Raw genomic sequence first — 57,671 nt, forward strand, 5'->3', positions numbered from 1 at the left:
GCCCTTGATCCTAAAACGGCGGCGTTTGTTTTAGAGTTAACCGATAAAATCGTAACAGACAATCAGCTTACAACGATGATGGTCACGCATTCGATGCAGCAAGCGTTAGCCCATGGCACGCGTACTGTGATGCTTCATCAAGGGCAAGTGGTATTAGACGTATCTGGCGATATTCGTAAAGGCATGAATGTGCATGATTTACTTGATATGTTTGAGCAAACCCGCGGTGAAAAAGTCGAAGATGATAGTTTGATATTAAGCTAAATCATTTAGCAAAATACTTTGAATTTTAAAAGATAAAACGCCTCTTTAATAGCAGGCGTTTTTTTATGATTATGGTAATAATTCCACACTCTAGACTTCAAGCAACATCAATTTTTGCACCAGTTCACTGACATGCTGCGATTGCATTTTTTTCATCACTTGTGAACGATGCACTTCGACCGTTCGTACGGACACATCTAAATGATCGGCGATATTTTTATTCAGATTTCCTTCTAATAACTCATTAGCGACCTGTTTTTCTTTATCGGTCAGCTGCGCATAAAGCTTTTTAATACTATAAAGTTGAGCACGTTTGAGTGTTAATGCTTGAGCGCGCTCAATCGCTTCTTGTAGACGGTAACTATTAATCGGTTTTTCGAGATAATCCGCCGCGCCTTGTTTGAGCATATTGACGGCATCAGCAATCTCACCCTTGCCAGTCAATGCAATAAGCGCTATCGGACTGTCATGTTGATTGAGATGTGCTTGCAGTGCCTGACCGCTCATTTCTGGCATCATCAAATCACTAACCACTACTGCTGGGTGATAGATATCGACTTGCTGTAAAAACATCAGCGCACTTGACCATACTTGGGTCGGCAATCCCAAGCTGCTAATCAAAAAATCACATGATATACGCACGCTTTCTTCATCGTCGATGATATGAATCAGTAGAGGGTCACCACTGTTATCAACTGGCGTTTGCCATTCTGAGCGCTTATCTGAATTATTCTGAGCATTCATACGCAACCTTATGATTAATTTAATTTGCAAAGTTTATAAATGCTTGGTTGTTGATAACTCTCTCTTGCTCACTTTCGCTTTTGCTTACTGTCTCTTTTAATAGCTTTATTTCTCCGCATTATCAGCCAAATGTAACGGCAGATAAAAAGACACTTGCGCGCCTACCCTATTTACTAATGGATAAATGTTATCAGTTTTCATCAAGCGCACTTGACCATTTAATGACCGCTTAAAACGTTGCTGATAACCGTCTAACGCTTGTATGGTGTTTAGCTCCTGCTGCACTTCGATATTGCTAAGCTGCATCATACCGCCAAGTGACTCACAAAGCCGCTGGCATATCATCAAACCCAAGCCTAAACCATTTTCTTTGGTTGATTTGGTGGCGTAATGATTGGGTAGACGCTGCTGTGATTGTCTCTCAACTAACTGCTTATTACCAACTAACTGTTTATGATCAAGCAACTGCATCTCATTAAAGCCGCCCGCATCATCGGTCATATGCAATACTATATAGGATTTGCCATTATAATCTTCTGCCTGACAGCGTAACATTATTTGCGTCGCCCCTTGCTGCTCGGCATTGACCATGCTGTTAATAAATAACTGGTCAAGAACTAGGCTTGGTAACTGCATCGATCGATAGTCACTCGCTAGCCAAAAACCAATACCTAAAGCCTTTTCACCGAGTAGCAACACACACTGCTCATAGGTCGTTGCGATATCTACCCTCACTTCATCCGGCTGAGAGCGCCCTGCCCAGCGCCGAATATTACTGATGACAGCCGCGACCCGTTCGGTTTCATTGACAATTTGCTGCAATGCACTTTCTGTCGCTTGTTTGTCTGTTGCTTGTTTATCAGTCAGGGACTTTGCTAGCGCAGTCAAATTATTTACAGCGTCTTTATTTAACCCTATATCATCTTGACTGCGTTGATTGCTTTGACTGCTTTGACTGCGAATAAGTAAGCCTTGAGCATAATTTTGAATGGTCGCCAGCGGCTGATTGATTTCATGGGCAATTGAACCACTCATCTCACCGATAACAGCGAAGCGTTCTGATTGACGTAGCTGCCGGTCATAATCGCGAATCAGTTGATTTTGCAGAGTGATTTTTTGCCGTCGTCGCCATGCTAGCCAGCTCATCCACGCGTAATTCACCGTTGATATCAGTATAATTAAAACAATAACGGCCATCCACAATCGATGCGCCTTGACCCAGTCGACCATATGCGCGCCAAGCTGCTTTTGGGCGGGATGACGATTCATATCATAAAGGATACGTTCAGCATCGCTACTCGATTCAGGTGGTAGCCAGCGCTGTCCTATTCCTAACAACGCTTGCTCTGATTGACTCGTACCAAATAAATTTTGATTAATTTGCCGAATTAAGGCAGCAGGTGCTTGCTCGGTCGCCGCCAATGTCCAATTTGGATATATCGGCGTGGAAGATTGGCAGCTAGAAGCGGTCGCCACAGGGTGAATAAGACGGTATTGTTTCTCACTAATCTTCCCTTGCCGTGCCATCTCTTCCATCAAGCAAAGCGGCGCAATCGCTGCATCTACGCTGCCACTCGCCAATGCATGTAATGTGCGCTCAATAGGATAGCCGACAAACTGGGTCTGATAACGATTGGACGGTACGCCGTTTTGTTGTAATAAATGCGCGACCAGTAGATAACCACCAAATGCCTCGGCATCCACGGCAGCAATTTTACGCTGCTGCAAATCTTGTAACTGATAAATACCGCTGTCTGCCTTTACCCAAAGCGCACTGGCGACCTCTTCCATGGCGCTGGGTTCTTTTAAATGCTTATCCTGAGTCAGTTTATTAAACTCATTGGCTAGATTAACCGTTGCCGAAAATTGCTTATCAGCGGTTTTACTGAAACCTTTTTCATTAAAGTTTTTACTATTGATATCAGCAGGCGCATTCAATTGAGCGAGTGCTGTCTCAGCTTGCAAGGTCGCAAGCCAGCGCCAATGAGTGGTATTCATTTTAATCAGTTGTACTTGCGGTCCAAGCACTAGAGCAAACTGCTGTGCTTCGATTTCCTGCTGCCAATTTTCTAACGCCAGCGGCACCAAGACCACTGTGTCCTCTTGCAGTTGCTCATTAAGCTGATTAAGCCACGGTTGCCAACGCTCTTGCGCCACCGTTTCACCTTGCGGTGCCAGCACGCCCAAATAGTAGGTTTGTGCATTGGCGCTGCCTAGCATTAACCAAGCAAAGGACGCTACAACGATAATAAAATAAGCATTCAAGGTAGCCCAGACTTTAGACTTTTTATCCATAAACCTAGCCTTGCATTTGAGCTATCAAACATTCATTATAAATGAAAACCTTAATTATAATGTGGTTTTCCACAATATCGCAATATTACCCGCCAGTTTATACTAGATGATAATCGTGTAACTTTTAATTCGCTAAGCTTAAATCCCAAATATTTAATTTCAATATGGATATCTCATAGTCCTCATAAAATAGTGATGATAAATGAGAAGCTTAGTAAAAATATCTTATGGAGGGCAGGCTTATGAAAAAGTGGCCATTAATCATTATTATGGTAGCCATTGTCGGGCTAATTTTAGCGTTTATCATTGGGCAAATACTGCCTAATATGCGCACGACTAGCAGTGACATTGAAGTTAATATCACTGACCCTGCCCTTATTAAACAAGGGGAATACGTCGCGCGTACCGCTGACTGTGTCGCCTGCCATACGACGCTTGACGGTGAAACTTATGCCGGCGGCCTGCCTATGCTGACGCCACTAGGTGCCATTTATTCAACCAATATTACCCCTGATAAAGAAACCGGTATTGGTCAGTATACCTTTACTGACTTTAAAAATGCCGTTAAGCATGGCGTCCGTCGTGATAATAAAGCCCTTTACCCTGCGATGCCCTACCCGTCTTATCAGCTCATGCCAGATGAAGATTTGGCCGCGATGTACGCCTTTTTTATGTCTGACGTCAAACCTGTCAAGCAAGCCAATTTAAAAAGTGAGTTACCACCGGTGGCAAATTGGCGCTGGCCTTTGGCTTACTGGCAAGCACTGTTTGATCCAAAACGTGACTTTGTCGCTGAAAGTGATGATGCAATATTGACCCGTGGACAGTATTTAATTGAAGGTCCTGGTCACTGCGGCTCTTGTCATACTGGGCGCGGTATCGGTTTCCAAGAAATCGCCTTAAACAATGCCGACTCAGAAGAATATTTGAGCGGTGCGGTCATCGATGGCTGGCGTGCTAAAAGTATTCGCGGTGAGCATCGCGGTTTGGCTACGTGGACCGTTGCAGAATTAAATGATTTCTTTAAAACCGGTCGCACTGACACCACAGCTGCCTTTGGCGCCATGGCCGAAGTGGTCGAGCACAGCACGCAATATATGACAGACTATGATATCAACGCCATGTCATCTTATCTAAAAACACTGTCTCCTGCACCAAACAAAGAAAAAACCTTGCCAGCGAAAAAAGACATTACTACGCAAAAACTGCTTGATGGCAACTATGATTCGCGCGGCTCAATTCTGTATGCCGAGTATTGCCAAGTTTGTCACCGTGCTGATGGTAAAGGTGTGCCGCGTATTTTCCCTGCCCTTGATGGCAATAGTGCGGTATATGCTAAAAATGCTGACTCGGTACTACAAATCACCTTGAGCGGTGGCCGCATGCCCGAAACTCCGCACGACCGCATGGCCTTTACCATGCCTGAATTTATCAACCTGAGTGATGCGGATGTGGCAGAAGTGGTCAACTATGTACGTAATAGCTGGACCAACCAAGCGCCTGAAATTGGTGTTGATGATGTGGTAAAAATGCGCGCTTTCCTCGCCAAAAAACCAAAAACCAGTACCGATATTGCCCCAGACTTAAGTATTGATACGCAAACAAAAGGAGCAAAATAATGAAAAACTCTCCACTCAACTTGCCTACTATTGCTCGCGTTATCTCTGAAAAAATAACAATGGGTAATTTCACCACCACTATCCTCACTGCTTCAGCGCTTAGTATCGCTGCTATCAGTAGTGGCTGCTCACAACCCGAGCCAGTTGAGCAAAACGCTCCTCAATATGGCTTAGTCACCGCTGATGATGCCAACGAAGACATTGGCACTTATGTATTGCCGCAAGACACCTCTATCCTAGATGAGCCGAATGCTGATGAGATCTTTTATGGTAAGCGCTTATTAAATGAAACCAAGCGCTTACTGCCCGAGCATGTTGGCGCGCAAATGAACTGTAATAGCTGTCATATCTCGCAAGGTAAAATCCCCCTTGGCGACCCCTATATCAACAGTTATAACTTCTATCCGCGGGTGATGCCTCGTGCTGGTAAAGAAGTCGATTTGACCAAACGCATTAACGGCTGTTTCCAGCGCTCAATGAATGGCAAACCATTAAAACCTGAATCCCCTGAAATGCTGGCAATGTTGGCCTATATGAAGTGGCTGTCACAAAATACGCCAAAAGAGCAAAAGGTCGATATTCAAAATGCCGGTAAAGTGGATGAATCTTTGGTCGGTAATCCTGTACGCGGTGAAAAAATCTACCAAGTACAATGTGCCACTTGTCATGGTGACAATGGCGAAGGCATGAAAGACAGTCGCGGTGATATTGTTTTCCCGCCATTATGGGGCGATGAATCCTTTAACATTGGCGCCGGGTTAGCACGCACTTATAAAGCCGCAGCTTTTGTGAAATATAATATGCCGATGGGTATTCAAACCAAAGGTTTATGGGGTCATGGCAACGTGCTCAGCGACCAAGACGCGATCGATGTCGCTGAATTTTTCACCCATCAACCACGTCCTGACTTTGCGGGTACAGTAAACGACTGGCCAAACGGCAACAAACCTAAAGATGCTCGTTATTAAATGATGTAGCACACCGAAACATCATTAATGGCAATTTTATTTATAGAAAAAACCTCAAACGCATGAATTGCTTTGAGGTTTTTTGTTATCTATAGTTAATGATACTAAAAAATTTTGGCTAGCCACTATATAGTAGTGCTTAATGCAATTATTTTTATTATAGCCATACTTACTTATCGCCATTCGCTTATGAGGTCCGTCATGCGCAAAATTCCTGTTTATGCCCACCCTGCCGCTGGTTGGCCAGCTTTGATTGCATCTACTCGTAAGCTAATGGATTACAAAGCATTTATGCGTGGTAGTGTCAGCGTCTTACATAGCAATCAGCCTAAGGGCGGCTTTGACTGTGCGGGCTGTGCATGGCCTGACCATAAAACACATAAAACGATCGATGTTTGTGAAAACGGTATCAAAGTCATTGCTAGTGAAACCATGAATCAACGTGCGGATGCAGCATTTTTCGCCAGACATAGCGTATCAGAACTACAAGGCTGGTCAGGATACGAGCTTGAGCACAGCGGACGCTTATCAGAGCCATTATATTATGATGCGGCGCAAGACCGTTACGTCGCGATTTCTTGGCAGGCAGCTTATGACCATATCGCTGATACGTTAAAAAATCTTGATTCGCCAGATGAAGCCTTATTTTACACCTCAGGGCGCGTGACCAATGAGCCTGCTTTTATGTTTCAGCTGTTTGTGCGCTGTTTTGGCACCAATAATTTACCAGATTGCTCCAATATGTGTCACGAGCCAACATCAGTGATGCTCGGTAAACAATTAGGCGTCGGTAAAGCCACCGTAGTTTTGGAAGATTTTGAGCAGGCGAAATTGATTATGCTATTTGGGCAAAATCCTGCGACCAATCATCCGCGTATGCTTGAAATGCTAGCGCACGCGCATAAGCAAGGCTGCCGTATTATCTCTATCAATCCGATGCGCGAGCAAGGTTTGAGCAAGTTTAGAAATCCGCAAAAACCAACCCATATGGCTGCAGGACAAAGCGATGAGATGGTCGATGAGGTCATTCAAATTCAAATCGGTGGTGATGTCGCGCTCTTGACTGGTTTGGCCAAATGGCTGACCAAAAACGGTAAAATCAACAATGATTTTATCGAGCAGCACACGTCAGGTTATGACGCGTTAGATACTTGGTTACGTCAGCAGTCTTGGACAGATGTAGAGCTTGGCTGCGGCATTAGTAAAGCAGAAATTATTAACCTTGCTAAGCTCGTCGCTGACAGCCCTGCTACTATCTGTACGTGGGGCATGGGCATTACCCAACATGTCCAAGGTGAAGATAATGTTGCCATGATTACCAATTTACTGCTACTGATGGGTATGATTGGTGTCGATGGTGCAGGCGCCTCACCGGTTCGAGGTCACTCCAACGTACAGGGTGACCGTACTATGGGAATCCATGAGCGTCCTAAACAAAGCCTACTTGATAGCCTTGAGCGCGTGTTTAAGCGCCCTATGCCGCAAGAAGATGGGCTTGATGTCATCGCTGGGGCGAAAGCATTGATGCAGGGTAAGCTTAAAGCTTTTATCAGTATGGGCGGTAATTACGCCGTGGCCGCACCTGATAAAAGTGCGATTCAAACTGCCTTAACCACTACCCAGCTTAATGTTTTTATCGGCACCAAACTTAATGAAACCATGCTATATCCGGGTGCACATAACCTTATCTTGCCATGTATAGGACGCACTGAACGCCTGATAACCGCTAAAGGCGAGCAGTTTGCGACGATTGAAGACTCTATGTGCCAGGTTGTGCCCACGCAAGGGCGTTTAAAGCCTATCAGTGATGAGTTAAAGTCTGAGGCACAAATTGTGGCCGATATGGCAACCCACGTGCTTGGTTCTGATTCGTCCATTCCGTGGCAGACCATGAGTAGCGACTTCGATATCATCCGTAATTATATCGCCCAAGCTATTGAAGGCTTTGAGAACTTTAACGATCGTATTCGTGAAAACGAGCGCGGTTTTCATTTGTACCATCCTGCACGTCATCGCGTTTGGAATACCGATAGTGGCAAAGCCCAATTTGAAGTGCCACAATATCCCATTACTTATGTCGCAGCACAAATGGCAGAAACCACATCCAGCTATCAAAGCAATATTAAAAATAATGCTTCTAAAGATAGTAGTTTTGAAGCCAATAGTTTTGAAAACAGTAATCTTAAAAATAGCAATGTAGAAGAAATTGCCGAGCAAAAAGTATGGCAGCTAACCAGCGTCCGCAGTCATGATCAATTTAATACCATGATTTTTGGCCATCAAGACCGCTATCGTCAAACCAACCGCCGCGATGTGTTATTTATGCATCCCGATGAAATCAAGCGTTTAGGTTGGCAAAAAGGCGATAGTGTCATGGTATCGCGGCAAGACAGTCAAGATGAACGGCGCACCTTAGGCCCTTTAATACTTACTGAGATGGATATCGCCGCCAACGCGGTGGCAACCTATTATCCTGAATGTAATGACCTTATCGACTTAGACAGTCATGCGCCCGACTCAAGGACACCCGCTTATAAGTCCGTCACGGTTGTCTTGCAGCGCGTTAATGAAAGCAAACTAGCAGCCAGCGCTTAATAAGGATGGTTTGATTAAAGTCATGGTTAAAAAATAATGGTCAGTAAAAACAACTTAGCGACCGTAGAAGCTTTGGTAAATCGCTCAGCGGTTGGTTTAGAAAATAATGCTACTAACACTGCTGAGCCAATAATGGATACGCAGACAGTACCATTATCGCGTCTACATTTGGTACAAAAACATGCTTATTTATCTACATCAAATGTGTCTTATGAAGCTCCAGAAATGGAGATTGATGATAAATCAGCGATGCTAGCAGTAGAAGCAGCCGTTGCGATTGTCATTAATGGCATCCATTACGCTATATTGATGGCAAGCCCCTATCAGCTTGAATACCTTGCCATTGGTTTTCTATATAGCGAAGGATTGATTCATCACAGTCATGAATTATTAGATTGGGAGGTAACGCAACTGACCGATGTTGCCAGTTATCAGAGATTTACCCATGATTTAACGGATGACTTACTTAACGAAAAAACTGGATTTGAACAATTTTCAGCACAGTTGCAAGACTACGATGTGTATGTAGTAGAGTTGGTCTTAAATCAGCGCTGTCATCAGCGTATTCAAGCGCAAAGACGTCAGCTGGCAGGACGTACAGGCTGCGGTATGTGCGGTATTACAGGGCTTTCGCAAGCCCTTCCCGATTTAAGTAATTATTTATCATCAAGCTTAGCACAAGACAGAAAACCAGTACAATTAGCTATTCCTAATCTGAATTATTTATTACAAGTACGACAAAATATTGACGCTGCGCAACATACCCATCAGTTGACTGGTGCAGCACATGCCGCAGCCACCATGCAAGGCAATGATTTATATTTATTTGAGGACGTTGGGCGCCATAACGCGCTTGATAAACTCATCGGTTGGCAATTGCGTAATAAAGCAGAGATGACATGCGTGGTGATGACCTCGCGGCTGTCTATTGAGCTAGTACAAAAATCCATTCGTAGCCGTATTCCTTGGTTAGTAGGAATGTCGGCACCGACCAGTACTGCGGTACGCGTCGCTAAACGCTATGGCTTGGGGCTAGCTGGGTTTTTACGTGATGACAGAGTCACTTACTATACAGGCTACTAAATCCTTTAAGACACCAATCTATGCGTTTTCTATGCGTTTTCTATGCGTTTTCTATGCGTTTTCTATGCGTTTTCTATGCGTTTTCTATGCTTGGCAGTATATTCTTTAATCGCGTAATCAATGTTGCCTTTATCTTAGCAATAACGCATTAATACTTTAATAACGACTAGTTTATAGCCAAATACCGAAAAATTAGTGAATAAGCTGCCTTTAACTAAAAAATGACTTGTAATTTAAATTATTTTTGTTAATATAGGCATCCTTGATTGGCTGGGTGGCAGAGTGGTCATGCAGCGGACTGCAACTCCGTTAACGCCGGTTCGATTCCGACCTCAGCCTCCAATTATTTAGGTTAAAATTTATTAGTATTACGTTAATTTTAGCTTGCTTTATTAACGAAAATGCTTATAATAGCGACCACTATCTAACAAGTAGAAAGCTTACTTTTAGATAATACAAGTTTTGCCCGGGTGGTGAAATTGGTAGACACAAGGGATTTAAAATCCCTCGCTAGTAATAGCGTGCCGGTTCAAGTCCGGCTCCGGGTACCATTTTATTAAAAGGCTTCCAAGCAATTGGAAGCCTTTTTCTTATTCTAGGGTTTTTTATTCTTAACTCCCTTATTTATTCTTATAAAAAATATTTTAAGAAAATAGCACTTTTCTTGTCTTTGCAAACCCACTAGATAGGTTAATCATCACTCTATTCTCATTAGAATTTCACATTCTGAACTTATTACTAAATTTAAACCAAAAAAAATCCGACCACATTAAGTGATCGGATTTTTAATATTTGGTGGAGATGGCGGAAACTAAACTATACACTTAAGATTTTGATTTATATAACTATCTTAATTTAATAATAAGACGATACCAACCACAATACCAACAATCGTTTTTGATTTTGCTGTTATTCAATGTTCACCTCATCAACTAAATATTATTTTGTAATTGTTTGCGCTGTCTGTCAGTTCAACATGATTATAAGAGTATTATTTGATAAAAACTTAATATGCGCGATTGAAATAGCTATTTGGGGTCGTGCAATATCGTGCACAATTCGCGCAAATATCATGTATTTCAACTTATAAACCGCAAGCTAATTAATATTATTTAAGCTAGTAAAGTGTATAACGGCTATAGCTTTTAGCCATGTTGATATGACTTTTTTAAATCTAATTTATTGAAGTCCATAATAGCGCAGCGAAGATCTAGTGAGTAAGTCATGGTCTTTATGATAACAATTGGGTTTGATAATTAGTTTATAACACTTTTAAATGGGCTTGATTATAGTATAGAAAAATTATACTTTTAACGGATTTTTGTTTGCTTATTGATATTTTCGTGATATTATTTTAAATAATTAATTTAGCTTTTACTTTTTGTGGTTTATTATGAATAGAATTTTTGGACAACTTTATAAGAAAAAAAACTCACAAACACATCCCAACTCAGATTATTTTTTTTTCCAAGTTTTAAATGATTTCTCACCCTCACCATACTTTTACTGGTGGGGAAATTTTTTATTTGTCATTTTCTATTATTTTGCTTTTAACATATTTAACTTAAATACAAAAATTACATTTTTATCAAAGAACAATAATCTTTCTAAGACAAATTACGTAATTAATGATAGTTTCACATTTTTTATAATATTTACGATTATAGCATTATCTTCTTTTACCGTCTTTAAAGGTCTAAATAATCATACCAAAAATAAAATACGAGATGGCAAAAAATGGGCTCAAACAGGAGAGTTTAGTGTTTCTTCAATGGAACTTCAAAGTTTAAGAAGACCGATGGGATTATTGTTGTTTTTTGTCTATCTAGCGATTCCATTCTTACTATTTAGGGATTTACCTCTAAAAGAATTTTGGCAAAACTTCATAAGTAATAGTTTAGGAAATTTTTTATTTTTAGAAGTAATATATATCACTATTTTAACTATCTTCACGGCATACTTAATTTCTAAGGAGTTCTGAAATGTCTTGTATAGTCATTTCAAAATAAAAGTGTTATGACTGGGACAAATATCATAAAAAAACTTGGATAAATCATTCTTCATCCAGCCTTGACGTAAAAACTTTGCTTGCGCCCATTCTTTTCGATAGGGTTTAGGTCAGGACTATAAGGCGACTATGCAATGCCTACAAACGTAAAGCCCAGAACAATACAGCATGCCTATGCGCTTACTACATGATGGACATGCCCACCAGTACCGATAGCCGCCATAATTGCAGCGCGCCTTTAGCAGTTTGATGCTATAGCGGTATGTATTGCCCTTATATTGATAGCTCATTGCTACGTTGTAGGCTTCTTTACCTTGTAGCTGCTTACGGTAGGCTTTAATGTCTAGCTGTGCGTAGTCACTAAGGCTATAAGTATTGGCAGTGGGCGGCATAGATATTCTTAAGTTAAATAAGCTGGTATCAGTCTAAAAGCCCTAGTTTTGAAATGCATGGTTCATTTCCATCTAACTTACAACCATACATAAGGTTGCCGCTGCTATCTAGTTGAGCTATTGCATTTTTTCCAATGACTGAGTAATAGCCTTTACTTTCATGTACGGGCATCATTGAGCTATACATACCTTCATATATTACGTAAGCAGGAGTGTTTTTTGGTATTGCCATAATAGTTGTATAACCGCTAGGGTTAATTGTGATATTTTCGAGTGTGGAATTTGCACCAACAAAATCAAAATACAGTTCCCCTATGAATGGAGTTTTTGATTGTACTTGGTCAGATATTGCAATTTGGGCAGCAGCATCAATCTCTGCTTTTGCTTGTGCAAAATAGTCAATACTAGCGTTTGCTACTCCAAATGAACAAGTTATTAAAATTATCACACATGTTAGAAAGGATAGTTTTCGGTTCAATGATTTCATATTTTCAGCTACCTTATTTTTTCAAATACAATCACTACATAGGTTATCTAAATCATTAAACAAGTTTGATTTGCACTATCGTAGCTTGTTCATTTACCACTAAGTCAGTAAAGGCTTAATGGTAAATGATGTATTGTTTATATCGTTGGAAACGGGTCAATTATGAATGGTTTCATTATTTTTTAATTGCACTTTTTGTTTTACCAATAAAATTTTTATCAACTAATTTCCATTTATAGTTATCAGGACTATTATCGTGAGTTAACTTATATTTATAACGATTTGCGGGGAAGTTGTTACCTGCATCATCTCCTTCATTACTATAGTCAGATGCAGTAATAACGAAAACACCATTATCATATTTAACATCTTCGATAAACCTATCGTTTATCTGATAAGTTTCACTATTAACATCATCTAATATGTTCATTTGATTAACTAAGAAAGGACGGTTTTCGCTATGCCTTGAAAAAGAGGTTAAATAATAGCTATATGTACCACTGCCACCATTACAGCCAACATCACCACCCCAAAGAATAATATACTCAAATCCTAACTTACCCTTATTATCATAATCTTCAGTATCTTCTATCAAATAAATATCTTTAATTGTAGTTCTATACTTTCCGTTATCCTTTGAAAAAGTAGTGCTGCAAGCTACCGACTCTGCATATTTAGTTGCTTGAGATAAAACTTCATATTTTTCTTTAATGGGTGGTTTAGCATATGCTGTATAAGATAAAGTTGATAGAGCAATAAATGCTCCTATAGCCTTGATCGTTAGAGAGTTGTCAAACGAATTCATATAGCTTTCTCCGAAAGTGGTTCTATTAATTAATAGTAAAATTTAAGTATGTGTAGCAATATTTACGACTTTGTAAACTGATGGTAACAAAATAAAAGCGCACAAGAAACTTGGAAGCCTAGTTTTTCAAAAAATTATGTAAAAGGATTGAACTAAAAATCGTTTAATTCTTTTTTATGGACTCGCAAAACTATCGTCATGCGTGCGCGTTACTGTTGCATAAACCTACCCCATTATGGACTCCAAGTATTATCTTAATGGCTCTTTTATGGACTCCGAAAAGTACCCTTGTATGGACTCCAAGAACCTACCCCAGCACTTTTATAACAGTCCGAAAAATTACCCCTCTAAGATTTCCAAAAACTCCTTTTTTCTATTGCTCAAAAACCCTGTAATTGGTGTTTGCCTCGCGTGCGCGCGCGATACTTGTCCATTAATTAGCTAAGCCCTTATGCTGCATAGCTTTGTGACATTTGCAATGATGAGTGATTGCTTTTTCGATGTTAGCATTTGTTAACATTGGGCGGCGTGTGATTTGGTTTTGAATGTAAGGTTTTATCAGGTTTTGAATAACAAGTTTTGACAAGTCGGCGGCTGTATTAATCGGCTTTGAATGTACGGTTTTGTAAGGTTATAACCTTGTGGTGTTCTTGGGGTGATAGGTGCTGCCAGTAATGAAATGAATGTGAGGTTTTGTGAGGTTCTAACGTGTCCGAAAACTACCCTTTGCATGAGATAAGTCCAAAACTGGACGCATCTAAAAACTAGGGGTAACCTCATGTTTTGAGTGCTGCCAATGTAATCTTTTATCAACATGCGGCGCGGTTTTTGTTTATCTAAAACCTTAGGGAAACCTTAGGTTATTGAGCATTATAAAAAGGCTTGGTTTGTCCAATTAATGCTACTTATTCAGTTTTAAACCTTAACAATACTTAACAGGTCAATAGAGTAATAGCAGTCCAAAACCATGACTTTGATAACGGTAAGGTTACGGTAAGGGTTAGTAATTCAGGTTTCAACATTTCTCAACATCAGGCAATAAAAAAGGCAGACGATAAACGCCTACCCTTTGTTAAATCATTAATGAATTATGAATAATCTATTTCACTGCTAAACGGTGGTATTTCATTATCAGGATCAATTACACCCTGTTTTGTTGTACCTTGCTTTTTAGTGGCGGACAAGGCGGACAAGGCGGACAGTTCATCTACTTGTGGCTCACTGTGTCCGCTGTGTCCGCGTGTGTCCCTTTGGCTGTGGACAGCCTCTAACCCTTGCCCTATATGGTGTGTCCGCTGTGTCCGCGCTGTCCCTGCGCTTTTATCAGTTTCATAACTTAGTATGTCGCTTTTGATGGCATAAACACGCGTACGGGCTTTGGGGTTCTTTGCTGTTGGTGCTGGGACTCTAAACGTCTTTTTGTTGGTTTCATTGGTAATTAGCAGACCAGCATCATCTAATACTTGCGTTACTTTTTTAAGCTCATACGGTGTGCATACCTCTTTTTCAAATGCATTGATATAAAAATAGTAATCATCGCTGCCTTGCTTACGATAGCCAACACGGTTAGTTACTTTTTGCTCACTATCAGCATAAAAAGACTTCTCACATGGTTGAAAGCGACTACTACCATGCAGTTCAATAAATGCTTGAATATGTTTAATGATTTGGCGCTGTTCGTGTTCACCATCACGCCCATAGTTATCAAGCCAATTATCTAAGCATGTCATAACGGCTGTGGTTGCTTGTCCTGCTTGCCAGCCTGTAATGCTTGCACCTGTTGCCATCTCACCAGCGGCGGCAACAATAGCGAAGCGTTTAGCCACTCTATGCGCTTGCGGTGCAAGGTCGCTATACTTACTCATAAAGTCACTGACAAGCTGCCTAGCGGTGGCTGTGGTCGCTGCTTTGTCATTGGTGATATGTTCTAGCCATGCTGTGCCAGCTACACCATAGTAAGTGTGTGATAACTCCTTGATCCTATCGGCTTGTGCTGCGCCTGTGTCTGCCAGTACCAAACTATCAAACGTCTTTAAACCTTGACCAGCATCAGCATCTATATGCGCTACTCGCACCTCAATACCTGCATTCGTTTTCTGTCCTGCTTGTGCCATGAAGTTCTGTAATGACTCCTCACCATTAGATAAGAAAATAATGCGCCATGTCTTAGCAGTGCGGTTATGCCCTGTGGTGGTGCTTCTACCTTTGCCTTTGCCATTAGCCAACATGTAAACGCTGTTACCTACTATCCGTGGATCGCATTCGCTGATTTCATCAAGTGGTAGAAAACTGTCGTTATGCTCGCTTGCTGTGCCCTCTAAGGCATTATCAGTGCTGCGCCATGTCTTAGTATAGCTGTCAGGCTTGCCCCATACGCTAGACGCTGTTTTAAGTGATAATGACTTGCCCATGCTTGATGATCCTAAAAGGTGAAAGCCGCCCCCGTCATCATCTAACATTTCAAGTAATTGACCAGCAAACGCGCAAGCAATAGAGAAAACAAAACGGCTTTGATCTGCTAGTGGTTTGCATAGGTCATCACGCCATTGGGCTAATGTCCCTTGCTGGGCTATGGTGCTATTGATTGCATTGGCAGACTGATAGACGATTAACTGCTTACCATCGCCGCCTATTGCGCCATCAGGTAATATATATTGCCCATCATGCCAGCCTAGCTTATCCACGCATAGCGCCCGTTTATGAATAGGATAGTCCTGAATATAAGTGTCTAGATAATTGCGCTGTTTGCCGTTGGTGGTAATGTTCAATCCTTGACTGGCTAGCTCTCTACGATACTCACGGGCATCACCTTGTAGCAGTGATAACGGCATTGACCACGTATGTAGCACACCATCATCATCACGCCATTGCAGTAACCGCCCCCATGTACCGCTGCTTGTGTCCCGTGTCTTTGCGATAACCTCAATCGGTGAACAAACAAACGCCTTAAACTTAAAGGTTATGTTTGCTGGGTCGTCATCGTTATATTTCACAAAAAACAGTCCGTCATGGTATAGCTCAAAACGTCCATCAGCATGAATCATTGGCTCATTCAGCTGTGGATCATCGCGCCATTCAGGATAGTAAGCAGTGTCTTTTAAGTTGATTAGCTGGGTGTCATCAGCTGCCAGTATTGCCTCATAGCTATGACTGGCATGTAGCATTGTGACAATATCAGCCACAGTGACCAATGCCCTAGCATTCACACCTGCCAATAGGTTTATCATGCCTTTGTTATCTATGGTCATTGGTACGGTTAGCAGTGATCCGCTACTCCAATGCTGCACCATCTTTTTAAAGCATTGCTTTGTCTTTTGAGGGCTGATAATAAAAGTTGTTTTGTCGTCTGCCATACACTGATAAGCATCTATGCCATTATCTAAATCATCAAAAGCGATTATCTCATTCGCTTTGTTAGTGTCACCAATGACGATAGCACCATACCCTGTAGGATCAATAACAATGGGCTTAGTCTTGCTGTTTGGTGTGTAGAATACCGCGCCTACAATATCGCCTTGTTTATCGGTCAATCGTAGGGCTATCGTGCCAGCTGTCGGTACTACTGACGCGTCATTTGTAGTAAGATCATCAGTAACGCTTAACAAGCTATTGGGCGGTAGTAGGTCAAATAGTTTAAGCAATAGCTTATCGTTTGCCAGTCCTTGCCGTGTGACTGCATCAAAACTATTCATTACCACTGTAAAGCCTGTGCTAAATGCACGGGCTTTTTGATGGCTGTCTGTTTGTGGTGTGGTGGTCATCTGTTCCCCCTTGCTTTCGACTGGTTCGGCTGGCGTGTGGCTCTATATTTTTTATAGTAGCTTTTGCGCTTGGTGTGCTTACGGCTTTGCTTTGGTGGGTAGGTTTTCATTGGCTGCCCTCCTTGCCGTAACCTGTCATTGCTAGGGTGTCGATAACTTTACGCTGGCTAGTGTGAATAATAGACAAGCCGTCATCATGCGAGCCGTTAAGGGCTTGATGCGCTGGTTTGTTATTGACAGTGGTTTGAGTGTTTGAGGTCGTGCGGATTGATTTAGGCATGATAGCCTCCTAACGTTTTTTGAGTTAATGCCACGCTATACGGTAAAAGTATAGGGTGACGGGTCTTACTCTCGGTAACGTTAGTAACCGCCCTGCATATTCGCCTTACGGCTATTTTATTTTGCAGCGTCAACCCGTCATAGTCGGTTAGCAAGTGATTTGCTATAGATATGATGGTTTGCCCCCTTGATGCGCTTGTGGGGCGGTGCTTGATTGTATAGTGACAGCTTGAGAGGCTGGGCTATTATCAGGCACAAAAAAAGCCAAAGGTTTACGACTTGGCAAGTCGCTAATAAGATTTGAGAGGTCTATATAGTAACCGCTGCTATCATCACTTGCAATCTGTTTTGCATTCACTGGCTGGCAAGCGATTAATGATAATAGCAAGCCAATACCTGCTACCCATGCCATGAATATAATAAAGCTAAGTAGTAAGCCGCGCTTATGTGGCTGTTTGAGAGTGTGTGCCCCGTGGCTGGCTTTTAGATTGGTTTGGTTATGATTACTCATGGCTTGTTACCTCCGCTGTTGGCAAGGTTATAAGCCCATCTATCATTTCACTAACAATGCTTGCCAGCTCACTATTAGCAAGTAAGGCAGACCTTACAGCGACTACCACGCCCTTGCTTGCGTCATCATCGGCATTGATAGCATTAAGCGCCATTGCTAGGCTTTCAGCATCGTTTGATAGGTCTTGTATGCGGTCATTAATGACAGATAGATAATAACTATCTACTGCCACTAGGCGCGGTTCTAATCTGTCGTTTGGCTGGCTCATAGTTGCACCCCACTAGCGTTATTGTTGTTATCTGTTGGCTGGTCTATCCAGTAGCGTTTAAAACGTTTGCCGTTATTCTTTAGCCATTCATCTTGAATGGTTACGCCTTGATCTCTTAGCTCACTGACACGCTGTAAAAAGCACGTTATGTTATAGAGGTCGTACGCTTCATAAGTGGATAGGCTTTTGCCTGCCAACATGTGATTAAGAATGATTTGTTTATAGTTCTGCTTTGGTTGCCGTGTGTTCATGGGTTACACCTCGCTAGTGGTTGAGGTGTGAGAATTAAGCCATTCGTGAATGTCTGCATAACTCCATGCGGTCATGGTAGGGCTTAACTTTTTGCCAGCTGGGAAACGCCCATCTTTTGACCATTCAAAAAGGGTAGTTTTGCTAAAAGGTAGGAACGGCAAAATGTCCTTTGCTCTGCCCATGCCAGTAGTAGGCAGTTGCATAGCTGGACTGTTTGCGTTGGTTGGTTCGGTGTCGTTCGAGGTGTTATCAGTAAATATAATTACTGGGTTATCTGAGGTGATTTTTTGCTTAGCCATGTTTGTAGCTCCATAATGTAGCTTGGCGTTATGCCTCTGCTTGTATGGGCTATCTTATGGGGTGGGGGTTTCTAGGTCATTGCAAGCTGCAATAACAAAATTGCAAATTGCAAATTGCAAATCTAACTATATTTTGTTTGTTTTAGCAAATATTCCACTTATAGTTCTTTCGCTTAAGTTCTTGATATTCATATCTGCTATATAACTTACAAGCATACTTTGTGTCGGCAGTTTGCTAGCGTTTGAATTGTCAGTATTAGCGAATAGACTTTCTGTTATTTCACTATCTAATAACAATGATTTCATCGTATTAATTAGCTGATACACGCTTGCTTGCGGTATATCATTTTCAGTAATAGCTGTTTGAGCTTGTAAGTTTTTCTTTAAAGCTTGAATATTTTCACGTTGTTCTATATAAACTTTTTTAGCTTCTTCTAAACGAGCTTCTAAGACTTGATTTTTGGCTAGTAAGGCTGAGTAATCATCATGAGTGATGGGTTTTAATTTATGAATATCAATATCTGAAAATAATGTTTTAGGCATATCATCAGCATGATACTCAACAATAAACTCTTTTAAGTCAGCAATTTTTATAGTTCGTCTGTCATGATTAATATGACCTATACCACTAATACCTAAGTCAGACTCTTTTTTATCTTTTTGACCATGTTTATAGTCACTGTTACCGCCATCTCTGCCCATTTTCAACTTACCATTTTCAAATGCTTGATGAAGTAATGCACATCTAGGCTCAACGCATTGAACGTATGGGTGCCTAACAATACTTCGGGACAGTGAACTTTCATCTCCTTTTGGAACGCACTGAGCTAGTTCATTAGCTAATTCATTTCTAGGAATACCACACCATAAAATTGCTGTTTCTGCGACGGTTAAATATTCAAAATTATTTCTAATGTTGTCGCAATTATTAAACTGGGCGTAGTAACCCTGATTTTTAGTCATAATTGAATTGAATTGGTCGTAAAAACTTTTATCTTTACTCACATTCACACCCCTACACCCTTAAATTAAAGTAGGTGCAAGGCAGTGATAGCTTAAGGGTGTGAATAGCTATCGTTCGGGTAATTAATCCTAGCCTTGCATAATTGGCAAATAAAATGTTGACTGGTTGCGCGATACCTAATAGTTACCATCGGTCAATATTTGACCACTCCCAAACCCATCCTAATATTTCTATATCTTTCATATCTTTATACTGAATAATCTCATTAGGATAATTAACATTATGACTTTTTATTAGTAAGCCACCGTCTGGCTGTCGAAATAAGTATCTAGTACGGGTAGTTACACCGTGCTTAAAACAATAGATTTTTCCATCTTTTACGGTTTTATTACTTGAGTCTGCAGTACATCTTGCACCATTTGAAATACGCTTAGCCATACTGTCACCGTCGCATATGTAGCTAAAAGATGTTTTACTATTTGCACCAGACAATTTAGCGAAACTGGCCTTTATTCGTATTGTAGTATCAGGTTGTACACTTATTAAATTTGTATGCTTTAAACATGTTTCTGTTATTTCCGAATAGTGCGGTATTTCTACTTCATCAGTAAGGTGTGATTTATTGGAACTCACTTCTAAAACATTCTCATCATTATTTAACTGGAATGAGGATAGGATCATCTCGCCTGTGCCATTGGCTAGCCATTCAGGTTGAACTCCAAATAGCGTTGCAATCTCTACAATACGTGAAGTACTCTTACTTAATCCTCTTTCTAACTCACTATAAGTTGACTGCTTCATATTAAGTATGTTGATCTCAATATCTTTTTGAGTAAGTCCTGCAAACTTTCTTGCTAGTTTTAGTCTGTCTTTTAATTCTAGGTCGCTCATAACGCTTTGCCTAATTTAAGAATTTAACCCAATAACACATATCAATAGTTTTTAATTTTTGACCAACATATTAAGATTTATCCAATTTGCCAGCATAAGCATCATCAATGAAGTTTGCCCATTGGTGCATCATGTCTATTCTATATGGCAAGTGCTGCGCCCCGTTATAGGCTGCACTGATCTTGTTTTCTCTATCATGTGCCAGCTGTAGCTCTATGGCTTCGTGCATAAACTCTTTTTCATGCAGTGTGGTACTGGCAAGCCCTCTAAACCCGTGCCCCGTCATCTTACCTTTATAGCCCATATTCCATAGGGCATTAATAAATGCGCTTTGACTATAAGGCTTACGGGTTGAGGTATTAAAGAAAACATACTGATCCGAAAAGCCTAGCTCTTTGATCTGCTTTAATATCGCTACTGCTTGCGGTGCTAGTGGCACAATATGCAAACGCCTAGCTTTCATCTTTTCAGCTGGGACAGTCCATAAGCCACGATTAAAATCTATGTCCTGCCATTCCATAAATCTAAGCTCATTGGTGCGCACAAACGTATAGCATAAAAACCATAAGCCTAGCTTCACCAGTACATCACCTTGATAAGCATTAATATCTTTTAGTAGCTTAGGTAATTGCTGGCTGGTAATGCGACTATGATTGACGGTTTTGTGTGGCTTGATGGCTTCGGCTAGGTCGGTGGCTGGGTTATGCGTGGCTAGTCCATTGCGTATAGCGTGCTTGAATATCTGCCCTATCTCTCTAATAGTCCGCCTTGCCATTTCATTAGCGCCGCGGCTCTCTACTGCTTTACCGATAGCCAAAACATCAGGCGCGGTAATGTCGTTTATGTTCTTTTGACCAATAGAGGGCTTTACATCGCGCATGTAAGCGGAATAGTTACGGGAAAAGGTGCTTTCTGCTAGGTAGGTTTTGCGTTCTGCATACCATGACTGGGCTATGTTATCGAAAACATTTAAACCATCTTGGCTGGCTTGCTGCTCTCTCTTATGGTCTTTAGGGTTCACACCATCAGCTATTAAGCGTTTGATCTCAATATTGCGCTGGCGTGCATTTTGGAGGCTCATTACTGGATAAGTGCCAATAGTGAGGGTTTGCTGCTTACCTTGCCAGCGATAGGCGCTGATCCATGACTTAACGCCCGTATAACGCACCCATAATTGCAGCCCGTTACCATCGCTATGCTTATCAGGTCGCTTTGTATCAATCGAGGTGCTACTGGGCTGTAGCTTATTGATAACGGTATGAGTTAAGGGCATTGGGTTATCCTTTGTTGGTATTGAGCGCGTGTATAAACTCTAATACCAACAATAATACCAACATTCTATATAGGACGCTATACCCCTACATAAACCTCAATACCTGAAAAACGCCCAAAATAAAGGGCTAACAGTCTATGACGGTCAGCCCTTTATCGTTGTTTGGTGGAGATGGCGGGAGTTGAACCCGCGTCCGCCAGCATTACGCTCATGAATCTACATGTTTAGTTTCTGTCTTTAATTTTAGTCTGCACCGATCCGACAGTCAGGATGGATTAGCCGATTCTCTACTTTTGAACCCAAGCGATTGAGACAATCCCTTGTGGCGATCCTACATGCGGACGCTTCAACTTAGTTGACCAACTGTAGGTGATCAGCAACTAAGTAAACAGGATTTAAACCATGTAAACAGGGTTTAAGCTGCTAGAGCGTAATTTTCGTCGTTTGCGACTATAACAATATATGTTTGATTAACGAGAGGACATATACTCTCGACATGCATCATTGAGTTTCATCACCAGCGTCGAAGCCAGAACATCCCCAATAAGGCCGATGATTATATAGCATATATACGTCCGCTTGCAACCTATTGGACGTCCGTATTACATTACGTTACAGCTGAATCATTTAAGCCAAGACTTTATTTAACCATTTACCGATATTTTGAATCTGCGGCATACATACTTGATGTGCCATCGGATAGGTATTATAGGCAACATTGTAGCCTTTAGCGGATAAAAGCTGCTGAGCCTGCTCACCTAAGATGACCGGAACAACAGGGTCGTGCGTACCATGCTCTATTAATATCGGCATGTCTTTATTAGCATCGCTATAGGCAATGTTATCATTGGTCGCGAGATACGTAGATAGTGCCATCAAGCCAGCTAAACGCTCTGGATAACCAAGTGCCACATGATACGCTACTGCCCCGCCCTGCGAAAATCCTGCAATCACAATATGCTCAGGTTTAACACCGCGCTCAATCTCACGAGTAATCAAATCCTGTATTTGCTGCGCAGACGCTTCAATCTGATTCACATCAACTTTACGTTCAAGGCTCATCTCTAAAATGTCATACCATGCTGGCATCACCATTCCACCATTAACCGTCACTGGAATATTGGGCGCATGCGGAAAAATAAAACGTACGGCCATATCGTCAGCCAAACCAAGCTGCGGTACCACTGGCTCAAAATCATGACCACTAGCACCCAAGCCATGAAGCCAGATGACAGCTCTATCTATCTGTTTTTGTGCCGGGTTATGTTCAACAATAACTGCATCCAAGTAATTACTCATAATTTTTAGCGTCCTTTAACTAATAAATAAAACTGATATTGAAATTAGGCTTTATAAGCTGCATCATTCACGTTTTAAATGTTCACAAAAAAACCCTCTAGCGTATCTAATAGACCAGCAGTAGATGCGATAAAGGGCAAATCAATTTACGACCAATACTCTAAGTAATCGATTCTACTGGCTGCTTAACATCAGCATTTTGACCGCGATGACGCAGATAATGATCGAGTAAAACAATGGCTAGCATCGCTTCAGCAATAGGTGTTGCACGCACACCTACGCAAGGGTCATGACGACCTTTGGTCAGCATATCGACCGACTCGCCTTGGCTATTGATACTCTTGCCAGCGGTAGTAATACTAGAGGTTGGCTTAAGCGCGATACTGACACGGATATCTTGTCCTGACGAGATACCGCCCAATACACCGCCAGCATGATTAGCAGTAAAACCCTCTGGCGTCATCTCATCACGTGAGCTATGCCCAAATTGCCCTGCTACCGCCATACCATCACCCACCTCAACACCTTTTACAGCATTGATACTCATCATGGCATGGGCAATATCTGCATCTAAACGATCAAATACTGGCTCACCCAAGCCTACTGGGACGCCACTTGCGATAATTTCAAGACGGGCGCCACAACTCGTACCTTCACGGCGTAAACTGTCTATCAAGCTCTCAAAGCGACTGACTGCTTCTTTATCCGCACAGAAAAACGGATTGCTATTCACAAAATCCCAATCAATTTTACTTGGCTCTAGAACATTACTGTACTCATTACCGATTTGGGTCACATGACCTCGGATTTGCACACCTAAGCGCTCATGCAAGTATTTTTTGGCAATAGCACCTGCCGCCACACGCATGGCAGTCTCACGCGCTGATGAGCGACCGCCACCACGATAGTCTCGAAAGCCATACTTCATGCTATAGGTGTAATCAGCATGACCGGGACGGAAAGTGTCTTTAATCTCGCCATAGTCTTTAGATTTTTGATTGGTATTACGAATCAGCAAACCGATAGAGGTACCCGTCGTTTTACCTTCAAAGACGCCAGAGATAATCTCAACTTCATCAGATTCGCGGCGCTGGGTCGAGTATTTAGAAGTACCCGGCTTGCGGCGATCCAAATCTATTTGCAAGTCGGCTTCAGATAAGGCTAAACCTGGTGGCACGCCATCGACGATTGCCATAAGACCTGCACCATGCGATTCACCGCAGGTGGTGACGGTAAAAAGCTGTCCAATACTATTGCCTGCCATATTTATCCTTAAATAACTGAAGTCGATCTTTGATTATTTTGACTATTGTGTCAATCTTGATTTATTGATTGCTATCTAATAACTGTACGTAATTAGCGAATAGTGAATGATAGCTCATCAACTCATCATAAGTAATCGCAAAAATACCGTGACCACCATGAGCAAACTTTAACCAATCAAATTGAATTTCAGGATAAGCTTGCTTTAACGCCCACTCACTATCGCCTACTTCACAAACTAGCAAGCCTTCAGGGCTTAGATAATCTGGTGCTTCAAATAAGATACGATGTACCAAGTCCAAGCCATCTTGACCAGCAGCTAACGCATGCTCAGGCTCATATAAAAACTCTGGCGGCAAATCTGCCATAATCGCGGCATCGACATAGGGAGGATTAGTCACAATCAGTTCATATTGATGTTCGGCAGGAATCTTAGCAAATAAGTCAGATTCAATCACGTTCACTTGATGACCAAGATCATGATGATCGACGTTGACCATCGCAACTTCTAGCGCCGCTTTATCAATATCAACCGCATCTACTAGGGCATCAACAAAACGGGTCGCCAGCGCGATAGCAATACAACCAGAACCGGTGCATAAATCTAAAATACGCTCAGGCTGTGACAACTGCTTAATCTCTAAGCCATGATCATAAAAAGCCGGTGATTGATTATTGACATTAGTGCCAACTGGCTTTGCCAACTCACTAATCTCAAAGTATGGATGGAACTGCTGGCGAATCAGCTCAGCGATAGGCGAGCGCGGAATTAAAACCCGTTCATCGACATAAAAAGGCAAGTCACAGAAATAAGATAGATTAATGAGATAACTTAACGGCTTACGCTCAGCGATACGCTCTTCTAGCAAGCTTAAGACAAGCTGCTTCTCTGATGTGGTCAGGCGACAATCCAAAATCTGCTCATTGGCAGCCCAATCTAGAGACAAAGAATGCAACACAATCGCAGAGGCTTCAGCGAACTCATCTGTCGTTCCTTGGGCTACCACCACATCATAATTGCGTAATTGCGTGACTGCGAAACGAATAAAATCACGGATACTGACTAGCTGCTCACGTGCTTCTTCAAGCTCTGCATGCAGGTTAGCAAGCTCATCGTGCTCAACGAGCAGACCTGTTTTTAAATCGTATTCCAGCTCATCATCTAAGCCTTGCGACTCATCATCAAAATACTGATTTTGAAACTCTTCTGCGCTCATGGTTTGGTCTTCTGACATATCACACCTTGCTGATTACATGCTCACTAACTACATGCGTATGGGTTAAATCACTGTCGATTAGCAGCTGATTTATTAAATAAAAAACGTGTCAGCCATTATAGACGCAAACATCATCCTGCGCCAATGACTGTGTTTGTTACTACTATGTTTTTTATGGCAAAAAAAATTGCCTACCTTTTATTCTGTTAGATTTAGGTATTTGGTAAAGTGAGATTGAGTAATACGATAACATTTAAATATAAAGTAGAAAATTAGCACTATTAGTAAAAATTACCGGCAACTCTATACCCAGCATGACTAAATTATTTCCCAACTGTAGTGAATACGTCAACCGTTGACGTTTAGCAAGCCCTAAACGAAAAAAGATGTGTCAAAAGTTTGCGAAGCATTCAAATTATGCGCATAATAGCCCCATTAGTTATAACCATAAGTATCCCAATATGATGAAAATGAAGCCCCTTATTACTGCTATATCAATTGCTATCGTTAGTGCCAGCGTTAGCGTTGTTGCCGCACCTGCGGACACGACGCGTACCTTGCCAGTACGTAAAGCTGATTCAATGCCTACTATTACTCAGCCTAGCATTGCCAAAAAAGTCAGCCTTGATGTGCAGGAAAATCGCAGCAGCTCACTTGATGGTGGTACTGCTACACCGACTGCCAATAAAGCCCAAGCCAAGCCATCTGATCGTATGACCCAGCTGATTGACGCAAAGCAAGAAGCAGAAGAAGATTCAGCAGCTGTCAGCGCTGACAATATGAGCGTAGAAGAACTGGCTCGTAAAGATGTGCAGTCGGATAGCACCGATGATATAAGCGATGGTCAAGTCGTCGCTGCTCCTAGCGCAGCAAGTACTGATAGCGCAAACGACACTTCTATTAAAAGTATCGAAGATGTGGATGGTAAAAAGCATACCACGCTGAACTTATCGGATTACGCCAAGCAAGTAAACGGTGCCAGTTGGTCGCCGAATATGAAAGTCAACTCTGCAATGACCATCAAAATGCAGGCGCTATTGGATTGGAACCATGCCTCTCCGGGTGCTATCGATGGCGGTTGGGGTATGAACAGTAAAAAAGCACTGATTAACTTTCAAACCATGAAAGGCTTGCCAGCGACTGGTAAAATGGATCAGAAAACGTGGGATGCTCTAAATAAAAACATTCCAGCCAATAAGCCTGTGCTAGTAACTTATACCATCACTGAAGATGATGTAAATACTAACTTTGCTACCACGCCTGCAGGTTCAGAAGCCAAGTCAAAAATGAAAGGCTTATACTATCAAGACATCAAAGAGATGTTTGGTGAGCGCTTCCATATGGATGTGCGTTATTTAGATAAATTGAATAAAAACAAGCAGTATAAAGCGGGCGAAACCATCACTGTTTTGAATACCCGTGCCCCACTTAAGCAGCGTATCAACCGCGTGGTCGCCAATAAAGCCGACAAAACCTTATATGCTTATAACGATGATAAATTGGTCGCCACTTATCCAACCACCATTGGTAGTGATGCCACGCCATCACCGCAAGGGTCATTTAAAATCATTAACAAGGTAAAAATGCCTTGGTATAAAGCCACTGTCGGTAATGGCGCAGATAAAAAAATCCATATGCTACCACCAGGCCCAAATAGCCCTGTCGGTGTGGTATGGATGGGCTTATCTAAACCATCGTATGGTATTCATGGCTCACCAAAACCTGAAGGTATTAGCCGTCAAGCCTCGGCAGGCTGTGTACGTCTGACCAACTGGGACGTGTTAGAGGTTTATGCCAATATCGAAAATGGCGCAACCGTTGAGCTAAAATAGTTAGTAGTTCATGCTAGCGAATAAAAAAGACCTTGATGCGTAATCGAGGTCTTTTTTTGCTTAAAATAATACAAACTCTTAATATAAATTATAAGCCAATAAAAAAAACAGCCTCTTTATCAAGGGCTGTTTTTTATTTTATACACAGTGAAAGGCTAGGCACTTTAAGAATAAGCATTATTTATTGTTATTATTGATAGCTTATCTTTAGGATTGCGTTTTATAGCCTTCTTCGTTACCAGTAATACTTCCAACTTTTTTGGTGAAGAATAAGGCGGCAGGAATGGATACTAGGAAACCCGCAGCGACCGCCATTTGAATGTGCGGAATTTGGTTGAATCCTGTGACCAAAGCAGCAATCATGAATACACCGATAGTCACGGTTGCGGCTATTGAATAGATGACAGAAAATAGTGGCCAGTTCATGATGTATTCCTCGTTTTTCGTGTGGGTATAACTACTTTATACACTAAATCCACACAAAAAGTAAGTATTTTCTTATAGACCCGCAGCCCATTTATAGCAAGTGATTCATATTCAAAGCCATATTATAATGATTGATTTGTATCCTGTGTTTTTAGTGCTAAACATACCATCACAATAACTATTTTTATCCACTCACCATCTCGCTATTTAATCGCAAAAGAATCATATTCTATAATGCATTTATCATTACAATAGTTAGTTCTTCATACTCTTTAGTTTCTTGTATTCGCCAACTTCTAGCTATCTGTCTTCACTAACTAACAAAGCCTTCTTATATGACCTCACCTACGACTAAAACCTCTAACGATTCAAGCTCTGTCAATAAATCGCCAAATGATGGCAGTTATAATAATAGAGATAAGGAATCGGCAAAAGAGTCAGCAGCTGCGCAAGTACCTGAAGCAAAGATAAAGATGGAAACCGTAGCGCCTGATGTGGTGGTTGCTTCATTAGAAACAACTGAAGCAGATTCTCAACCTATGGATGATTCCTTAAACGAAAACGCAGAATCTGAAACCTTTAGCACCGAGGAAAATTTCTTTCAGGACCAGTCTGCTGCCGAAGTGAGCGTAGAAGCCAATAAAATCGACTCCAATCAACAGTCATCAAACAACACAAAAAACTCTAAAGCTTTATTTAAAGAAAGCCCGGAAACTTTAAACGAAAAAAACGAAGATAAAGCGGGTGACAATAACGAATCAAGCGATCAAAAAGACAATAAAGAAGTCGACAAAGAAAGTTATGAAGAAGAAAGCGAAGAGGTTAAAGAAAAAAAGGAAGCCAAACTTGAATCTTACAAGCAGTTTGTCGCCGAGCAATTTAGTAATAAGAAAGTAGACTATCCAGAAGTGCGCGTTAGGATCGAGGCCAATGCGCTGCCGAGTAAAATGTATTTCATCATGAATATACTCTCAGCTATTATCGCCAGCTATGGACTGGTAACCAACTCAGCCGCGGTGGTCATTGGCGCTATGCTAGTCGCTATGATGTTAGGGCCTATCACTGGCATCGCACTTGCGATCATCGATCACCGCATGCCGCTGCTACGCAAATCACTGGTTACCGTGCTTCTTGGCATCTCTTTGGTAGTATTGGTTGGTTTTATCGTTGGCTGGCTACACAAAGACCAACCGCTAACCGTCGAGATATTATCGCGCACACAGCCGACTTCGATGGATTTAATGATTGCCCTTGCTGGTGGTACGGCAGGTGCTTATGCGATGGTTTCGCCGCATCTGTCGGTGGCAGTGGTTGGAGTCGCAGTGGCTACTGCATTGGTGCCACCGCTTGCCGCCAGTGGGATTTTATTTGCCAATGGCGAGATGCAAATGGGACTTGGTGCTTTACTATTGGCATTGACCAATATTATCGCCATTCAATTTACCAACGCCCTAGTGTTATGGCTACTAGGTTTTCGCCGTTTGGTCGATGACGATTATAAATCCAAAACCTATTTGACCTTTTTACGACGTAATGCGGTGACTTTATTGTTATTGGGAGGTTTGGGAACATACTTGTCCATCAATCTACAAACCAGTGCTAAACAACAGGGCTTTGAAAATAACGTTAAAGAGACGATTAATAGCTACTTTAGCGATAAGGGCAACGTGCTGACCAATACGCAGTTTGATAAAAGTGATACCAATCAAGTCGTGCGGGCGGTGATTCGCGGCGAAACAACACCCAGCTCATACGATGTCCGTCAAATCGAAGCGATTATAGAGCAAGATATGGTGGATAATTTCCCCGACTATTTACCCATTAAGCTACAGCTACGCTATATGCCCGTCCAGGTGATTGAGTCGCATCCACTCATTCAAGATAAGCTCGATAAAACCGATGTGACTATTTTAACCAACTGATTTATTTAGCCAATTAACTTACCCTAGTTGTTTAATACAGTCATTGTAATACAAAGATTTTTCTATAAACTTCATAATATTCATCTGAAATAAATCGATTTAATAAGAGCTGATATTCAATGCAAGCGCCTGCTTCATAAAAGAAGTTAAGCCGTATTTACCGTGTGTTTGCTTATGAATCTTCAACACCCTTGGTACGTTTGTGCTAAAATCGCTTGCAAAATTATTTTACTTATTCTACTTAATACATCCGTCAGTAAGGAGCCGCTGTGAGCCAGCCATTTCGCTCAGCCGATATTCGTCAAGCTTTTATCGATTTTTTCATAAGCAAGCAGCATACCCCCGTCGCCTCGTCGAGCTTGATTCCCTATAACGACCCGACATTGCTATTTACCAATGCCGGTATGAATCAGTTTAAAGAGACCTTTTTGGGCATGGAGCCGCGTGACTATACCCGTGCGGTGACTTCGCAAAAATGTGTACGTGCTGGCGGTAAACATAATGATTTGGACAATGTCGGCTACACAGCGCGCCATCATACGTTCTTTGAGATGCTTGGTAACTTCTCTTTTGGTGATTATTTTAAGCAAGCTGGTATTGAATATATCTGGGAGTTTCTAACCTCAGATGAGTGGCTAGCAATCGATAAAGACCGCCTATATGTGACCGTTTACGAAACCGATGATGAAGCCTTTGATATTTGGCATAAAGATATCGGCATTCCTAGTGAGCGCATTATCCGTATCGGTGATAATAAAGGCGCGCCTTACGCATCAGACAACTTTTGGACGATGGGCGATACCGGTCCTTGTGGGCCTTGTACCGAAGTGTTTTATGATCACGGCGCTCATATCGCAGGCGGTCTGCCGGGTACGCCAGAAGAAGATGGCGATCGCTATATCGAGATTTGGAACTGCGTTTTTATGCAGTTTAACCGTCAAAAAGATGGCACCATGTTACCGCTACCAGCACCAAGTGTTGATACCGGCATGGGTCTTGAGCGTATCAGCGCCATTATGCAAGGCGTACATGGCAATTACGAGATAGATTTGTTTGTGCATTTAATGGATGCAGCGGCAGAGATTTTAGGTATTGAAAATCAGCAGCAGTCGTCATTAAAAGTCATCGCTGACCATATTCGCGCGGTATCATTTTTGATTGCTGATGGCGTCACCCCAAGTAATGAAGGTCGCGGTTATGTACTACGCCGTGTCATTCGCCGAGCCGTTCGTCATGGCAACAAGCTTGGCGCGGATAGCGATTTCTTTTATCAAATGGTCGCGCCATTGGTTAAAGAGATGGGTGCTGCTTACCCTGAGCTTGTTGCTAAACAAAGCGCGATTGAAAATGCCATTCAAAAAGAAGAAGCACAGTTTGCCAAAACTTTGGCACAAGGTTTGCGTTTACTTGCCAGTGAACTTGAAGGTCTAAAAGACGGCGATACGCTCTCTGGAGAAGCCGCATTTAAGCTATATGATACTTACGGCTTCCCGCTTGATTTGACCGCTGACATCACCCGTGAGCGCGGTATTGTGATTGATGAAGCCGAGTTTGATGAGCACATGCAAGCGCAGCGTGAACGTGCGCGTGACGCGGGTAAATTCGATGTCGATTACAGCAGCGTTATTCAAGTAGAAAATCCAACCACCTTTATCGGTTATGAGCAGCTTGAAGAAGATGGCGTGATCATTCATGCCCTTTATCAAGATGGCAATCCAGTCGAGAGTTTGGCTGAAGGTATGGAAGGCGTTATTGTCCTTGACCGTACGCCATTTTATGCGGAAGGTGGTGGTCAAGTAGGTGAATTGGGCGATATTCGCAGCGCAACGGGCGTTTTTGAAGTGCAAGATACCAAAAAATCTGGGCAAGCAATTATTCATTATGGCGTGGTCACTATGGGCGAAATTAACGCCCAGCAAACGGCTGATGCACAAGTATTATCAAGCATTCGTGCTGCTAGTGCCAAAAACCACTCGGCGACGCATCTATTACATGCCGCGCTAAGACAAGTATTGGGCGATGAGGTCACGCAAAAAGGCTCATTGGTTTCAAGCGAAGTGTTACGTTTTGATTTCTCCTATGATAAACCTGTCAGCGGCGCTGAAATTATGCTTATCGAACGTATGGTCAATGAGCAAATTCAAGCCAATACTCCTGCTCGTATCCAGAATATGTCTATCGACGAAGCGATGAAACAAGGCGCGATGGCATTGTTCGGTGAAAAATACGGTAATGACGTTCGTGTCCTAACCATGGGTACCGATATCATTGTCGATGGTCAACGTAAGCCGTTCTCTATTGAGCTATGCGGCGGTCTACACGTACAGCGCACTGGCGATATCGGGGTGTTAAAAATTACCAGTGAATCAGGTATTGCTGCGGGTATTCGCCGTATTGAAGCGGTCACCGGTATGAATGCGATTAAAAACATGCAGCAAAGTGAGCAACAACTGAGTGAGCTTGCCAGTCAACTAAAAGTAAAACGTCCTGAAGTGGCGCAGCGTGTGCGTACCATGGCGGATAAGCAGCGTGAGATAGAGAAGCAGCTCGAACGTTTAGAGCAAAAAATTGCCAGTGCACAAGCCGCAAACTTGCTCGATGACGTTCAGACCATCGCCGGTACGCCAGTACTTATCAGTACCTTAAGCGGCGTTGATGGTAAATCAGTCCGTATGCTGATGGATGATGTTAAATCAAAACTGCCGTACAGTGTCATTGTTTTGATTGGTGATAAAGATGGGCAATTAGCATTAGCAGCAAGCGTCGATACATCTGTGACCGATCGCGTCAAAGCCGGTGATATTATTCGTCATTTGGCAGGTGAGCTTGGTGGTAAAGGCGGCGGTAAACCCGACTATGCCCAAGGTGGTGCGCCAAAATCCAATAACAGCGCGTCGGTTATCGCCGCCCTCCCTGCTTGGATTGCAGAAAAGCTTGCTTAGACTTTAAGCTTAGACCTGAAGCTTAGGATAATACGTGATTGGTTATAGCGGTTATAACCAATCGCCATATATCTAATGCCTGCTAGCACTTAAAGTTATGTTGCTAATATGGTATAAAGTAACACGCTTAAACAAAGGTGAGCATATCAAGTCACTAGCTATCAATAGTAAAACCGCAGAGCGTAAAACATCAGAAAGTAAAATAAAGGGCGCAGTTTTTATAATCCGGCTTTATCGTTATTAAAATTAATCTCACACTGAATTAACAAACAGTTTCCTGACGGATTGATGTCGATAAGTAACAGATGGCCATTGGTGAATAATAGGTAGATTTTTATGGCGTTAATAGTACAAAAATATGGCGGCACCTCGATGGGCAGTATCGACCGCATCAAAAATGTCGCCAAACGAGTCAAGCGCTGGCATGACAACGGTCATCAAGTGATTGTGGTGGTGTCTGCCATGAGCGGCGAAACCAACCGTTTGATCGATTTAGCCCGCCAAATCAGCAGCCAGCCTGACCCACGCGAATACGACCAAATGGTCTCAACGGGCGAACAGGTTTCTATCTCTTTGCTTGCCATGGCGATTAAAGAGCTAGGTATAGGCGCACGTTCATTCACTGGTCGCCAAGTCGCCATTAAAACTGATAGCGCCTACAATAAAGCGCGTATCGAAAGCATCGATGACAAAAACATCCGTGAGCAACTAGATGCGGGCAACGTTGTTATTGTGGCAGGTTTCCAAGGTATCGATGAAGAAGGCAACGCGACGACATTAGGTCGCGGCGGTTCTGATACGACTGGTGTTGCTATTGCAGCAGCATTAGGCGCGGATGAATGCCAAATCTATACCGATGTCGATGGCGTTTATACCACTGACCCTCGCGTCACCTCAAAAGCCAAAAAACTTGAAAAAATCACCTTTGAAGAAATGCTTGAGATGGCAAGCCTTGGCTCTAAGATTTTACAAATTCGCTCAGTAGAATTCGCTGGCAAATACGGTGTACCACTGCGCGTATTATCTAGCTTTGATGAAAACAACGATGGTAGCTTCGACCAAGACTTTCAAGACAATGTCGGCACCCTAATTACGATAGACGAAGGAGACAACATGGAACAGGCAATCATCTCAGGTATCGCTTTTAATCGCGACGAAGCAAAAATAGTCGTGCGCGGCGTACCTGATCACCCTGGTATCGCCTCTGCCATTCTAAGCCCTATCGGTCGCGCCAATATCGAAATCGATATGATCGTTCAAAACCTATCGACCAATGGCACCACTGACTTCACCTTTACCGTCAACCGTTCTGACATGGATAAAACCATGAAAGTGCTAGAAAGCGAAGTCAAAGATGAGATCGGCGCCAAAGAGATATTGGCCAACAACGAAGTGGTTAAAGTGTCATTGGTTGGTGTTGGTATGCGCTCGCACGCTGGCGTTGCTAGTCTTATGTTCCAGACTTTGGCCGAAAACAACATCAATATCCAAATGATATCGACCAGTGAAATCAAAGTGTCTGTCCTTATCCAAGAGCAGTATTTAGAAAAAGCAGTCAAATCACTACATACTGCTTTTGGGCTTGACCGTGAAGACGGTGATAGCAAAATTGCTGGGTTATAATATTTAATAGCTAGCGCATATAAGTTATAAATGTTGGCACATTAATAAAAATCCACATTGCTTGCACATTTATTAAGCAAATAGCGATTGGTTAATTTTAACAAATTATTTATTAAATAGAGTCTTTTTAGGCTCTATTTTCTTTTACTACTATTGCTCAGGTAAGTATATACCTAATAGTTTTGTGAAAACCCGTGACAGTATCTGTTATGCCCCCTATAATGGGGCTTTCATTTGGGCTAAATGAATCTACCTATCATTACCGCTATTGGCACCACCTTAGGCATTGTTTTTATGATGAATACCTTGCTTATCTAGTGCTGCGGTGATGTCCTGTAATTGAGACGCAATCTGATGAGTAATAATCTCTTGATGCGACATAAGGAGTGTGACGCATGTTAATTTTGACACGCCGCGTGGGCGAAACGCTAATGATTGGCGACGAGGTCAGTGTGACTGTGCTAGGTGTCAAAGGCAATCAAGTACGAATCGGCGTTAATGCGCCAAAAGATATTGCCGTACACCGTGAAGAGATTTATCAGCGTATTCAGCATGAACGCACGGTACAATCGCAAATGCAACATCTTGAACAAGGCAGCTTTGCGCCTTCATTCGATGATGAAGACTATTTTAATCGCTAAGCTGTTCGTTATTATCTAACTATCAATAATCATTGAGCATAAATTAAGCACCCTATTTTTGCTTTCTAATCTGCTCTGAGGTCATGTATTTATGAGTATCCGCCAATCAGATGTATCGGCTCTACTTAATGGTTTGAATAAAAAAGCCATTGGATTCAATGATGTCATCAGCTTTATTGATGATTTTTATCGCTATGCGCCAGCGCCTTTTGTTAATGGCATGGTCCATAATGCTGCGGGCGAAAACGAAGGCAGCGCCAAGATTTTTGGCTTTGCCAAGCACCATGGTCTAAATCAATTAGACACGCTAAAGCTGTTTGGCGAGCATTATGCCAAGGTTCAAGCGACCCCTAAGGGTACCGACCATGCCAATATTCGCAATTTTTTACATTGGGGCTGGCAAGGGTTTTTGATGGAAAAAAATCCATTAACCATACGTCCAAGCGTCGATACCACAGCGCTTTAATAAAATCATTTTAAGTCATTAAAAAAAGCCACGCTATGATAATAGCGTGGCTTTTTTCTGTGCGTGAGTTTTTATCAAAAATTTTGCTGTTAGTCTATTTATTGTGAAATTTAACCGGTTGTACCGCCCCTTTAGGATTGGGCATATTGGGGTAATGATGCTCATGTTCAACATCACATTCAGTGCCCACAATAGAGCCATCCTCTCTTACAGGTTTATGGATATAACCGGTACGTTCGGCTGGCGGCAGATGTTCATGCTCCCAAACCATCACTGCTTGCATGCAAGTTTCGCGCTGCTCAGGCGTGAGCTTACGACCATCTGGCCATTTACCCAGCTCAATCGCTAGACGGAATTGATCGACCACTTCTGGGGTCACACTTGCTAATATCGTTTGTTTGTCCATCGTGCCTACTCTCCACTACTATTTTTATAACACAGCGCTATTTTGAGAAATGTAGCACTAGATTCATTCTTCTATAATATCATCATCGACATCCATACTGAACTCTTCGGCATGGACGTTCCAGTGCAACTTGGTGCGGCAAGCCTCATAAAAATCAAACCCTGGCGGATGCAGCAAGGTAAGCTTATCGGGATGCTTGCGAATATAAAGGCGCTGTTCTTGCTCAAGCGCAATGCTAGGCTTGCCGTCGGCACTTACCTGCGGCTGAGTGCGGTTATCTTTATGGATGCGAATACAAATCTCACTTGTACCGCTGACCACAATGGGGCGACTAGACAAGGTATGCGGATGCATGGGCACCAAACAAATCGCATCCATACTCGGATGAATAATAGGACCACCACCAGAGAGTGCATAGGCGGTCGAACCCGTTGGCGTTGCCACAATGAGCCCATCACTATGCTGGCGATAAACATCATGACCGTCAATTTTCATCTGAAAATCAATCATGTGTACTGATTTACCGGCATGCAGCACCACATCGTTGAGCGCCATATCTTCGTGGATAATCTTGCGGCCTTCACGAATCTCCATGGTGAGCAAAAACCTGTGATCTAACTGATAATTACCCATCAATACTTGGCGTAACTTAAAGGCGGCTTCATCAGGCTTCACATCGGCTAAAAATCCCAGACGACCACGGTTGACGCCTAAAACAGGCACTCGATAGCGCGCCAGTGCTTCAGCGGCATGCAAAATTGAGCCATCACCACCAACGACAATGACCAAGTCACAAATCTCGCCAATCAAGCTACGCTTGACGATTTTAACTACCTCAATCTCAGTAAGATTTAATGTCGGTAAATTGGCCGTTTGCACATCCATAATCAATGTTAGATTCATATCATTGATGGTTTGGGCAATCTGCACCAAAGTTTGGGTGACACTACGTTTTCCCGCACGGCCCATCAGACCAATACGCCTGAAAGCAGGATTTTTGATAGCGTGGAATAGCTCTGATTCATGTAAATGCGGCAATCGTGCGGACTGCGCTGAGTTTTCCATAAAACGACTCGGCTTAACGGTAAATTACAGGGCAATGATAACGAGAAATCAGCGCTTAGACTAGCATGTTTATCAATTTCCGTTGTTAACTGTCGTAATCGGCCCCACATATCTTCTATCATACGCCACTTTTAGGCGAGTTTGTTTAGCTACCACTGACGCAAATTACGCAAACTGTTTCTACGTATACTGGTTCATAGGCGGCATAATAGTCGCTGTAAGCCTTGTATGCCGTCACGCAAACACAGTTGACAATAATGGCTGTTTTGCTAAAGTAGCTGACATCTAATTTATCTACATTCTATTAAGGACAACTTTATGGCCAATCCTATTGTCAGTCGCGCAGAGCTTGCCGTTGGCGGCGTGCCGATGACGGTGAAGGGTGTGATTCAAAAAACCAGTTTGTTGCTTGGCTTATCGGCCATTACTGGTATTGGATTTTTCTTTTATGCCTTGATGGCAGGTTTATCACAAAGTTTTATTACCATGGCAGCTTTTGGTAGTATGTTTGCCGCCTTTGGTCTTGCCATTTTCATCACCTTTAAACCGCAAAAAGCCAAAACCTTTGCCGTACCTTATGCTTTATTAGAAGGTATCTTTTTAGGCGGTATCTCGCTGTTCTTTATGCGCATGTACCCAAGCGTGCCAGTCACTGCGATGTGTGCGACCTTTGTCACGGCAGCTGTGATGCTAGGACTATACCGTTCAGGTTTGGTTAAAGTCACTGAAAAATTCCGCTCAATCGTCACCTCAGCATTGATTGCCATCATGCTTGTTTATGTGGCGCAGTGGGTACTGTCTTTAGCGTTCGGTTCGAGCTTACCTTTCTTATTTGAAGGTGGCGCTATCGCTATCGGCTTTAGCTTATTCGTGATTGTTATCGCCTCTTTTACGCTGCTATTAGACTTTGACAATATCGATCGCGGCGTGGCGATGGGCGTTTCAGAAGACTACGAATGGTTATTCAGTATTGGTATCCTTGCAACGCTGGTATGGATGTATATCGAATTCATGCGTCTGCTAAGCTACCTACAAGACTAGGCTAAACACTGTTTAGCCGTTAATTAGAATAAAAAAAACCGTCTTTTTAAAAGGCGGTTTTTTTGTGGGTCATTTTCAAGGTTTATTTAAATGGGTTTAAACTGGTTTAAGCTAAGCACGCTTTAGGCGCAGCGCATTTAATACCACAAACAATGAGCTCAATGACATACCAATGGCAGCAAGCCAAGGTGGCACATAGCCCAAAGCCGCCGGTATCAAGACACTACTATTATAAATAAGTGCCCAACGCAAGTTTTGCTTAATAATACGCTTTGTCTTATCAGCGATACGCTTCGCCGCAGTGATAGCTTCAATTTGACCGTTTAGAATAATACTGTCACTCGATACTTGTGCCAAGTCTGCCGCGCCCGCTATCGAGGTTGAAACATCGGCGGCGGCCAATACTGGCGCATCATTAATACCATCACCGACCATCAGTACAACCGCGCCTTTTGCTTGCAGCGCTTGAATATGATTGACTTTATCGGTGGGTGACAAACCGTTATAGGCGGCTTTCATGCCTAAATCCTCAGCCAGCACCAGTGCTTGCGGACTTGGATCTCCTGTGAGCATCACAGGCTCAATACCAAGCTCTTTTAGAGCCTTAAGCATAGACGGCGCACTATCACGCACCTTATCGTTAAAGTAAAAACCAGCCAGCGCTTGCCATGCATTTGACTGACTATTTTGACAAGACAATACCACCGCTGAGCTCGCACGATGAGCAATTAAATCAAGCGTTAAATCGTTATCCGCATTGGCATTATTATTTGTTCTATCTAAAGCAAAATCTACATGGCCAATGCGATATAACATGCCATCAATCATCGCTTCCACGCCGCCTGCCGGATAATGCTGCAACGCTTTCGTAGCTGGCAGGTGCAATTGATAAGCAGCGGTAAGCAGCGCATGAGCAATCGGATGACGACTGCCTACTTCAAGCGCTGCAGCAATGGCTAATAGATGGTCTTTTTTATCACTAGCATCGTTTGTATCTGTTGTCGCATCATTGCTTGCCATTAGTTCGATATTTAATAAATTAGGCTTACCGTAAGTCAGCGTACCCGTCTTATCAAACGCCACATGGGTAATCTCAGCGAGGGTTTGTAAAGTATGTCCGCGCGTAGTCAAAAAGCCATAGCTTGCCAGTCGATTGGTCGCGACCGTCAGGGCAATCGGTGTCGCTAGTGACAGCGCACAGGGACAGGTCGCCACCAATACCGCAACTGTCGCCCAAATCGCTTGGCTCGGGTCAACGATATACCAACCGATAAATACTAAAGCAGACAATACTAAAATCCGCGCCACAAACCAACGTGCTAACTTATCCGCTTGCTGGGCGAGCTTCGGCTTCTCGCTCATGGCACGGTTCATCAGCCTGTCAATCAACCCTATTTGACTGTCTTCTGGCAAGGCCGTCACTAACATCTCGAATGGCTGACTGTCATTTTGCGCGCCGCCAACGATATAATCGCCTTGGGCTTTAAGGATTAAATCACCCTCACCTGTTAACAGACTTTGCGAAACGGTAGCGGTTGGGCTGAGCAAGATACCATCACTGATAATCTCAGAACCTGCCTCCACCATGATGATGTCACCCACCTGCAAGCTATGCGCAGTCACCATCTGCTTGTCTTTTGGCTTGTTGTTAAGCGTATATTCCGTTTTTGAGAGACTCGTGGGCGTATTATTTGATTGCTGCCAGTCTTGGGCGATGCGTGATGTCAATTGCTGGATATTGACATCCATGCTTTGCATAAAGTCGGGCATCGATTTTGATACTATGCTTGTCTCATCAACCGCTAAATTACTATTTGGATTGGTAAATTGTTCAGATTTCTTATCAAGCGCAGTCTCCTTGAGCGCATTTTGCGCTAGCTGCTCCAAGATACGCTCAGCCGCATCTTTATCTTCAGCAATTTTTTGTACCAAGACAGGCTCGACCACCACCAAATCATTGGCCATGGTGGCTGCTTTTAAGCGCGCATTATGCTCAATATAGCGCCCGGCCAATAAGAAGAAAATAAACATACTGACCGAATCATAGTACGTCTCTCCTTGCCCCGTAATGGTAGCGTAAAGACTGGCAAAGAAAGTCACCACTAAGGCAATACTAACCGGCACATCCATATTGACTTGACGGGCACGAATCGCTGACCATGCTGAGGTGAAAAATGGAATACCCGCGTAAAAGAATACTGGTGTACTCACAAATAGCGATACCCAACGTAGAAAATCACGTTGGAATATCAGCATGTCGCTATATTCACCAAAATAAATCGCGACAGCATACATCATTGCCTGCATCGAGCCGAGCGCAGCGATACCAAGGCGCAATAGCATCTGACTGTTATGACGTGCCAGCATGGCTTCATGGGTATCTTGCCTATAAGGCTTGGCTTCGTAGCCAATCTCATTGATAACACCCAAAATACGACTAATCGGCAGCTTATCTTCGTCCCAAATCACCCGCATGCGCTGATTGGTTAAATTGACCTGACATTGACTGATGCCATCTAACTCATCTAAACGCGACTCAATCAGCCACGTACAAGCGGCACAACGCAGGTTATTTACCGACAGCTCGGCTACCGACATGCCATCTTGGGCGTAGACAAACTGCGACTTTATCTCATCGTGATCATAAGCTTCGAGGCGAGTCAGCTGGGTGGGTAAGCTTGCCGTACGGTTAATCTCCGAGCGGTCAAGATAATATTGCTCAAGTCCTGCCTCGACGATACTTTGCGACGCCAACTGACAGCCCATACAGCACATCTCGCGTGACTGGCCTAAAATATCCGTATGAAACGGCGGCTGCGGCACCGGATCACCGCAATGAAAACAGTGACCGGCAAGCGGCAGCACCAAACCCTCAGTAATCGAGTGGTCTTGATAATGAAGGTTGCTGCTTGATGGCATGGATGAGGGGATACTGGACATAATCGCGCTATTTCCTTTCGACAAGTTTACTTGCAGCCGACCGGCTTTCAGCAAACTTGCTATGATTAACTAGAGTCAATCCCTATGTAACAAACTTTTTACCATGAATTTTGCTTTACATATATGGCATCTATAAAACCTATTAGAAATAGCAGACGCTTTATGGAAAATCTGTTGCTATAGACCTAAATAGTAAAACAAACATTATACTACAAGCAGGTGCGCTAAGCAGCACAACCCTTCCTCGCACTCTCTCAATCCATCTAAACCACGTGTAATAAATGTACAATGAGCACTCAATGAATGCGTGCGTTGACGATGATAGATTGAAAAATTTGTCAATTTGCGTCATTATGAGGCAGTTTTTTATCCCAAAATGGTGTGTCATCAGTGCAAAAATCTAATTCTAAGCGACCACAGTCGTCTAAGCCTGCTATCAATACGCTACCTTCACAGCAGCGCGGCATGGTGTTTAGTGGTATTTTATTAATTGTCATTATCGCCGCTATGGTGCTGTTGGCGCTGTACTTGGTCAAACTTGATCGCACCATCACCACCAAATTTGAGGGTAAACGCTGGGATATTCCTGCTAAAGTTTACTCACAGCCTTTAGAGCTATATCAAGGCGCTAGCGTCGATACAGACACGATGAAAAAGTGGCTTGAGCTGCTCAATTATCAAAGCAACAAGGCCTATGACCGTACGGGTACATACCATAAATCTGGCAATACCTACTTTATCCATACACGCGGCTTTACTTATAGCGCCAATGATGTCGATAAAGAACAAGTTATCAAGATGACCATTGCTGGCAATAAGATTGAGTCGGTACAAAGTACCCAGCCAGCCAAAACCGGCATTATTCGTCTTGAGCCGGTTAATATCGGTGGCATTTACCCAGACAGTAACGAAGATCGTATGGTGGTGTCTCTAGATGAAGTACCGCAGCCATTGATTGACGCCCTAATTGCCACAGAAGACCGCGGGTTTTATGAGCATAAAGGCGTATCGATACGTGGTATCGCTCGTGCCGTATTGAATAACTTTACTGGCGGTGCTAGGCAAGGTGGCTCGACCATCACCCAGCAGCTGATTAAAAACTTTTATCTTAATTCTGACCGGACGATGAAGCGTAAAGCCAACGAAGCGCTGATGGCAGTACTACTTGAACTGCATTATAGTAAAGATGAAATTCTACAAACCTATTTAAACGAGATTTACTTGGGTCAAAACGGTAACCGCTCTATTAATGGTTTTGGCCTCGCATCGCAATTTTACTTTGATAAACCACTCAAAGAGCTGCGTTTAGACCAACAAGCACTACTAGTCGGGATGGCAAAAGGACCAAGCGTTTATAACCCGCGTCGCCATCCAAACGATTCAAAAGCGCGTCGTGATACAGTGCTGAGCAATATGTTAGCGATAGGGAAAATCAGTCAAGAAGACTACGATAAAGCTATCGAGCAGCCACTTGGTGTGGTTGATAAACCTGTCGAAGGCAAAAGCCAGTTCCCTGATTTTCTAGATATTGTTAAACGCGAATTAAACAAAGTTTATTACTCTGATGACCTAAAAAACGAAGGTCTAATTATCATCAGCACCTTAGACCCTATCGCCCAGTTAGCAGCCGATAAAGCGGTTGAGAGAAAGCTTGGTGAGCTGCGCCGTAGTGGCAGTAAAACTAAGGATTTACAAGGTGCATTGGTTAGTGCCAACCCTGAAACAGGCGAGCTGGTGGCAGTGGTCGGTAGTGGTAGTGAATTCACAGGCTTTAACCGTGCTGTCGATGCCAAACGCCAAGTTGGGTCTTTGTTGAAGCCAATTATTTATATGACGGCGCTTGAAAGCGGACGTTATAATTTGGCAAGCTCGGTCGATGATTCACCGATTACGGTCAATCTCAGTGACGGTACTCAGTGGAATCCCAAAAACTACGACAATCGTGACCACGGTTATGTGCCATTTACCACTGCTTTATCGCAATCTTATAATCACAGTGCGGTACGTTTAGGCATGGAATTTGGCGTTCCTACCTTTGTTAAGCAGTTGCAGCGTATGGGGATTAAAGAGAAAATCCCGCCTTATCCTTCGGCTTTATTAGGCTCGGTTAACCTTAGCCCGATGGATATGCTCGGGGTCTACCAAGTGTTTGCTACCGGCGGTTTCCGGACGCCTATCCACAGTATTCGTAGCGTGATTGATGATCGTGGGCGTATCTTACAGCGTACGGGTTTAAATACTCAGCGCAGTATCCCGCCTGAGACCAACTTTTTGATTAACTATGCCCTGCAAGATGTGGTTAAAAATGGCACGGCCAGACGCATACAATCGCTTGGCAGCAATTTAAATCTTGCGGGTAAAACGGGGACCACTAACGATTACCGCGATGCTTGGTTTGCCGGCTACAGTGGTAACTATGTCAGTGTGGTTTGGGTCGGCCGTGATGACAATAAGCCGATTGGTCTGAGCGGTGGTAGTGGCGCTTTACCAGTGTGGGTCGATTATATGAACCGTCTAAAACTGACACCGGTGGCGCTGCCAGAACCTGAAGGGATTGAATGGTTATGGCTTGAGAACAACTCAGGCAAGCTGTCTAATGAGCGCTGTGCCGATGCGCGCTACCTGCCTGTGATGTCAGCACATTTACCCGAAGAAGCCAGCAGTTGCGCAATGGGTCTGTATCAGCAAGATCGTGACCGTGAACAGATGCAATGGCAAAATGAGCAAGGTTCTATCAATCAACAGCGTCGCCGTGAAGGCTTAGATATTCCTAATGGCGAAGCGGTTGATGCGGATAACGAAGACAACAACGCTGACCAAGAGGCTGAGTCAAGCAATCGTGCCGATACTTGGTATGATCGCGCCGTTGAATGGTTCTAGCGTTTTTAAAACTTAAAAAGGGGTTTTAACATGGCATTATTGATACAGCAAACTGTCGCCGCTAAGCAGGCTATCACTGCCCCGTCTAGAGCACAGGCTAAGCGTATTAATACCATTTTTACCGTAAGTGCGCTTATCGGCATGGTGAGCCTAAGCGCCTGCCAAACAGCGCCCACGGCACTTAAAACCTCTTCTGCACAAACGTTACCATCAATAACTCAGCCAACAACTGCGCAGCAAGCCACTTCAAAACAATCAACGGCCAAGCAGTCAACGGCACAACAAACAAAGACTCAAAAGATAACGGCGACTCAAGCACCTGTCCTTGAAAACCGTACTAATGAAAGCAATGACTATAAAGGTGATGTTTATACTATTGAGCCTTATACACCGCCTGAGCAGCCCACGGCGACAAATCCGTTAACCGAAGCAACACCTATCTATACGCCGTCTACGCAAAGTCCAATAGTCACTCAGCCTGATAGCCATGATGCCATAATCCTTACGCCTTCTCGCGAAGATTACATGATACCTGAACCATGGTTACCTTCACATAGTGAGCTATTGGAGCGGGCGCGCCAGAACTCACAGCAGCGCACTCAGCAAAGTACAGCCAATAATAGCAACCTGCCAGCTTTTCGCAACCTTATGCAAGTAGGTACGGAACAATTAAAATCTGGTAATCTAAATGGTGCTGAAAGCAGCTTTACGCGCGCGCAGCGCTTGGCGCCTAAATCATCAGCCGTTTATTTTTACTTGGCACAAGTAGCACTTAAAAAGAACCAACCACGTAAAGCTGAAGCAATGGCCCGCCGTGGTCTGACCGTCGCTCAAGATAGCAATCGTCGCCGCGCGCTATGGCAAATCATCTTGCAATCAGGACAAGCACAAGGCAACGCCCGCGTGATAAAGGAAGCTAAACAAGCGCTACGCTAAGCGTATCATGACTGTTATTAAGTCAATGATTATCGACTTGTCTGTTATTCACTTATTTATTAGCGCCAATTTATAAATGCTTATTAAACAATTATAAATTGGCGCTAAGACATTCTCTGCAAAATATATGATTTATCAACTGCCAATATCTTTCTCTTTTACTATTTCTTATTAACATTATTGATGAATCAATAATATTAAAAGATATCACTCCGTTTTTAATTTAACATGAAGGTAACCCTTATGGCATGGCAACAACTGCATTTACAATGTGAAAAAGATAACGTCGATCTCGCTGAGGCACTGTTATTAGAAGCTGGCGCTCTCTCAATCGCCTTAGATGACGCAGGCGATCAGCCTTTATTTGAGCCACTTCCTGGTGAATCGCCATTGTGGGATGAGGTCATACTCACAGGCTTGTTCGATGCCAGCACTGATGCGGGCAATCGTCAGGCGATTGAGCAATTAAGTCATGAAATCGGTGCACAAGTACAAGCCAGCCGAACGTGGGTCAGCGCTGTCGATGATAAGGATTGGGAACGTGAATGGATGTCTAATTATAAGCCGATTGAGTGCGCCAACGACTTATGGATTGTGCCTAATTGGCTGACACCGCCCAACCCTGACGCTACCAATATTATTATGGATCCAGGTTTAGCTTTTGGTACCGGCTACCATGCCACTACCCGTTTATGCCTTGATTGGCTAACAGAACAAGACCTAATCGATAAAGTCGTGATTGATTATGGCTGTGGCTCAGGTATTTTAGGCATTGCCGCGCTTTTATTGGGCGCCCGTCAAGTTTATGCGGTTGATATTGACCCACAAGCGGTGCTTGCGACCAATCAAAATGCGGCGCGTAATGACGTCGATAATCGCCTGCAAGCATTTTTGCCAGAAGACTTCAATAACTACTGGCAACAAAATGATATTAAACCTGTAGATGTCATGGTTGCCAATATTTTAGCCAAGCCACTTATTGGCTTAGCGCCTTATTTTGCAACCTTGATGGCACCTAAAAGTCGTATCGTACTAGCAGGTTTGATTGAATCGCAAACTGAGCAAGTAACCGAAGCCTATCAGCCCTATTTTGACCTTGATCCTAAGCACGCTTTTACCGCGCAAGAAGATCAGCATTGGCAGCGTTTATCTGGTACATTTACAGGCTAGCAACATTTAATTACATCTGTTACGATAGAGGAGCAGTTAAATAATGTTGTGTATTTGACGCTGCTCTATCGCTGCCTGTAAGTTATGATATTTAGTATATCTAAATGGACATTAGAATCATTGGCAAAGGTTGGCGAGTGGCTATGCGGTATTAATACTTATACCTTTTTGGATTCCGACCCTATGACTACGCCAATCAAAACCCAGTGCCCTCATTGTCATGCTATTTTTAATGTTAATAAAACGGAACTAGACCAGAAAACAGCCACTGTCTGCTGTGAACATTGTCAGCAAAGTTTTTTGGTTGATAACAATCTTATTGTCACCGCTGCTACAGAACAATCTACTGATGATATCGTGGTTGAAAATAAAACTGCTGCCCTTAGTACTTCTAACATTTCTATTGATAAGCAAAATTCCACTGTTTCGCCAGAATCAAAAACTATAACAAAGCCAAATACCACATCAAAGCCAGCAGAAGCGGACATTCTCATCCATGATAATATGCTTGATGATGACTTAATAGATGATGAGTTGATTCATGACGATATGGATATTGAGGATTTTGAAGAGCAAGATTTAGAATACGGCTCACTAGACAGTATGGATGCCTGGTTGACACAAGCAACGGATAGCAATCCTACTGCTATTAAAGATAAAAACATTCATTCAGAAAAAAACAACTCTAAGACATTAGATAAAAGCTCTCATCTATCTGTGAGCCCAATAGAAAACGCTTCTTTAGTAAAAACCTCCTTAAACAAGGATTCATCAGCTGCACACGTTGCTCTCAGCTCAGCCGCCGCTAATGATATTCATGCCAATATTGATGCCAATGCTGATGAATCATGGCTTGAAAAACTACTAAAAGAGCAAAATCAAAGCGAAGATACCACAAAAGATCAGACAGACTTATCAGAACTGCTTGCCAGTATGGGTGTGTCAATTAAAGACGAAGACCATACTAATGCGCTACGTGTTAAACAACGGAAGGCCCAAGACAAGTTTTCACCAACGCCTGCCAGGTGGTCTATTGCCTCATTGCTATGGACACTCGGTTGTTTGGTCTTAACGCTGCTACTTTTTGCTCAGTATGTCATTTTTAACTTAGATGACTTGGTTAAAAATCCTGCCCATGCCGAGCGTTTGCAAAAAGTATGTGCCATCGCCGCTTGTAGCCTGCCTAGCGCCAATTTAGCAGCTTTGAGCACAAGCGATATTAAGCACCAGACCAGTCGTATTAAAACTGCCAGCTCATTTAGCGATATCAGCATCACTTTAAACAATCAAAGCGCACAAGCACAACTACTTCCTCACGTAAAAGTGAGTGTCTATGGGGACAATGCGCTTATCGGAGCATTTATCGCAGCGCCAGAGGATTATTTATTGAGCGCGCAAAGCCAATTAGGCGCGTCAAGTCGCAAGCAGCTATTGTTCACTGTACCAGTTGCCAATGCTCAAATCAGCAAAGTGAGCGTCGAGCCTATTTACTAACGATATCGTTTATTAAAAGTATCGCTTATTAAAAACACCGTTAATAGGCACATGATTTATGCAAAATTATCTTTTATAAAAGACAGCTCTTATTACAGAAAGTTCTTAGTAAGGGCATCGTTTATTAAAAACACGATGCTATCCAATCACATTGAAGCCAATCACGCTAACTCGGTAATAATAGATAAAAATAAGTAGCCTCAAGCCTACTTTAATACCCAATCTGTTGCTCTGATAGGCGCTGGCTTTGATATAATAGCGCTTAAACGCCTAATGGTTTTTCTTTACGCTCAAGGACATTATCTTATGGCAACACATGCACAGTATAATGCCACTCATCTTGATAAAAATACTGAGAATCCTGCTGATTACTATAAAGAGGATTACCATCGCTCCATTCACGAGGTTGAGTCTTTTTTAGACAGTAGTATGCATGCTCATGAACCATTGCGGGTACACGTAGAACGTGTGGTGCGGCAGTATTTTTCGATGTTAGATGATGAGCTGCCAACCGACTTGTATAATCTTATTTTAAAAGAGATAGAGCAACCGCTATTGTCTGTGGTACTTGAAAAGAGCCGTGGCAATCAAACCAAGTGTGCTCAAATTTTAGGTCTCAATCGCGGTACACTACGCAAAAAGCTAAAAACCTATGGTTTAATGTAGTCTATAGTTTGATGTAGGAAGGCTTAATATCTTGTGCCGCCTGCTTTTGCTTATTATCATCAAATATAGTGCTCACCACCCTTATCACCATTTCTAACTGACATTCAATATGTATGGCACGTTTATAGTTTATGATCTTATCAAAGCCGATATGCTCTGCACTGCTTGCCATTATTACCTTGCCAGACGTTTACGTCAGGCTTTTTTTATGGAAATTTTTTTATGAGTACAACTCCGCTTGCCCTACTATCAGTCTCTGATAAATCTAATATCGTTGAATTCGCTCAAGGTCTGTTGAAAGCAGGTTTTGGCTTACTATCGACCGGCGGTACTTACCGCTTGCTAACCGAGCACAACGTCGCTGTCACCGAAGTATCAGACTATACCGGTTTCCCTGAAATGATGGACGGCCGTGTTAAAACCTTGCATCCTAAGATTCATGGCGGTATTTTAGGGCGCCGTGGTACTGATGACTCCGTGATGAATGAGCACGCCATTGAGCGTATTGACTTGGTCGTCGTCAACCTTTATCCGTTTGCACAAACCATTGCTCGTGCTGATGTGACTATGAACGATGCGATCGAAAATATCGATATTGGCGGTCCTACTATGGTGCGTTCAGCAGCAAAAAACCACGCCCATGTCGGTATTGTGACTGATCCTGCTGACTATACGCGCGTACTCGAAGCCTTCGGTGATGGAACTACCCTAACCCATGCCTTACGCTACGATTTAGCCGTCAAAGCCTTTGAGCATACGGCACAATACGACGGTATGATTGCAAATTTCTTGGGCAGCCGAGTGAATGAGACTCAAGAACCAGAGAACTTCTCCCGTACCTTTAACGTCCAACTTGAGAAAGTACAAGACCTACGCTACGGTGAAAATCCCCATCAAAACGCTGCTTTTTATGTTGAAAATCATGCCCTAAAAAGCAAGCAAGCGTCTATTGCAACCGCGAAGCAATTGCAAGGTAAAGAGCTGTCTTATAACAACATCGCTGATACCGATGCCGCGCTTGAATGCGTTAAAGCCTTTAGTGCACCCGCTTGTGTCATCGTAAAACATGCCAATCCTTGCGGTGTAGCCGTAGATAACGATCAAGTAGCCGCTTATCGCACTGCCTTTAGTACCGATCCTGAGTCATCTTTTGGTGGCATTATCGCCTTTAACCGCCCACTAACGGTTGCTGCTGCCAAAGCCATTATTGACAATCAATTTGTCGAGGTTATTATTGCCCCAAGTATCGAAGATGGCGTTCTTGAGGCGACTGCGAGCAAGAAAAACGTGCGCGTCTTAGTTTGCGGTGAATTGCCAACGCCTGAGCAACGCGAAAGCCAACTTGATTATAAACGCGTCAATGGTGGCTTATTGGTGCAAGAGCAAGATTTGGGCTTGATTACCGCTAATGATTTAAAAATCGTTACTGACGTGCAGCCAACGGAAGCGCAAATTGCTGATTTGTTATTTAGCTGGAATGTCGCTAAATATGTCAAATCAAATGCGATTGTTTATGCCAAAGGTCAACGCACTATCGGTGTTGGCGCGGGTCAAATGAGCCGGGTAAATTCAGCGCGTATCGCCGCTATCAAAGCTGAGCACGCCGGTCTTGCCACTGAAGGTGCGGTAATGGCGTCAGATGCCTTCTTCCCTTTCCGTGATGGTATCGATAACGCTGCTGAAGTCGGCATTGCTGCTATCATTCAACCGGGTGGCTCTATGCGTGATGACGAAACAATTGCTGCCGCCAATGAGCATGGTATCGCCATGGTATTCACTGGTATGCGTCATTTCCGCCATTAATCAGCAGTTAAAATAATGCTGTTAAGACAAAAGCGTTGAGAATAAATAAAAATCGTATTGCATAAAAAAAGCCACTATCAATAGTGGCTTTTTTATATTTAAGATTTAATAAAATTTATTAAGACAAATGGTTCAACAAATGCCTTATAAATCGATTAACTTCCTTGCGCATTGGCCATATTGGCTTCGTTAATCTCAACTTTATAGACCATACGTAGATAATCTAGATAATCTTGCAGCTGATCTTGACCTAAATTATCACGAATAATGGCGGCAGTTTGTGCTCTTTGGGCATCAGACAACGGTGATTGCTGCTCTGTTTTAATACGATCACCGACCAATAGCGTCGCACCCATCTCAGTCTCGCTCGCTACTGCTACGACACCATTTGCTGCCGCTTGCTGACTAAAGGCTAAGCCACGCTCTTTTTCAGTCAATTGCGTGGTTTGACGGTTTATTTCGCCTAACGCTTGCAGTTTAACGGCTTGTTTAGCAATATCAGCAGGCGTCTTAATACCAGTTGCTAGTTTTTTCGCCTCTTGTAATGCTAAAGCCGTCGCTTTTTGTTGACGTAATACCTTCGTTATTTGTGGCGTCGCTGCCGTCAAAGATAATGTTTTGGTTGGACGATAATTACTTGGTTGTACCCATACCGTGCCATTGCCGACCTCAATACCCGCCGTCACTGCTTGGTCTTGAATAGTAAACTCATCAAACGCCTGCTTAATTACGACTGGCTGTGCCAAAACAGAGGTGTTATTTTCTTTACGATAATCTTTGATACGTTTTAATGGCACATTTTCTTGCTGAGCGATGTCTTCGATACTAAAACCATCTGCTGCCAAGTCATTAATCGCCGTGACTTTATCGGCATACATTTCCTGACGCTTATACTCTTTGGCTTTAGCCGTTAGCTCTGCACGCATGCTTTCTAAACTTGGTATTTTGCTACCATTATCCTCGGTCACAGTAAATATCTGATAGCCAAAACTGGTCTTCACAGGCGCGCTGACATCACCAGCACTTAAGCCTTCAAGCGCTTTTTCAACTGCTGCGGCGTCATTACCAAATACTGAGGGATTAAAGCTACCAATAGCACCGCCTGTTTCTCCCGATGGATCATCAGACTCGGTTTTGGCTAACTTAGCAAATGATTCACCTTTAGCAAGACGGGCTTTAATCTTATCAGCACGCGCTTTGGCATCTTTACCCGTTAACAAAATTTGGCTGATTTTACGCTCGTCAACCACGGCTAGTCCTTGCTTATAGGCTTCATATTGCTGCTGAACATCTTCTTTGCTGACTTCATTAACTTCAATCGCTTGCGGGCTCAGTTGCAAGTAAGCCAAATCCACCATGGCCGCGCTTTTTAGCTTGTCTTTATTGGCATCATAATAGGCTTGTATGTCACCCTTGCTCAACTTTACTTGTTCAGCATAGTCTTGCCAATTAAAACGATGCAGCCAAATATTGCGCGACTCTAGCTGCAGGTCAATCAATTGACTGACCGCTTGCATTGGATAAACTGCGGTGCCTACGATACTAGCATTGAGCTGATCTAGGCTTAACTGATTGCGAAACTCTGCAAATAGCTGGTCTTTGGTCATATTGCGCTGACGTAAAAAGTTTGAAAACTGCTCGTTAGAAAAGTTACCTTCCGCATCTTTAAAGATTTCTTCTTGGCGCAACAAGCGATTGATGGTGTCATCAGAAACCGTCATACCAAGCTTGCCAGCCTGCTGCTCTAGTAAGGTGCGATCAATCAAGCCTTTTAAGACTTGCTCGTGTAGCACATCTTCATTTAATAAACTGGCATCATCAACTTGGTCTAAAAGCTCGCTACGGCGACTATTTACCGCCGTCTGATACTCGGACATCCCCACGCTTGCCTCACCTACTTGAGCGATTTGGTTGGGATCGACCCCGCCTCCAAAGTAGCTTTCGACACCCAATAGAGCGAGCGGCGATAGGCATAGAATCAATAAAATGCGACCCGGCCAACTTTTTAAGAAATCGCGCAATTTATCCATAGTTATCTCTGCTTTATTAACCTATATTGATGAAAGACCATTGTAATACTATTAATAATATCAACGCTGTATAAGCAGGCAATGGTAAGAAAAAAACGTGTGCATTTTATCGTTGTAAAACAAGGCTGATTGATGAAGCTTATGACAAGGTTTTTTGAAAACACTTGTTTAAACAACACAGCTATCGCGCGCCCTATGATACGTGATTTTTAAGATATACTCAAAATATTCACGCTACTATTCATACTAATTGATACAAATTATAGCACTAAAAAAAGCACCTAATCTCTAGGTGCTTTTTTGCTACATCACTCATGACTCAGACTGTGCTTTGATTGTACTTTAAACCATGAGTTGCCATTATCAATTTATTACCAACAAACACCGTTTTTATTCGTATATCACGTCGTCAACGAGCATCTGTGTGGCATAAAATAGATTAAAGGGCTTAAATAAAGCGGTTTGCTTTAAACGACTTAGTTTAAACGCTCTTTTAAGTTTTTACCGGCTTTGAAGCTTGGTACTTTGCTCGCTGGAATGCTAAGCTCTTCACCAGTCTTAGGGTTACGGCCTGTACGAGCCTTACGGTCTTTTACGCTAAAAGTACCAAAACCAACCAATGAGATGCTATCGCCAGCTTCTAGAGCTTCGCCAACACTTTCCATTACTGCATTTAAAGCTTCACCAGCTTGAGTTTTATTTAGACCACTTTTTTCGGCGATGCTATCAATTAATTCTGACTTATTCATAAAATTTCCTTCAAGTTTTAGGGGGTAAAAAACGCTCACACCAAGTATTGTATCGCTCTCAGAGTACTTAAGCAATAAAAACCACTGGCCTCACGCATAAACAGGTTTCGCTTTGTTAACGTCTTTATATCAAGGCCGCATAAGGAGCGCAAGCGATTTTACATATTTTTGTCCACTGTGCTACTTATTTGACACTCAATGTTACTTAAAACTGCTGCAACTTTTCTACTAAATCGCTACTTTGTCTTAGACAGTTTAGTATCGTTGGTTTAGCTATGTATCGTCATATCGGTGGTTTACCTATATAGCATGACAGCATTATCAGATATTCAGTATAGGCTTCAGTACGAAATGTAAATTGCTAACTTCGCTACCTAAAAATCAGGTTTGCCCATAATGAATAGCTGCCAAGCCATACTAGTACATTGTCAGTCATAAATACCAGTGTATTTATTGACTGGCAAATTGTAAGGTAATAATTTACCAACTGACAGAAACGGGCGTTACTTTTTATTATAAAGGCGTTACTATAAGCTCCATTCTATTGCCTATTTTGGGTCGATTTTGATCCTTGCTTGTCCTTTTCTCTTTTACTTACACGATAAAAACGGATTATTTAAATGAAGCGTTCCACGTTGTCTCACTCTCTGCTTAATATCATCTTGGTGTTTATCGAGTCGGCGCTGACCCTGCTGTTACGTTTAGACCCAGAACTCCGTAAAGCCGCTTATCCGCTTGCCAAGCAAGAGACTGTTGTTGCGCTAAGACTGTATTTACCGCATGTGGAAGTTTTTGCCACCTTTAGCACCAAGGGCGTATTGTTGGATAACCGCCTGCCTATTGGTCGTACTGAGCCTGACGTTGTTATCAATGCTTATAGTATTCAAGTCATTAATGCCATCATCACCCATGACAGCGAAACCACTGACAAGCTGCAAATGCGTGGCGAGTCGATACAAGTGCAGTTGGTAAAGCAGTTTATTATGCAGCTGGGTCTTGGTAGCTTAATTCAAGGTTTGATTAAAAAGATTAAGGGTGACAAAAGCAAGCACAAGCCTACTGAAGCAGAAATGGCTGATAAAAAAGAGAGCTACAAGCTACGTATTAAAGAGCAGCAAACTCAAATCACTACCTTGACCATCAAAAACCGTGAGCTTGAAACCACGGTAAAAGAGTTACAAAGTAAGCAAAAGACCTTTATGATTACCACAGTTATTACTGCTGTTATCGCTATTGCTGCCATTATCGCTCTATTTATAATGACATGATTAGTAGTGACCTAATTTATAATGACTCAATTTATAGCCGCCTAATTCATTAGTAAGGTGTTTTAAAGTCATTGCTCTTATTTATCTGGCGTTTAATAAACTCAAAATTATTAAACGCTTTTATTAACGCTTTAAGTCATGAACTAGAGTCACGAACTCAGCGCTATTATTCAAGTATTCACTTTCCTCATCTACCTACTTTACCTATCATTGTTTTTATCAATAATGGCAATTAGTCACACTCACCATTCAACCACACTTTAATCTTGACTAAATTACTCAGGATTGATTATAATGACTCTATCGTTGCACACATCGGGTAAACCATCTGCTGTTTAATAGCGACAAGACACCACTTAGTCCATAGATGATTTCCCTTAATAGAAGTGTAGATAGCATTAGTTATTCAATATCAATTAGTTATTTAATAGTATTAATTACTAATGGCCAGCGGTTAATAAAGCACTTACAGACTTTCATTATTTATCGCTAGTGATGCACTTCTAACAATACGACATGACTAAGATCGTTGTTAAATAAATTTATCCTTAAAAGGTTTGGAGATAACACATGCGTTTGACTACTCGAGGCAGATACGCCGTGACCGCTTTACTTGATTTGGCATTACAAACCAGCCAACAAGACAGCGCCGTCTCGTTATCTGATATTGCCAAGCGGCAATCGATATCTATCTCTTATCTTGAACAGTTATTCTCAAAGCTTCGTAAGCGTGGTTTAGTCACCAGTATTCGCGGCGCAGCAGGCGGCTACCACCTAGCCAAACCACTTGATGAGATTGATGTGATGAGCATCATTTCTGCCGTCGATGAATCTGTGGACGCTATGCAGTGCGAAGGACGCGGCGATTGCCAAAGTGGTACAATGTGCCTAACACATGATTTATGGTGTGCCCTTTCAAATCATGTCGAACAGTACTTGAAAAATATAACATTAGCGCAATTATTAGACATGGAACACGTGCAGTCGGTCTCAGACCGTCAGCATATTTCTTTTCCAAAAGACATCTCTACAAAAGACATCAATACTATTACTCTATCGACCAGCGAGGCAAACCCAGCATGAGCCAACATAACAACCTTATATACTTAGATTATGCCGCCACCACGCCAGTTGCTAAGTCAGTCGCTGCCAAGATGAGCGAATATCTGACGGTAGACGGCATCTTTGGTAACCCAGCATCACGCTCACATGGCTATGGCTGGCAAGCAGAAGAAGCGGTAGAAACGGCTCGTCAGCAAGTGGCTGAAGCGATTAATGCGGATCCACGCGAAATCGTCTTTACCTCTGGCGCGACAGAATCAGATAACTTAGCCATCAAAGGCGCAGCACATTTTTATCAGTCCCGTGGTAAGCATATTATTACCAGTAAGATTGAGCATAAAGCCGTATTAGATACTTGCCGTGAGCTTGAGCAAGAAGGTTTTGAGATTACTTATCTTGAGCCGCAGCCAAGCACTGGTTTGATTTTACCAGAGCAAGTTAAAGAAGCCCTACGTGATGATACGATTTTAGTATCGCTGATGATGGTAAATAATGAGCTTGGTACCATTACTGACGTCGCGGCGATTGGTGAAATTACTCGCGAAGCCGGCGTTATTTTCCATGTCGATGGTGCACAGTCAGTTGGTAAAGTATTGGTTAATCTTCAAGAGATGAAAATTGACTTAATGAGTTTCTCAGGTCATAAAGCTTATGGTCCTAAAGGTATCGGCGCATTATTTGTCAGCCGTAAGCCACGTGTTCGCCTAAAAGCGGAACAGCATGGCGGTGGTCATGAGCGCGGTATGCGTTCAGGTACATTGCCGACGCATCAAATCGTTGGTCTCGGCGCAGCATTTGCTTTAGCCAATGAGCGCTATCAAGAAGACCATGCGCACGCGGCAAAATTACGTCAAAAGCTGTGGGACGGTCTACAAGATATCGAAGAGATTTATCTAAACGGTGATTTAGAAAACAGTGTACCAAATATTGTAAATATCAGCTTTAACTTCGTTGAAGGCGAGTCACTCATGATGTCGCTAAAAGACTTAGCGGTATCATCAGGTTCTGCCTGTACTTCAGCAACGCTTGAGCCATCATACGTATTGCGTGCTATTGGTCGCCCAGATGAATTGGCACATAGCTCAATCCGCTTTAGCTTTGGTCGTTATACCACTGAAGCAGACATCGATACAGTCATCAAGCAGATGCATGAAGCGGTTGATAAATTACGTGCCCTATCGCCACTTTGGGATATGTATCAAGAAGGTGTTGATCTAGACTCGGTAGAATGGTCTGAGCATTAATATTTATCAGTAAAACCTTTAATAGTTAAAACGTCTAATGGTTATCAAATATAACCATTATGACAAACAATTAATCATACATCTAGTTTTTATAAATACAGTTTTATGAACGACATGTTTGACCCCAATTATCGATGAGTAGATAACCATTTAGCGTTAGTAAGTGACTGATTCATTTTCATCGTCTAACTACCTACTCATCACCTAACTAGGAGAAAACCCCATGGCCTATAGTGACCAAGTTATTGATCATTACGAAAACCCACGCAACGTCGGCAATCTTGACAAAAATGCCAAAAACGTTGGTACTGGTATGGTCGGAGCCCCAGCTTGTGGTGATGTGATGCGTCTACAAATCCAAGTCGATGATAACGGCATCATCGAAGATGCACGTTTTAAAACTTATGGCTGCGGTTCAGCAATTGCCTCAAGCTCACTCGTCACCGAGTGGCTAAAAGGCAAAAGTTTGGATCAAGCTGGCGAGATTAAGAACAGCCACATTGCTGAAGAATTGGCATTGCCACCAGTAAAAGTGCATTGCTCTGTACTTGCAGAAGACGCCATTAAAGCCGCGATTAGCGACTATAAAGGTAAGCATAACGCTGCTGCGATAACAGAAGAAGCAACGAGCTAAGATAATTTAGAGCGTATGCGCTTATTAATGTAATAAGCGTTAGTAGCCAAATTTTAGTAGCAATACTTTAATAGCAGTATTTTAGCAAAAGCCATGAGCAGTAACGTTAGAAGCTACTAACGCTAATAAGGTGACAATAACGCTCATGTAATTGTCACCTTTTATTTATTTTTTAATGATTTATTTACAGAATATTATTCACAACGCTTTATTAGCACTATGTTATTAGTATCATGTTTTATACAAAAAAAGCATTTTACGTGAATTATTATTATCGATTTTTGATAGTCAATGGGAGTTGGCATGATTGAAATGACAGAACGCGCCGCTCAGCATGTTCGAGATTTTTTGGACAATCGCGGTAAAGGTGAAGGCATTCGAGTGGGTATCCGCACAGCGGGCTGCTCAGGCTTGGCTTATGTCCTAGAGTTTGTTGACACACCTGACGAAAATGATACCCGTTATGAAAGTCTTGGCGTTAATATTTTTATTGACCCTAAAAGCTTGGTCTATTTAGATGGCTTATTGATGGATTATGAAAAAGAAGGTCTTAACGAAGGCTTCAAATTCACCAATCCCAATCAAAAAGGTGAATGTGGTTGTGGTGAATCGTTTACGGTTTAAAAATTTAAACGAGAGTGCGCTAAACGGTTAACATACAAACGCTTAGCGCTTAAATACTGGTTTTAAAAAAATCACTATTTAAAGCGATCATCAAAACAGTAAAGTCCTGACAATAATAAATAGAAATGAAGGCAGACGATATGACAGACCTCAACTCAGAAGCACAGTTTGATAATTTCTTTGCCCTATTTGAACAACCTGTACAATTTGCAGTCAATCAAGAGCATCTTGATCAGCAGATGCGTCTGCTACAAAAACGCTATCATCCGG

General features: G+C 42.6%; 47 protein-coding genes, 2 tRNA genes, 1 other RNA gene and 1 pseudogene (2 of these 51 running past the window's edge). 27 read left to right on the top strand and 24 right to left on the bottom strand.

Features of this window, described 5'->3' with window-relative positions:
• On the top strand, positions 1–264 hold the final stretch of the coding sequence (locus tag JMW39_RS01875) for an ABC transporter ATP-binding protein (protein ID WP_201543262.1). 531 nt of this gene lie to the left of the window's left edge; only the last 264 of its 795 coding nucleotides appear in the window; its start codon lies off the left edge, out of view; its stop codon occupies positions 262–264.
• A gap of 90 nt (positions 265–354) precedes the next feature.
• Here the strand turns inward: JMW39_RS01875 and JMW39_RS01880 are convergent, their stop codons facing one another.
• On the bottom strand, positions 355–1,008 hold the full coding sequence (locus JMW39_RS01880) for a response regulator transcription factor (protein WP_201543264.1): 654 nt from the start codon (positions 1,006–1,008) through the stop codon (positions 355–357).
• 105 nt (positions 1,009–1,113) lie between these two features.
• Entirely contained in the window at positions 1,114–3,303 is a 2,190-nt protein-coding gene (locus JMW39_RS01885; protein WP_201543266.1) for a PhnD/SsuA/transferrin family substrate-binding protein, read from the bottom strand.
• A gap of 242 nt (positions 3,304–3,545) precedes the next feature.
• On the opposite strand from JMW39_RS01885, the gene JMW39_RS01890 reads away from it, so the two are divergent.
• The 7 genes from JMW39_RS01890 (at position 3,546) to JMW39_RS01920 (ending at position 11,549) form a co-directional block, all read left to right on the top strand.
• Positions 3,546–4,922: a cytochrome c gene (locus JMW39_RS01890; protein ID WP_227679130.1), complete on the top strand. Its 1,377-nt coding sequence runs from the start codon at positions 3,546–3,548 to the stop codon at positions 4,920–4,922.
• The gene (locus tag JMW39_RS01895; RefSeq protein WP_265088429.1) at positions 4,922–5,890 is read left to right on the top strand and encodes a c-type cytochrome; all 969 of its coding nucleotides are present in this window, start codon (positions 4,922–4,924) and stop codon (positions 5,888–5,890) included. The genes JMW39_RS01890 and JMW39_RS01895 overlap by 1 nt, the downstream gene beginning before the upstream one ends.
• Before the next feature lie 201 nt (positions 5,891–6,091).
• Entirely contained in the window at positions 6,092–8,485 is a 2,394-nt protein-coding gene (locus JMW39_RS01900) for an FdhF/YdeP family oxidoreductase (protein ID WP_201543271.1), read from the top strand.
• A gap of 132 nt (positions 8,486–8,617) precedes the next feature.
• On the top strand, positions 8,618–9,568 hold the full coding sequence (locus JMW39_RS01905; RefSeq protein WP_201543525.1) for a formate dehydrogenase accessory sulfurtransferase FdhD: 951 nt from the start codon (positions 8,618–8,620) through the stop codon (positions 9,566–9,568).
• A 268-nt stretch (positions 9,569–9,836) separates the two neighbouring features.
• A tRNA-Cys gene (locus tag JMW39_RS01910) sits at positions 9,837–9,910 on the top strand.
• A gap of 122 nt (positions 9,911–10,032) precedes the next feature.
• Positions 10,033–10,119: transfer RNA gene (locus JMW39_RS01915), tRNA-Leu, on the top strand.
• An 842-nt stretch (positions 10,120–10,961) separates the two neighbouring features.
• On the top strand, positions 10,962–11,549 hold the full coding sequence (locus tag JMW39_RS01920; RefSeq protein ID WP_201543273.1) for a hypothetical protein: 588 nt from the start codon (positions 10,962–10,964) through the stop codon (positions 11,547–11,549).
• A 447-nt stretch (positions 11,550–11,996) separates the two neighbouring features.
• Here JMW39_RS01920 and JMW39_RS01925 read toward each other — a convergent pair whose 3' ends face one another.
• The 15 genes from JMW39_RS01925 to prmB all read right to left on the bottom strand — a co-directional run bounded on the left by JMW39_RS01925 (position 11,997) and on the right by prmB (position 25,555).
• Positions 11,997–12,455, bottom strand: coding sequence for a hypothetical protein (locus JMW39_RS01925; RefSeq protein ID WP_201543275.1), 459 nt, complete (start codon positions 12,453–12,455; stop codon positions 11,997–11,999).
• A gap of 175 nt (positions 12,456–12,630) precedes the next feature.
• Positions 12,631–13,260 carry a hypothetical protein gene (locus JMW39_RS01930; RefSeq protein ID WP_201543277.1) on the bottom strand — a complete coding sequence of 210 codons (630 nt, stop codon included), beginning with the start codon at positions 13,258–13,260 and terminating at the stop codon, positions 12,631–12,633.
• A 1,088-nt stretch (positions 13,261–14,348) separates the two neighbouring features.
• Entirely contained in the window at positions 14,349–17,021 is a 2,673-nt protein-coding gene (locus tag JMW39_RS01935) for a DUF927 domain-containing protein (protein WP_201543279.1), read from the bottom strand.
• Positions 17,022–17,127: 106 nt separating this feature from the next.
• Positions 17,128–17,301: a hypothetical protein gene (locus tag JMW39_RS01940; protein WP_201543281.1), complete on the bottom strand. Its 174-nt coding sequence runs from the start codon at positions 17,299–17,301 to the stop codon at positions 17,128–17,130.
• A 162-nt stretch (positions 17,302–17,463) separates the two neighbouring features.
• Positions 17,464–17,811 (bottom strand): hypothetical protein, encoded by a 348-nt coding sequence (locus JMW39_RS01945; RefSeq protein WP_201543283.1) that lies wholly within the window; start codon positions 17,809–17,811, stop codon positions 17,464–17,466.
• Positions 17,804–18,079 (bottom strand): hypothetical protein, encoded by a 276-nt coding sequence (locus JMW39_RS01950; RefSeq protein ID WP_201543284.1) that lies wholly within the window; start codon positions 18,077–18,079, stop codon positions 17,804–17,806. The genes JMW39_RS01945 and JMW39_RS01950 overlap by 8 nt, the downstream gene beginning before the upstream one ends.
• Positions 18,076–18,330, bottom strand: a complete 255-nt coding sequence (locus JMW39_RS01955; RefSeq protein WP_201543285.1) for a helix-turn-helix domain-containing protein — start codon at positions 18,328–18,330, stop codon at positions 18,076–18,078. Before JMW39_RS01955 ends, JMW39_RS01950 begins: the two co-directional genes overlap by 4 nt.
• A gap of 3 nt (positions 18,331–18,333) precedes the next feature.
• Positions 18,334–18,630, bottom strand: a complete 297-nt coding sequence (locus JMW39_RS01960; RefSeq protein ID WP_227679133.1) for a helix-turn-helix transcriptional regulator — start codon at positions 18,628–18,630, stop codon at positions 18,334–18,336.
• A 126-nt stretch (positions 18,631–18,756) separates the two neighbouring features.
• Entirely contained in the window at positions 18,757–19,635 is an 879-nt protein-coding gene (locus tag JMW39_RS01965; RefSeq protein ID WP_201543286.1) for a hypothetical protein, read from the bottom strand.
• 142 nt (positions 19,636–19,777) lie between these two features.
• A complete protein-coding gene (locus JMW39_RS01970; protein ID WP_201543287.1) occupies positions 19,778–20,485 on the bottom strand; it encodes an XRE family transcriptional regulator in 708 nt (235 codons plus the stop codon).
• 70 nt (positions 20,486–20,555) lie between these two features.
• Complete coding sequence (locus JMW39_RS01975; RefSeq protein ID WP_201543288.1) at positions 20,556–21,758, bottom strand: tyrosine-type recombinase/integrase; 1,203 nt, start codon at positions 21,756–21,758, stop codon at positions 20,556–20,558.
• Between the two features lie 163 nt (positions 21,759–21,921).
• Positions 21,922–22,300: a transfer-messenger RNA gene (ssrA, locus tag JMW39_RS01980) on the bottom strand.
• 85 nt (positions 22,301–22,385) lie between these two features.
• Positions 22,386–23,057, bottom strand: a complete 672-nt coding sequence (locus JMW39_RS01985) for an alpha/beta hydrolase (protein WP_201543289.1) — start codon at positions 23,055–23,057, stop codon at positions 22,386–22,388.
• Positions 23,058–23,217: 160 nt separating this feature from the next.
• A complete protein-coding gene (gene aroC, locus JMW39_RS01990) occupies positions 23,218–24,321 on the bottom strand; it encodes a chorismate synthase (RefSeq protein WP_201543298.1) in 1,104 nt (367 codons plus the stop codon).
• Positions 24,322–24,382: 61 nt separating this feature from the next.
• The gene (gene prmB / locus JMW39_RS01995; RefSeq protein WP_201543300.1) at positions 24,383–25,555 is read right to left on the bottom strand and encodes a 50S ribosomal protein L3 N(5)-glutamine methyltransferase; all 1,173 of its coding nucleotides are present in this window, start codon (positions 25,553–25,555) and stop codon (positions 24,383–24,385) included.
• Between the two features lie 368 nt (positions 25,556–25,923).
• On the opposite strand from prmB, the gene JMW39_RS02000 reads away from it, so the two are divergent.
• Positions 25,924–27,369, top strand: a complete 1,446-nt coding sequence (locus tag JMW39_RS02000; RefSeq protein WP_201543302.1) for a L,D-transpeptidase family protein — start codon at positions 25,924–25,926, stop codon at positions 27,367–27,369.
• A 207-nt stretch (positions 27,370–27,576) separates the two neighbouring features.
• Here JMW39_RS02000 and JMW39_RS02005 read toward each other — a convergent pair whose 3' ends face one another.
• Positions 27,577–27,795 carry a hypothetical protein gene (locus JMW39_RS02005; protein ID WP_201543304.1) on the bottom strand — a complete coding sequence of 73 codons (219 nt, stop codon included), beginning with the start codon at positions 27,793–27,795 and terminating at the stop codon, positions 27,577–27,579.
• Between the two features lie 335 nt (positions 27,796–28,130).
• Between JMW39_RS02005 and JMW39_RS02010 the strand changes: the two genes are divergently transcribed.
• The 5 genes and pseudogenes from JMW39_RS02010 to JMW39_RS02030 all read left to right on the top strand — a co-directional run bounded on the left by JMW39_RS02010 (position 28,131) and on the right by JMW39_RS02030 (position 35,389).
• Positions 28,131–29,717 (top strand): DUF389 domain-containing protein, encoded by a 1,587-nt coding sequence (locus JMW39_RS02010; protein ID WP_201543306.1) that lies wholly within the window; start codon positions 28,131–28,133, stop codon positions 29,715–29,717.
• A 269-nt stretch (positions 29,718–29,986) separates the two neighbouring features.
• On the top strand, positions 29,987–32,659 hold the full coding sequence (gene alaS / locus JMW39_RS02015) for an alanine--tRNA ligase (protein ID WP_201543307.1): 2,673 nt from the start codon (positions 29,987–29,989) through the stop codon (positions 32,657–32,659).
• 336 nt (positions 32,660–32,995) lie between these two features.
• The gene (locus JMW39_RS02020) at positions 32,996–34,282 is read left to right on the top strand and encodes an aspartate kinase (protein ID WP_201543309.1); all 1,287 of its coding nucleotides are present in this window, start codon (positions 32,996–32,998) and stop codon (positions 34,280–34,282) included.
• A 395-nt stretch (positions 34,283–34,677) separates the two neighbouring features.
• A pseudogene (gene csrA, locus JMW39_RS02025) lies at positions 34,678–34,845 on the top strand (carbon storage regulator CsrA); the annotation flags it as partial.
• 169 nt (positions 34,846–35,014) lie between these two features.
• Positions 35,015–35,389: a HopJ type III effector protein gene (locus JMW39_RS02030; protein ID WP_201543311.1), complete on the top strand. Its 375-nt coding sequence runs from the start codon at positions 35,015–35,017 to the stop codon at positions 35,387–35,389.
• A gap of 94 nt (positions 35,390–35,483) precedes the next feature.
• On the opposite strand, the gene JMW39_RS02035 is transcribed toward JMW39_RS02030, so the two are convergent.
• Together JMW39_RS02035 and JMW39_RS02040 are read right to left on the bottom strand one after the other, a co-directional pair.
• Entirely contained in the window at positions 35,484–35,795 is a 312-nt protein-coding gene (locus JMW39_RS02035; RefSeq protein WP_201543313.1) for a YeaC family protein, read from the bottom strand.
• A 63-nt stretch (positions 35,796–35,858) separates the two neighbouring features.
• Positions 35,859–36,860 (bottom strand): NAD(+) kinase, encoded by a 1,002-nt coding sequence (locus JMW39_RS02040; protein ID WP_201543315.1) that lies wholly within the window; start codon positions 36,858–36,860, stop codon positions 35,859–35,861.
• Between the two features lie 318 nt (positions 36,861–37,178).
• On the opposite strand from JMW39_RS02040, the gene JMW39_RS02045 reads away from it, so the two are divergent.
• On the top strand, positions 37,179–37,901 hold the full coding sequence (locus JMW39_RS02045; RefSeq protein ID WP_201543323.1) for a Bax inhibitor-1/YccA family membrane protein: 723 nt from the start codon (positions 37,179–37,181) through the stop codon (positions 37,899–37,901).
• A gap of 111 nt (positions 37,902–38,012) precedes the next feature.
• On the opposite strand, the gene JMW39_RS02050 is transcribed toward JMW39_RS02045, so the two are convergent.
• A complete protein-coding gene (locus JMW39_RS02050; protein WP_201543325.1) occupies positions 38,013–40,841 on the bottom strand; it encodes a heavy metal translocating P-type ATPase in 2,829 nt (942 codons plus the stop codon).
• 390 nt (positions 40,842–41,231) lie between these two features.
• Here JMW39_RS02050 and mrcB point away from each other — a divergent pair, with 390 nt between their 5' ends.
• From mrcB to fis, 5 genes are all read left to right on the top strand, one after another.
• Complete coding sequence (gene mrcB / locus JMW39_RS02055; RefSeq protein WP_201543327.1) at positions 41,232–43,721, top strand: penicillin-binding protein 1B; 2,490 nt, start codon at positions 41,232–41,234, stop codon at positions 43,719–43,721.
• Between the two features lie 30 nt (positions 43,722–43,751).
• Positions 43,752–44,657, top strand: coding sequence for a tetratricopeptide repeat protein (locus tag JMW39_RS02060; protein WP_201543329.1), 906 nt, complete (start codon positions 43,752–43,754; stop codon positions 44,655–44,657).
• A 243-nt stretch (positions 44,658–44,900) separates the two neighbouring features.
• Positions 44,901–45,827: a 50S ribosomal protein L11 methyltransferase gene (gene prmA, locus JMW39_RS02065; protein WP_201543331.1), complete on the top strand. Its 927-nt coding sequence runs from the start codon at positions 44,901–44,903 to the stop codon at positions 45,825–45,827.
• Positions 45,828–45,911: 84 nt separating this feature from the next.
• Entirely contained in the window at positions 45,912–47,321 is a 1,410-nt protein-coding gene (locus JMW39_RS02070; protein ID WP_227679134.1) for a DUF3426 domain-containing protein, read from the top strand.
• A gap of 429 nt (positions 47,322–47,750) precedes the next feature.
• Positions 47,751–47,987: a DNA-binding transcriptional regulator Fis gene (fis, locus tag JMW39_RS02075; protein ID WP_201543527.1), complete on the top strand. Its 237-nt coding sequence runs from the start codon at positions 47,751–47,753 to the stop codon at positions 47,985–47,987.
• Between the two features lies 1 nt (position 47,988).
• Here the strand turns inward: fis and JMW39_RS02080 are convergent, their stop codons facing one another.
• On the bottom strand, positions 47,989–48,159 hold the full coding sequence (locus JMW39_RS02080) for a hypothetical protein (protein ID WP_201543333.1): 171 nt from the start codon (positions 48,157–48,159) through the stop codon (positions 47,989–47,991).
• A 50-nt stretch (positions 48,160–48,209) separates the two neighbouring features.
• Here JMW39_RS02080 and purH point away from each other — a divergent pair, with 50 nt between their 5' ends.
• Positions 48,210–49,790: a bifunctional phosphoribosylaminoimidazolecarboxamide formyltransferase/IMP cyclohydrolase gene (gene purH, locus JMW39_RS02085; protein WP_201543335.1), complete on the top strand. Its 1,581-nt coding sequence runs from the start codon at positions 48,210–48,212 to the stop codon at positions 49,788–49,790.
• Positions 49,791–49,945: 155 nt separating this feature from the next.
• Here the strand turns inward: purH and JMW39_RS02090 are convergent, their stop codons facing one another.
• Positions 49,946–51,820 (bottom strand): SurA N-terminal domain-containing protein, encoded by a 1,875-nt coding sequence (locus tag JMW39_RS02090; protein ID WP_201543337.1) that lies wholly within the window; start codon positions 51,818–51,820, stop codon positions 49,946–49,948.
• A 476-nt stretch (positions 51,821–52,296) separates the two neighbouring features.
• On the bottom strand, positions 52,297–52,608 hold the full coding sequence (locus tag JMW39_RS02095) for an HU family DNA-binding protein (protein WP_223808465.1): 312 nt from the start codon (positions 52,606–52,608) through the stop codon (positions 52,297–52,299).
• Between the two features lie 581 nt (positions 52,609–53,189).
• Between JMW39_RS02095 and JMW39_RS02100 the strand changes: the two genes are divergently transcribed.
• The 6 genes from JMW39_RS02100 to hscB all read left to right on the top strand — a co-directional run.
• Entirely contained in the window at positions 53,190–53,837 is a 648-nt protein-coding gene (locus tag JMW39_RS02100) for a hypothetical protein (RefSeq protein ID WP_201543339.1), read from the top strand.
• A 570-nt stretch (positions 53,838–54,407) separates the two neighbouring features.
• Positions 54,408–54,920, top strand: coding sequence for an Rrf2 family transcriptional regulator (locus JMW39_RS02105; RefSeq protein WP_149489772.1), 513 nt, complete (start codon positions 54,408–54,410; stop codon positions 54,918–54,920).
• On the top strand, positions 54,917–56,143 hold the full coding sequence (locus JMW39_RS02110) for an IscS subfamily cysteine desulfurase (RefSeq protein WP_201543341.1): 1,227 nt from the start codon (positions 54,917–54,919) through the stop codon (positions 56,141–56,143). The genes JMW39_RS02105 and JMW39_RS02110 overlap by 4 nt, the downstream gene beginning before the upstream one ends.
• 223 nt (positions 56,144–56,366) lie before the next feature.
• Positions 56,367–56,777 (top strand): Fe-S cluster assembly scaffold IscU, encoded by a 411-nt coding sequence (iscU, locus tag JMW39_RS02115; protein WP_201543343.1) that lies wholly within the window; start codon positions 56,367–56,369, stop codon positions 56,775–56,777.
• Positions 56,778–57,080: 303 nt separating this feature from the next.
• Positions 57,081–57,401, top strand: a complete 321-nt coding sequence (gene iscA / locus JMW39_RS02120) for an iron-sulfur cluster assembly protein IscA (protein ID WP_149489769.1) — start codon at positions 57,081–57,083, stop codon at positions 57,399–57,401.
• Positions 57,402–57,541: 140 nt separating this feature from the next.
• Positions 57,542–57,671: the 5' end (the start) of a Fe-S protein assembly co-chaperone HscB gene (gene hscB, locus JMW39_RS02125; RefSeq protein ID WP_201543345.1), read on the top strand. The gene runs 464 nt beyond the window's last position; the window shows 130 of its 594 coding nt (coding positions 1–130); it begins with the start codon at positions 57,542–57,544; its stop codon lies off the right edge, out of view.

The sequence above is a fragment of the Psychrobacter immobilis genome (genome assembly GCF_904846175.1).
GTDB classification, from domain to species: Bacteria; Pseudomonadota; Gammaproteobacteria; order Pseudomonadales; family Moraxellaceae; genus Psychrobacter; species Psychrobacter immobilis_E.

Coding starts and splice junctions, on each gene's coding strand:
- JMW39_RS01880 (WP_201543264.1), bottom strand. CDS start 1,008: ATGAATGCTCAGAATAATTCAGATAAGCGCTCAGAATGGCAAACGCCA.
- JMW39_RS01885 (WP_201543266.1), bottom strand. CDS start 3,303: ATGGATAAAAAGTCTAAAGTCTGGGCTACCTTGAATGCTTATTTTATT.
- JMW39_RS01890 (WP_227679130.1), top strand. CDS start 3,546: ATGAAAAAGTGGCCATTAATCATTATTATGGTAGCCATTGTCGGGCTA.
- JMW39_RS01895 (WP_265088429.1), top strand. CDS start 4,922: ATGAAAAACTCTCCACTCAACTTGCCTACTATTGCTCGCGTTATCTCT.
- JMW39_RS01900 (WP_201543271.1), top strand. CDS start 6,092: ATGCGCAAAATTCCTGTTTATGCCCACCCTGCCGCTGGTTGGCCAGCT.
- JMW39_RS01905 (WP_201543525.1), top strand. CDS start 8,618: ATGGATACGCAGACAGTACCATTATCGCGTCTACATTTGGTACAAAAA.
- JMW39_RS01920 (WP_201543273.1), top strand. CDS start 10,962: ATGAATAGAATTTTTGGACAACTTTATAAGAAAAAAAACTCACAAACA.
- JMW39_RS01925 (WP_201543275.1), bottom strand. CDS start 12,455: ATGAAATCATTGAACCGAAAACTATCCTTTCTAACATGTGTGATAATT.
- JMW39_RS01930 (WP_201543277.1), bottom strand. CDS start 13,260: ATGAATTCGTTTGACAACTCTCTAACGATCAAGGCTATAGGAGCATTT.
- JMW39_RS01935 (WP_201543279.1), bottom strand. CDS start 17,021: ATGACCACCACACCACAAACAGACAGCCATCAAAAAGCCCGTGCATTT.
- JMW39_RS01940 (WP_201543281.1), bottom strand. CDS start 17,301: ATGCCTAAATCAATCCGCACGACCTCAAACACTCAAACCACTGTCAAT.
- JMW39_RS01945 (WP_201543283.1), bottom strand. CDS start 17,811: ATGAGTAATCATAACCAAACCAATCTAAAAGCCAGCCACGGGGCACAC.
- JMW39_RS01950 (WP_201543284.1), bottom strand. CDS start 18,079: ATGAGCCAGCCAAACGACAGATTAGAACCGCGCCTAGTGGCAGTAGAT.
- JMW39_RS01955 (WP_201543285.1), bottom strand. CDS start 18,330: ATGAACACACGGCAACCAAAGCAGAACTATAAACAAATCATTCTTAAT.
- JMW39_RS01960 (WP_227679133.1), bottom strand. CDS start 18,630: ATGGCTAAGCAAAAAATCACCTCAGATAACCCAGTAATTATATTTACT.
- JMW39_RS01970 (WP_201543287.1), bottom strand. CDS start 20,485: ATGAGCGACCTAGAATTAAAAGACAGACTAAAACTAGCAAGAAAGTTT.
- JMW39_RS01975 (WP_201543288.1), bottom strand. CDS start 21,758: ATGCCCTTAACTCATACCGTTATCAATAAGCTACAGCCCAGTAGCACC.
- JMW39_RS01985 (WP_201543289.1), bottom strand. CDS start 23,057: ATGAGTAATTACTTGGATGCAGTTATTGTTGAACATAACCCGGCACAA.
- aroC (WP_201543298.1), bottom strand. CDS start 24,321: ATGGCAGGCAATAGTATTGGACAGCTTTTTACCGTCACCACCTGCGGT.
- prmB (WP_201543300.1), bottom strand. CDS start 25,555: ATGTCAGAAGACCAAACCATGAGCGCAGAAGAGTTTCAAAATCAGTAT.
- JMW39_RS02000 (WP_201543302.1), top strand. CDS start 25,924: ATGTGTCAAAAGTTTGCGAAGCATTCAAATTATGCGCATAATAGCCCC.
- JMW39_RS02005 (WP_201543304.1), bottom strand. CDS start 27,795: ATGAACTGGCCACTATTTTCTGTCATCTATTCAATAGCCGCAACCGTG.
- JMW39_RS02010 (WP_201543306.1), top strand. CDS start 28,131: ATGACCTCACCTACGACTAAAACCTCTAACGATTCAAGCTCTGTCAAT.
- JMW39_RS02020 (WP_201543309.1), top strand. CDS start 32,996: ATGGCGTTAATAGTACAAAAATATGGCGGCACCTCGATGGGCAGTATC.
- JMW39_RS02030 (WP_201543311.1), top strand. CDS start 35,015: ATGAGTATCCGCCAATCAGATGTATCGGCTCTACTTAATGGTTTGAAT.
- JMW39_RS02035 (WP_201543313.1), bottom strand. CDS start 35,795: ATGGACAAACAAACGATATTAGCAAGTGTGACCCCAGAAGTGGTCGAT.
- JMW39_RS02040 (WP_201543315.1), bottom strand. CDS start 36,860: ATGGAAAACTCAGCGCAGTCCGCACGATTGCCGCATTTACATGAATCA.
- JMW39_RS02045 (WP_201543323.1), top strand. CDS start 37,179: ATGGCCAATCCTATTGTCAGTCGCGCAGAGCTTGCCGTTGGCGGCGTG.
- JMW39_RS02050 (WP_201543325.1), bottom strand. CDS start 40,841: ATGTCCAGTATCCCCTCATCCATGCCATCAAGCAGCAACCTTCATTAT.
- JMW39_RS02060 (WP_201543329.1), top strand. CDS start 43,752: ATGGCATTATTGATACAGCAAACTGTCGCCGCTAAGCAGGCTATCACT.
- prmA (WP_201543331.1), top strand. CDS start 44,901: ATGGCATGGCAACAACTGCATTTACAATGTGAAAAAGATAACGTCGAT.
- JMW39_RS02070 (WP_227679134.1), top strand. CDS start 45,912: ATGATATTTAGTATATCTAAATGGACATTAGAATCATTGGCAAAGGTT.
- fis (WP_201543527.1), top strand. CDS start 47,751: ATGCATGCTCATGAACCATTGCGGGTACACGTAGAACGTGTGGTGCGG.
- JMW39_RS02080 (WP_201543333.1), bottom strand. CDS start 48,159: ATGGCAAGCAGTGCAGAGCATATCGGCTTTGATAAGATCATAAACTAT.
- purH (WP_201543335.1), top strand. CDS start 48,210: ATGAGTACAACTCCGCTTGCCCTACTATCAGTCTCTGATAAATCTAAT.
- JMW39_RS02090 (WP_201543337.1), bottom strand. CDS start 51,820: ATGGATAAATTGCGCGATTTCTTAAAAAGTTGGCCGGGTCGCATTTTA.
- JMW39_RS02100 (WP_201543339.1), top strand. CDS start 53,190: ATGAAGCGTTCCACGTTGTCTCACTCTCTGCTTAATATCATCTTGGTG.
- JMW39_RS02105 (WP_149489772.1), top strand. CDS start 54,408: ATGCGTTTGACTACTCGAGGCAGATACGCCGTGACCGCTTTACTTGAT.
- JMW39_RS02110 (WP_201543341.1), top strand. CDS start 54,917: ATGAGCCAACATAACAACCTTATATACTTAGATTATGCCGCCACCACG.
- iscU (WP_201543343.1), top strand. CDS start 56,367: ATGGCCTATAGTGACCAAGTTATTGATCATTACGAAAACCCACGCAAC.
- iscA (WP_149489769.1), top strand. CDS start 57,081: ATGATTGAAATGACAGAACGCGCCGCTCAGCATGTTCGAGATTTTTTG.